General features: G+C 65.2%; 44 protein-coding genes (1 of these 44 running past the window's edge). 22 read left to right on the top strand and 22 right to left on the bottom strand.

Translation table 11 applies throughout. The features are described from left to right. Window positions 1-149: 149 nt before the first annotated feature. The gene (locus AC066Y_RS26405) at window positions 150-1,013 is read right to left on the bottom strand and encodes a LysR family transcriptional regulator (RefSeq protein WP_173640404.1); all 864 of its coding nucleotides are present in this window, start codon (window positions 1,011-1,013) and stop codon (window positions 150-152) included. 98 nt (window positions 1,014-1,111) lie between these two features. Here AC066Y_RS26405 and AC066Y_RS26400 point away from each other — a divergent pair, with 98 nt between their 5' ends. The 3 genes from AC066Y_RS26400 to AC066Y_RS26390 are packed head-to-tail and all read left to right on the top strand — an operon-like array spanning window position 1,112 to window position 4,204. Further along, window positions 1,112-2,053 carry a DMT family transporter gene (locus AC066Y_RS26400; protein WP_478276406.1) on the top strand — a complete coding sequence of 314 codons (942 nt, stop codon included), beginning with the start codon at window positions 1,112-1,114 and terminating at the stop codon, window positions 2,051-2,053. Beyond that, window positions 2,050-2,814, top strand: a complete 765-nt coding sequence (locus tag AC066Y_RS26395; protein WP_478276405.1) for an MBL fold metallo-hydrolase — start codon at window positions 2,050-2,052, stop codon at window positions 2,812-2,814. Before AC066Y_RS26400 ends, AC066Y_RS26395 begins: the two co-directional genes overlap by 4 nt. A 58-nt stretch (window positions 2,815-2,872) precedes the next feature. Next, complete coding sequence (locus AC066Y_RS26390) at window positions 2,873-4,204, top strand: NRAMP family divalent metal transporter (RefSeq protein WP_478276404.1); 1,332 nt, start codon at window positions 2,873-2,875, stop codon at window positions 4,202-4,204. A gap of 9 nt (window positions 4,205-4,213) precedes the next feature. Here AC066Y_RS26390 and AC066Y_RS26385 read toward each other — a convergent pair whose 3' ends face one another. Beyond that, window positions 4,214-4,696, bottom strand: a complete 483-nt coding sequence (locus AC066Y_RS26385) for an Lrp/AsnC family transcriptional regulator (RefSeq protein ID WP_478276403.1) — start codon at window positions 4,694-4,696, stop codon at window positions 4,214-4,216. A gap of 147 nt (window positions 4,697-4,843) precedes the next feature. Here AC066Y_RS26385 and AC066Y_RS26380 point away from each other — a divergent pair, with 147 nt between their 5' ends. Beyond that, the gene (locus AC066Y_RS26380) at window positions 4,844-6,154 is read left to right on the top strand and encodes an aspartate aminotransferase family protein (RefSeq protein ID WP_478276402.1); all 1,311 of its coding nucleotides are present in this window, start codon (window positions 4,844-4,846) and stop codon (window positions 6,152-6,154) included. Between the two features lies 1 nt (window position 6,155). On the opposite strand, the gene AC066Y_RS26375 is transcribed toward AC066Y_RS26380, so the two are convergent. The 5 genes from AC066Y_RS26375 to AC066Y_RS26355 form a co-directional block, all read right to left on the bottom strand. After that, window positions 6,156-6,935 carry a TIGR02186 family protein gene (locus AC066Y_RS26375; protein ID WP_478276401.1) on the bottom strand — a complete coding sequence of 260 codons (780 nt, stop codon included), beginning with the start codon at window positions 6,933-6,935 and terminating at the stop codon, window positions 6,156-6,158. Beyond that, window positions 6,932-7,861 carry a sulfite exporter TauE/SafE family protein gene (locus AC066Y_RS26370; RefSeq protein ID WP_478276400.1) on the bottom strand — a complete coding sequence of 310 codons (930 nt, stop codon included), beginning with the start codon at window positions 7,859-7,861 and terminating at the stop codon, window positions 6,932-6,934. Before AC066Y_RS26370 ends, AC066Y_RS26375 begins: the two co-directional genes overlap by 4 nt. Before the next feature lie 320 nt (window positions 7,862-8,181). Continuing rightward, entirely contained in the window at window positions 8,182-9,039 is an 858-nt protein-coding gene (locus AC066Y_RS26365; RefSeq protein ID WP_478276399.1) for a COG3904 family protein, read from the bottom strand. Between the two features lie 227 nt (window positions 9,040-9,266). Next, entirely contained in the window at window positions 9,267-12,860 is a 3,594-nt protein-coding gene (locus tag AC066Y_RS26360; RefSeq protein WP_478276398.1) for a tetratricopeptide repeat protein, read from the bottom strand. 278 nt (window positions 12,861-13,138) lie between these two features. Continuing rightward, on the bottom strand, window positions 13,139-13,726 hold the full coding sequence (locus tag AC066Y_RS26355) for a PadR family transcriptional regulator (RefSeq protein WP_478276397.1): 588 nt from the start codon (window positions 13,724-13,726) through the stop codon (window positions 13,139-13,141). 164 nt (window positions 13,727-13,890) lie between these two features. Here AC066Y_RS26355 and AC066Y_RS26350 point away from each other — a divergent pair, with 164 nt between their 5' ends. The 4 genes from AC066Y_RS26350 to AC066Y_RS26335 all read left to right on the top strand — a co-directional run bounded on the left by AC066Y_RS26350 (window position 13,891) and on the right by AC066Y_RS26335 (window position 19,918). Further along, entirely contained in the window at window positions 13,891-14,307 is a 417-nt protein-coding gene (locus AC066Y_RS26350; protein WP_478276396.1) for a nuclear transport factor 2 family protein, read from the top strand. 108 nt (window positions 14,308-14,415) lie between these two features. Then, entirely contained in the window at window positions 14,416-16,203 is a 1,788-nt protein-coding gene (locus AC066Y_RS26345) for an acyl-CoA dehydrogenase C-terminal domain-containing protein (protein ID WP_478276395.1), read from the top strand. A gap of 138 nt (window positions 16,204-16,341) precedes the next feature. Continuing rightward, entirely contained in the window at window positions 16,342-17,550 is a 1,209-nt protein-coding gene (locus AC066Y_RS26340; protein WP_478276394.1) for an acetyl-CoA C-acetyltransferase, read from the top strand. A gap of 154 nt (window positions 17,551-17,704) precedes the next feature. Further along, on the top strand, window positions 17,705-19,918 hold the full coding sequence (locus tag AC066Y_RS26335; protein ID WP_478276393.1) for a 3-hydroxyacyl-CoA dehydrogenase NAD-binding domain-containing protein: 2,214 nt from the start codon (window positions 17,705-17,707) through the stop codon (window positions 19,916-19,918). 526 nt (window positions 19,919-20,444) lie between these two features. On the opposite strand, the gene AC066Y_RS26330 is transcribed toward AC066Y_RS26335, so the two are convergent. The 3 genes from AC066Y_RS26330 to gstA all read right to left on the bottom strand — a co-directional run bounded on the left by AC066Y_RS26330 (window position 20,445) and on the right by gstA (window position 22,142). Further along, the gene (locus AC066Y_RS26330; RefSeq protein ID WP_478276392.1) at window positions 20,445-20,753 is read right to left on the bottom strand and encodes a hypothetical protein; all 309 of its coding nucleotides are present in this window, start codon (window positions 20,751-20,753) and stop codon (window positions 20,445-20,447) included. A gap of 169 nt (window positions 20,754-20,922) precedes the next feature. Next, window positions 20,923-21,204 (bottom strand): hypothetical protein, encoded by a 282-nt coding sequence (locus AC066Y_RS26325; protein ID WP_478276391.1) that lies wholly within the window; start codon window positions 21,202-21,204, stop codon window positions 20,923-20,925. A 320-nt stretch (window positions 21,205-21,524) separates the two neighbouring features. Then, a complete protein-coding gene (gene gstA, locus AC066Y_RS26320; protein ID WP_478276390.1) occupies window positions 21,525-22,142 on the bottom strand; it encodes a glutathione transferase GstA in 618 nt (205 codons plus the stop codon). Between the two features lie 130 nt (window positions 22,143-22,272). On the opposite strand from gstA, the gene AC066Y_RS26315 reads away from it, so the two are divergent. From AC066Y_RS26315 to AC066Y_RS26305, 3 genes are all read left to right on the top strand, one after another. Beyond that, the gene (locus tag AC066Y_RS26315) at window positions 22,273-22,797 is read left to right on the top strand and encodes a MarR family winged helix-turn-helix transcriptional regulator (protein ID WP_092119179.1); all 525 of its coding nucleotides are present in this window, start codon (window positions 22,273-22,275) and stop codon (window positions 22,795-22,797) included. A gap of 93 nt (window positions 22,798-22,890) precedes the next feature. Continuing rightward, entirely contained in the window at window positions 22,891-24,261 is a 1,371-nt protein-coding gene (locus AC066Y_RS26310; RefSeq protein ID WP_478276389.1) for a glutamate--cysteine ligase, read from the top strand. Between the two features lie 358 nt (window positions 24,262-24,619). Further along, complete coding sequence (locus tag AC066Y_RS26305; protein WP_478276388.1) at window positions 24,620-25,174, top strand: PAN domain-containing protein; 555 nt, start codon at window positions 24,620-24,622, stop codon at window positions 25,172-25,174. A 68-nt stretch (window positions 25,175-25,242) separates the two neighbouring features. Here the strand turns inward: AC066Y_RS26305 and AC066Y_RS26300 are convergent, their stop codons facing one another. Together AC066Y_RS26300 and AC066Y_RS26295 are read right to left on the bottom strand one after the other, a co-directional pair. Beyond that, the gene (locus AC066Y_RS26300) at window positions 25,243-26,610 is read right to left on the bottom strand and encodes a sensor histidine kinase (protein ID WP_478276387.1); all 1,368 of its coding nucleotides are present in this window, start codon (window positions 26,608-26,610) and stop codon (window positions 25,243-25,245) included. Beyond that, window positions 26,607-27,287 carry a response regulator transcription factor gene (locus AC066Y_RS26295; protein WP_478276386.1) on the bottom strand — a complete coding sequence of 227 codons (681 nt, stop codon included), beginning with the start codon at window positions 27,285-27,287 and terminating at the stop codon, window positions 26,607-26,609. Before AC066Y_RS26295 ends, AC066Y_RS26300 begins: the two co-directional genes overlap by 4 nt. A gap of 244 nt (window positions 27,288-27,531) precedes the next feature. Here AC066Y_RS26295 and AC066Y_RS26290 point away from each other — a divergent pair, with 244 nt between their 5' ends. Both AC066Y_RS26290 and AC066Y_RS26285 read left to right on the top strand, forming a co-directional pair. Further along, complete coding sequence (locus tag AC066Y_RS26290) at window positions 27,532-28,419, top strand: MipA/OmpV family protein (RefSeq protein WP_478276385.1); 888 nt, start codon at window positions 27,532-27,534, stop codon at window positions 28,417-28,419. 150 nt (window positions 28,420-28,569) lie between these two features. Then, a complete protein-coding gene (locus AC066Y_RS26285) occupies window positions 28,570-29,184 on the top strand; it encodes a hypothetical protein (RefSeq protein ID WP_478276384.1) in 615 nt (204 codons plus the stop codon). A 374-nt stretch (window positions 29,185-29,558) separates the two neighbouring features. Here AC066Y_RS26285 and AC066Y_RS26280 read toward each other — a convergent pair whose 3' ends face one another. The 5 genes from AC066Y_RS26280 to AC066Y_RS26260 form a co-directional block, all read right to left on the bottom strand. Next, window positions 29,559-30,125 (bottom strand): nucleotidyltransferase family protein, encoded by a 567-nt coding sequence (locus AC066Y_RS26280; protein WP_478276383.1) that lies wholly within the window; start codon window positions 30,123-30,125, stop codon window positions 29,559-29,561. A 110-nt stretch (window positions 30,126-30,235) separates the two neighbouring features. Beyond that, window positions 30,236-30,577, bottom strand: coding sequence for an MmcQ/YjbR family DNA-binding protein (locus AC066Y_RS26275; protein ID WP_478276382.1), 342 nt, complete (start codon window positions 30,575-30,577; stop codon window positions 30,236-30,238). Between the two features lie 108 nt (window positions 30,578-30,685). Then, the gene (gene lepB, locus AC066Y_RS26270) at window positions 30,686-31,456 is read right to left on the bottom strand and encodes a signal peptidase I (RefSeq protein WP_375777316.1); all 771 of its coding nucleotides are present in this window, start codon (window positions 31,454-31,456) and stop codon (window positions 30,686-30,688) included. After that, entirely contained in the window at window positions 31,456-32,880 is a 1,425-nt protein-coding gene (gene tldD, locus AC066Y_RS26265; protein WP_478276381.1) for a metalloprotease TldD, read from the bottom strand. Before tldD ends, lepB begins: the two co-directional genes overlap by 1 nt. Before the next feature lie 382 nt (window positions 32,881-33,262). Then, a complete protein-coding gene (locus AC066Y_RS26260; protein ID WP_478276410.1) occupies window positions 33,263-33,736 on the bottom strand; it encodes an invasion associated locus B family protein in 474 nt (157 codons plus the stop codon). A gap of 669 nt (window positions 33,737-34,405) precedes the next feature. On the opposite strand from AC066Y_RS26260, the gene coxB reads away from it, so the two are divergent. From coxB to AC066Y_RS26220, 8 genes are all read left to right on the top strand, one after another. Then, window positions 34,406-35,245 carry a cytochrome c oxidase subunit II gene (gene coxB / locus AC066Y_RS26255; RefSeq protein ID WP_298376010.1) on the top strand — a complete coding sequence of 280 codons (840 nt, stop codon included), beginning with the start codon at window positions 34,406-34,408 and terminating at the stop codon, window positions 35,243-35,245. Window positions 35,246-35,371: 126 nt separating this feature from the next. Further along, complete coding sequence (gene ctaD / locus AC066Y_RS26250; RefSeq protein WP_478276380.1) at window positions 35,372-36,988, top strand: cytochrome c oxidase subunit I; 1,617 nt, start codon at window positions 35,372-35,374, stop codon at window positions 36,986-36,988. Window positions 36,989-37,050: 62 nt separating this feature from the next. After that, complete coding sequence (locus tag AC066Y_RS26245; protein WP_478276379.1) at window positions 37,051-37,989, top strand: heme o synthase; 939 nt, start codon at window positions 37,051-37,053, stop codon at window positions 37,987-37,989. A gap of 38 nt (window positions 37,990-38,027) precedes the next feature. Next, window positions 38,028-38,192 carry a CoxF protein gene (locus AC066Y_RS26240; RefSeq protein ID WP_092119139.1) on the top strand — a complete coding sequence of 55 codons (165 nt, stop codon included), beginning with the start codon at window positions 38,028-38,030 and terminating at the stop codon, window positions 38,190-38,192. 5 nt (window positions 38,193-38,197) lie between these two features. Next, on the top strand, window positions 38,198-38,836 hold the full coding sequence (locus AC066Y_RS26235) for a cytochrome c oxidase assembly protein (protein ID WP_478276409.1): 639 nt from the start codon (window positions 38,198-38,200) through the stop codon (window positions 38,834-38,836). A 55-nt stretch (window positions 38,837-38,891) separates the two neighbouring features. Beyond that, complete coding sequence (locus tag AC066Y_RS26230; protein ID WP_092119134.1) at window positions 38,892-39,788, top strand: cytochrome c oxidase subunit 3; 897 nt, start codon at window positions 38,892-38,894, stop codon at window positions 39,786-39,788. A 62-nt stretch (window positions 39,789-39,850) separates the two neighbouring features. Continuing rightward, window positions 39,851-40,237, top strand: a complete 387-nt coding sequence (locus tag AC066Y_RS26225; protein WP_478276378.1) for a DUF983 domain-containing protein — start codon at window positions 39,851-39,853, stop codon at window positions 40,235-40,237. Continuing rightward, window positions 40,234-41,055 (top strand): SURF1 family protein, encoded by an 822-nt coding sequence (locus AC066Y_RS26220; protein WP_478276377.1) that lies wholly within the window; start codon window positions 40,234-40,236, stop codon window positions 41,053-41,055. The genes AC066Y_RS26225 and AC066Y_RS26220 overlap by 4 nt, the downstream gene beginning before the upstream one ends. Before the next feature lie 95 nt (window positions 41,056-41,150). Here the strand turns inward: AC066Y_RS26220 and AC066Y_RS26215 are convergent, their stop codons facing one another. The 4 genes from AC066Y_RS26215 to AC066Y_RS26200 are packed head-to-tail and all read right to left on the bottom strand — an operon-like array spanning window position 41,151 to window position 46,730. Beyond that, window positions 41,151-41,807, bottom strand: coding sequence for a hypothetical protein (locus AC066Y_RS26215; RefSeq protein ID WP_478276376.1), 657 nt, complete (start codon window positions 41,805-41,807; stop codon window positions 41,151-41,153). Between the two features lie 20 nt (window positions 41,808-41,827). Further along, complete coding sequence (locus tag AC066Y_RS26210) at window positions 41,828-44,947, bottom strand: efflux RND transporter permease subunit (protein WP_478276375.1); 3,120 nt, start codon at window positions 44,945-44,947, stop codon at window positions 41,828-41,830. Then, window positions 44,944-46,137, bottom strand: a complete 1,194-nt coding sequence (locus AC066Y_RS26205; RefSeq protein WP_478276374.1) for an efflux RND transporter periplasmic adaptor subunit — start codon at window positions 46,135-46,137, stop codon at window positions 44,944-44,946. The genes AC066Y_RS26210 and AC066Y_RS26205 overlap by 4 nt, the downstream gene beginning before the upstream one ends. Continuing rightward, window positions 46,134-46,730 (bottom strand): hypothetical protein, encoded by a 597-nt coding sequence (locus AC066Y_RS26200; RefSeq protein WP_478276373.1) that lies wholly within the window; start codon window positions 46,728-46,730, stop codon window positions 46,134-46,136. The genes AC066Y_RS26205 and AC066Y_RS26200 overlap by 4 nt, the downstream gene beginning before the upstream one ends. A gap of 80 nt (window positions 46,731-46,810) precedes the next feature. Here AC066Y_RS26200 and AC066Y_RS26195 point away from each other — a divergent pair, with 80 nt between their 5' ends. Further along, on the top strand, window positions 46,811-47,710 hold the full coding sequence (locus AC066Y_RS26195; protein WP_478276372.1) for a LysR family transcriptional regulator: 900 nt from the start codon (window positions 46,811-46,813) through the stop codon (window positions 47,708-47,710). Window positions 47,711-47,790: 80 nt separating this feature from the next. On the opposite strand, the gene AC066Y_RS26190 is transcribed toward AC066Y_RS26195, so the two are convergent. Further along, window positions 47,791-48,057, bottom strand: partial view of a DHA2 family efflux MFS transporter permease subunit gene (locus AC066Y_RS26190; RefSeq protein WP_478276371.1) — the end only. It continues 1,338 nt past the right edge of the window; 267 of the gene's 1,605 nt are visible here — the last part of the coding sequence; its start codon lies beyond the right edge, outside the window; it ends in the stop codon at window positions 47,791-47,793.

The following is a 48,057-nucleotide window of genomic DNA, read 5'->3' as shown; positions in this document are numbered from 1 at the left end:
TGGAACAACGGACGGGGCGCCGCGCTGAGGTTCGGGCTTCGATGCCCTGGGATGAAGCGGTCTCCCGTCCGTCACCGCGCCGGCCATTCTAGCCGATCCGGCGATTCGAGACTTACAAGGATGACGGGATGGAGAGTGTAGCATCGCCGCTACGCCGCCTTCGCCTGCACGCTTTCGCAATACTCAGCCAGCCGATCCGCAAGCCGCAGCGTCGCGGGGCTGGCTTCGGGGGCGGCGATGAGGGCGACTTCGGTCCGTTCGATCGGCGCAAAGCCGTCTTTTGCCGTCAGCACGCGATGTTCGGCCTGGATCGACATTTCGGATAAGATGCTGAGCCCGAGGCCTGCGGCGACCGCGGCCTGGATGCCGGCGAGGCTGGAGGAAGTGTAGGCCATGTGCCAGTTGCGGCCGGCGCTCTCCAGCGCATGGATGGCGCGGGCGCGATAGAGACAGCCGGAAGCGAAGCCGATCAGCGGCACCGAGCCGGTCGCCGTGTCGCGCGGATGGCTCTTGCTGGTGACCCAGTGCACCCGTTCCGGCCACACCGCGATGCCGCCCTTCTCATCGGCGGCGCGCTTGATCAGCGCGAGATCGAGATCGCCGCGCTCCAGATCGCGGTACAGGAACAGGCTCTGGCCGGAGCGCACGTCGAGCCGCAGATTCGGATGGCTGCGCGCGAAGGTCGCCAGCAGCTTGGTCAGCCGGTAGGCCGCAAAATCCTCGGTGATGCCGATCCGGATCGCGCCTTCGCTGCCGGGGCGCGAGAGCACGTCGCGGGCCTCTTCCGCGAGCGACAGCAGCCGCCGCGCATAGGTCAGCAGCCGCTCGCCGGCCTCCGTCGGGGTGACGTCCTTGCCGCTGCGGATCAAGAGCGCCTGGCCGACATCCTCCTCCAGGCGCTTGATCTGCTGGCTCACCGTCGATTGCGTGCGGTGGACGCGCTCGCCGGCGCGAGTGAAGCCGCCGGCGTCGACCACCGAGACGAAACTGCGCAGCAGCTCCAGGTCGAGCATCGCAGCCTCCATCCATAAATCCACTGGATGTCAGTCTATCATTTAATTTCCAAATGACAAGGCGTGGGCCTAGATCATCGGGCGAAGGAGAATTTGCCATGTCCTCTGCAAGCTCGCCCGCCGCAACCTCGATGTCCGTCCCTCGCGCCCGCTTCAACACCCTGCCACTGCTGATCGCCCTGTTCTGCCTGCTCTGGAGCTACGCCTTCGTCGCCGGCAAGATCGGCGTCACCGATTGCCCGCCGCTGATCCTGCTCGCCGCGCGATTTTCGCTTGCCGGAGTGCTGATCCTCGGCATCTCCTTGCTGCGCCGGGATCAATGGGATCTCACCTGGCGCGACGCGGCAGTTTTCGCCGTGCTCGGCGTCGCCAACAACGCGCTCTATCTTGGCCTTGGCTATACCGGCCTGAAGACGGTCTCCGCCGGCCTCGGCGCGCTGATCGTCTCGGCCAATCCGGTATTCACCGCCATGCTGGCCGCGCTGTTCCTCGGCGAGACCATGACCTTGCGCAAGGTAACTGGTCTCGTGCTCGGCATCGTCGGCGTCGCCTTCATCGTCTGGCATCGCATGAAGGTCGGCACCGACAGCCCGCACGGCATCCTGTTTACATTGGCTTCGCTCGCCTCGATCGTCGCCGGCACCGTCCTGTTCAAGCTGCTGGCGCCGAAGGGCAGCCTGTGGATCGGCAACGGCATCCAGAACATCGCCGGCGGCCTTGCGGTGATGCCGTTCGCCTTCACGCTCTCCAGCGTCGGCGACATCGTGCCCAGCATGCGGCTCGCCGGCGCCTTCGCCTTCCTCGTGCTCGGCGGTTCGATCCTCGCCTATCTGCTCTGGTTTCATCTCCTGAAAGTGTGTGGCGCGACCGCGGCAAGCGCCTATCACTTCCTGATGCCGCCGCTCGGCATGCTGTTCGCCTATCTCGTGCTCGGCGAGCATGTCGAATTTCGCGACCTGCTCGGGATCATTCCGGTCGCACTCGGCATTTACCTGGTGACCCGCCCCGCCGCGGCTTCGCCCAAGAGGAGTGTGACGTGAGCATCACCATCACCCTGATCGGAGGCCCGACCGCCCTGATCGAGATCGACGGGTTCCGCCTGCTCACCGATCCGACCTTCGATGCGCCCGGCGACTATCAACTGCCGCACGTGAAACTGGAGAAGCTGACGGGCCCCGCGCTCAGCGCGCGCGACGTCGGCGAGATCGATGCGGTGCTGCTGAGCCACGATCAGCATTCCGACAATCTCGACCATTCCGGACGGGATTTTCTCAAAGAGGCGAAGCGCGTGCTGACGACGGAGGCCGGCGCCAAACGGCTCGGCGGCAACGCCGAGGGTTTTGCGCCCTGGATCTCGACCACCCTGACGAAGGGCGGCCGGACGCTCACCGTCACCGCGACGCCGGCGCGGCACGGGCCCGCGGGCATCGAGCCGTTGTCCGGCGACGTCGTCGGCTTCGTCTTGGAGCCGGCGAAGCCCGGCCGTCCGGTCTATGTCAGCGGCGACACCACCTGGTTCGACGGTGTTGCCGAGGTCGCGCGGCGCTTTGCTTGCGGCGTGGTGCTGCCGTTCGCGGGCGCGGCGCAAACCCGCGGCCCGTTCCATCTCACCATGGATACCAACGACACCATCGAGACCGCGCGCGCCTTTGCGGACGCGGTCATCGTGCCCGTTCATACCGATGGCTGGGCGCATTTCCGGCAGGACGCGAGTGACCTGCGCGCGAGCTTCGATACGCTCGGCTTCGGCCGCCGTCTGCGCATCCTCGCGCCCGGCGTCGCCACGGTCATCGAGGCCTAGGTTTCATCCCAGGAACCTTGGCGGTATCCGGTCCGTTGTCAGACGGCTGGAACCGGACATGACGCGGCAAGAGACGATCTCGCAACACGACAAGGATCAAGATGCGCCGGCGGCGAAGCCGCGGCGCGAGCCGTTCAGCTTCAAGCGCGTCGTGAAGTCGCTCGGCCCGGGCCTGATCACCGGCGCCTCCGACGACGATCCGTCGGGCATCGGCACCTACAGCCAGGCCGGCGCACAACTCGGCTACGGCATCGGCTGGACCATGCTGCTGACGTTCCCGCTGATGACCGCAATCCAGGAGATCTCCGCGCGGGTCGGCCGTGTCACCGGGCATGGCATAGCGGGCAATGTCTGCCGGCATTATCCGCGCTGGCTGCTGGTCATCGTGGTGACGCTGCTGTTCATCGCCAACACCGTCAACATCGCCGCCGACCTGTCGGCCATGGCGGACGCGACCAGGCTCCTGATCGGCGGTCCGGCCGTCCTCTACGTCGTGCTGTTCGGCGTGACCTCGGTCGCCGCTCAGATCTTCATGAACTACCGCCGCTATGTTGCCGTCCTGAAATGGCTGACGCTCAGCCTGTTCGCCTATGTCGCGGCGCTGGCATTCGCCAAGGTGTCGTGGATGCAGGCGCTGGCTGGCGTGCTGGTTCCGCGCCTGACCTGGAGCTCCGATTATTTCACCACCATCGTGGCGATCTTCGGCACGACCATCTCGCCCTATCTGTTCTTCTGGCAAGCCTCGCAGGAGGCGGAGGAGCAGCGGGTCGACGTCACCAAGCATCCGTTGATCGACAAGCACTACGGCGCACGGAAGGAGTTCTCCCGCATCCGCGCCGATACGGTCACCGGCATGGCGTTTTCCAATCTGATCGCGCTGTCGATCATCGTTACCGCTGCGGCCACGCTGCACGCCGCCGGCAAGACCGACATCCAGACCTCGGCGCAGGCCGCCGAAGCGTTGCGCCCGATCGCCGGGCCGTTTGCCGAGGTGGTCTTCGCGCTCGGCATCGTCGGCACGGGCCTGCTGGCGATCCCGGTGCTCGCAGGCGCGACCGCCTACGCCGTCGGCGAGGGCAGGCGATGGCCAGTCGGACTGGCGCGCAAGCCGAAGGAGGCGATGGCGTTCTATTCGGTGCTGGCGCTGTCGGGCGGCATCGGCATCGCGCTCAACTTCACGCCGATCGATCCGATCTCGGCGCTGTACTGGAGCGCGGTCGTCAACGGCGTGCTCGCCGTGCCCGTGATGGTGCTGCTGATGGTCATGGCCCGCCACAAGGCGGTGATGGGACGTTTCGTTGTCGGCGGGTGGCTCTATCGGCTCGGCTGGCTTTCGACCGGCGCGATGGCGCTCAGCGTGATCGCGATGGGGGTCGGGGTGCTTGTTTGATCCTTGGGATCAGAACAGCGAGCTATCGATCTTTGTCGTCGATTTCACCTTCCGCAGGATGATGGTCGTGCGGTAGCTCGCGATATCGGTGTCCGGGTGCATCAGGCGGTCGAGGATGAACGATTGATAGCTTGCGAGATCTGAGGACACGACCCGCAGCGAGTAATCCCAGTCGCCGGCGATCATGCAGCATTCGACGACCTCCGGAAGGCCGATCACCTTCTTCTCGAAGCGCGCGAAGGATTCCCTGTTCTGTTGCTTGAGGCGGACTTCGACGATCACGTCGAACCCAAGTCCAATTCGCGCAGGGTCGACCAATGCCACATAGGAATTGATGATGCCGGTCTCTTCCAGGGTCCGGACGCGCCTCATGCAGGGGGCGGACGAGAGGCCGATCCGTTCGGCCAGCTCGAGATTGGTGATGCGGCCCTCGACCTGCAGCACGTCGAGGATCTTCCGGTCCATCTCGTCGATCACGATCGTGGTTCCCATTTCTTTCGCATTTGCCGTCTTTTGCGCAATTTATCGCAGAAGAGTGGACAAAATGCATCTCAAATCGCAATGTCATTGCTGTGTCGGGTGCATAAGATGCGCTGCAAAGGTCGTTCATCGCGGCGACCGAGCAGCAAGGAAACGGGCATGGCTGGAAATAACGACAAATCCTTCTGGGATCGCGCGCGGCGTCACCTCATTCGCTATGGCGGGACGTTCGCTCCTGTCATCATCGAGCGCGCTTCCGGCTCCTTCGTCTATGACGCCGACGGCCGCGCCATCCTGGATTTCACGTCCGGGCAGATGAGCGCGGTGCTTGGCCACGGTCACCCCGAGATCGTCCAGACCATCAGCGAGCATGCCGAGCGGCTCGATCATCTGTTCAGCGGCATGCTGACGCGCCCGGTCGTCGCGCTTGCCGAAAAGCTCGCGGAGCTTTTGCCGCCGGGGCTCGATCGCGTCATGCTGCTGAGCACGGGCGGCGAGTCGAACGAGGCGGCCATCAAGATGGCCAAGCTCGCCACCGGCGGCTTCGAGACCGTTGCGTTCGCGCAATCCTGGCATGGCATGACATCGGGCGCGGCCGGGGCGACCTATTCGGCCGGCCGCAAGGGCTATGGTCCCGCGCCGGTCGGCTCGCTCGCGATCCCGACGCCGAGCCTCTATCGCCCGCGCTTCGGCAATGCGGCCGATTGGCGGGCCGAGCTGGCCTACGCTTTCGATCTCATCGACCGCCAATCGACCGGCTCGCTTGCCTGCATGATCGCCGAGCCGGTCCTGAGCTCCGGCGGGCTGATCGATCTGCCGGAGGGCTATCTCGCCGCGCTGAAGGAATTGTGCCGCGCGCGCGGCATGCTGCTGATCGTCGACGAGGCACAGACCGGCCTCGGGCGAACCGGCGCCATGTTCGCCTTCGAGCGCGACGGCATCGTGCCTGATATCCTGACCCTGTCGAAGACGCTCGGCGCCGGGCTGCCCTTGGCCGCGGTGGTCACGTCAGCCGAAATCGAGGAGCGCTGTCACGAACGGGGCTTCCTGTTCTACACGACGCATGTGTCGGATCCGATGCCGGCGGCGGTCGGGCTGAAGGTCATCGAGATCATCCTCCGCGACCGACTGGTCGAGCGCGCGGGGATCGCGGGCGCGCGGCTGAGGGACGGGCTGCTCGCCCTTCAGAACCGGTTCGAATGTATCGGAGACGTGCGCGGCAGGGGGCTGATGCAAGGCATCGAGGTCGTGCGCGACCGCCTCAGCAAGGAGCCCGACGAAGCGCTCGGATCGCTTGTATCGCAGCGCTGTATGGAGCTTGGACTGAGCACCAACATCGTGCAGTTGCCCGGCATGGGCAGCGTCTTCCGCATCGCTCCGCCGCTGACGATCAGCGATGACGAGATTGATCTTGGCCTCTCGATCCTGAGCGATGCGTTCGAAAGCTCGTTGCAGCGGAAGGGTCGCTAAATCAATCCTTCCGGAACACGATCGAGGCCATCCAGCCGGTCATCAGCGCCATGAACGCGGTGACGAGCCCGTAGACCAGGCCGTTCTGCCGCGCGGTCGTGGCGACGAACTGCTCGAAGCCGACCTTGACGATCTCGAAGGCGGTCTCGGTCTTGGTCACCAGCGCACCGTCGGAAAACAGCTTGATCTCGACATTGTAGGTGCCGATCGGCACCTCCGCCGGCAGCGGAATGCCGGTACGAAACAAAGTCGGTGTCAGGAACGTCACCGCCGAGGTCGCCTCGCGGTACAGCCCGTGCTCGGAGCGCAGCCGGACGAAGGCGCTGCGGAAGGGATCGTTCGGCACCACGTCGGCAAAGTCGGGCCCGACCCGCTGCATCAAGAGCACGTTGTTGAGGCCGAGCTGTTGCCGCCGCTGCACCTCCGGCGAGGCGATCTGGTCGAACGGACGATTGGAGAAAAGGGCGAGATAGCCCGGCACCTGCAGGAACTGGCGCGAGTCGGTATTGATCCAGATCCCGAATTTGCGTTCCTTGCGCCGCGTCACCATGTCGGCGCGCGGACCGGCCACCGTGACGACGAGATCGTAATTGCCGCGATTGGACGGTGTCTTGTCGTCCTGCTCGACCGAGCCGAACAGCACGAGCTCGCCGCCGGAATAGTTCGGCGTCACAGTGACGCGGTGGTTGGAGACCGACACGATCAGCCGCTCGGCGCGCGCGGGTGCGGCCAACAGGCTGGCAGCGAGGCCGATGATCGCAAGCGCCGCGCGCAGCCTCATGGCGGGGCTCCGCCGGTTTCGCGGATGCTGAACAGGTCCTGCGGCCGGATCACCAGCTCGACCGCAAAGCGGATGCCGACCGCGAGCACGAGCAGGCCGAGCAAGAGGCGCAGATGCTCGCCGCGGATCTTCTGGCCGGCGCGGGCGCCGAACTGCGCGCCGGTGACGCCGCCGATCATCAGGATCAGCGCCAGCACGGCGTCGACCAGATGGTTGGTGACCGCGTGCAGCATGGTCGCGAACACCATGGTGACGAGGGTGAGCACCATCGAGGTGCCGATCACGGTCGAGGTCGGCACCCGCAGCACATAGATCATCAGCGGCACCAGGATGAAGCCGCCACCGATGCCCATCACCGCGCCGATGAAGCCGATCACGAGCCCGACCACGACGACCGGGATGACCGAGAGGTAGATCTTGGAGCGCTTGAAGCGCAGCTTCAGCGGCAGGCCGTGGATCCAGCCATGGCTGCCGGGCTTGCGCAGCGTGACCGGGCCGCCGCGCCGTGAACGCAGCATCGCGCGCAGGCCTTCCCAGAACATCAGCCCGCCGACCGTGCTCAGCAGGATGACGTAGGACAGCGCGATCATCAGGTCGAGCTGGCCGAGCGAGCGCAGGAAAGTGAAGGTCCACACCCCAAGCGCGGTGCCGATCGTGCCTCCGACCAGCAGCACCGCCGCCAGCAGCGGGTCGATCGCGCGCCGGCGCCAATAGGAGATCGCGCCGGAGAATGAGGAAGCCGCGATGTGGCTTGCCACCGAGGCAACCGCGACCGCGGGCGCGATGCCGACGAAGATCAGCAGCGGGGTCATCAGGAAGCCGCCGCCGATCCCGAACATGCCGGAGACGAATCCAACCGCCGCGCCCATCGCCAGGATGAGGAAGACATTGACCGGAATGTCGGCGATCGGGAGGTAGAGCTGCACGCGCGTCGCTTCTTGTCGGTTCGCCACGTGCTGGGGCGCAAGGCCGCATCACGGCGTGATGTCGTTCTGGTCGGGCATTCTCCGGCTGAACGAATCCGGTCGGCGCGCAAGAAGCAGGCGAACGCGGGTCGATTGCCGCGTTCTTGCATAACCGAAATCGGCGAGGGGAGGGACTAAAGATTCCGCCTCGGGTGGCATTTTTCGCCGCACGTGGCCCCTCGGTGCGGACGTGGTTGATAATTCAGATTAATGACGCGGGTGTCGGCTGGTTTGAGCATGATCTTTTCGGAAAACCGCTCCGCACTTTTCCGGATTATGCTTTAGGGCCGATCGACCGGCCTGGTAATCAGGTTCAGCGCGAGCGCCTCCTTCGGGCTCAGCCAGCGGATATCCGAGGTCTGCGACATCGCTTCCACGATCCCGGAGGAGACGCCCATCTTGGTCATGTAGCCCAGCACCATGCCCTGGATGCGTTGCGCCTCGGCGAGGGGATCGCTGACCGGTGCGCTGGTCGTGAAGCGATGCACGCCGAGCCGCGAGCCCGCGATGCCATAGCGGGTCTGGCCGCCGGCATAGACCAGCACACAGGCGCTGGCACAGGCCGCGGGGCGCAGCTTGCCCGATGCGTCTGATGTAGCGACGGCGGTGACGAGCCCATGTGTGCGGATGACCTCGCCCATGATCGCCGCCTGGTTCAACGCACCGCCCTGCGACGACAGCAGCACGGCATCGCCTGGTGCAAGACGGGCCTCGCTGAGCCGATCGCGGAACCAGCTCGCGCTGGCCGAGCCGATCTTGCCGCTGATCGCAAGCGCACGCCGGCCGCGGCCCGACCCATCGATGTCGACATCGGGAATCACCGCCGAATTCATGCTCGCCGCGATGTAGGTCTCGCGCCAGAAGTCCCAGGCGCCCGGCTTCGACAGGTCGCGATAGGCCTGAATGGCGACGCTCGACAACAGCAGCACGAAGATGATGACGGACAAGAGCGAGAACCGGAACGTGCGGGGCGGCGATGCCACGTGCTCTTCTCTTTGCGGGGGTGAAGGCGGAGGAGAAGGCGGAGGCTTGGGAGGCGCGGCAAATGGCGACGGCGTCTGACGCGGCGGCGCGACGCGGGGGCCGGTCGGCGACGAACGATGGCCCGTTCCATCATCCTGACGATCGTCGACAGACAAGCCTGCCCCTCCGGAACGCGTGCGCCATTGGCGCGGGGTTTTGCGCCTGTCTACACGGCGGAAGGGCGGAGGGATAGGACAGCGGCGCCGTCAGGGCGCCGCGGAAGCTTTCAAATGAGTGCGATTAGAGCGTTTTCGAGCGAAGTGGACACCGGTTCGCGTGAAGAAAACGCGTCAAAACAAGAATCTAGAGCTTCGGTTCTGAGTCAATCAGAACCGAAAATGCTCTAGTGTGCGGCCAACGCCGCGGTCCGCTTCGACGGGGGCTTGACGGGCTTCGCCGCCGCGGGCTGCACCGGCGCGCCGTCCCAGCCGCCGGCCGGGGCCGGCACGTTGACCGCATCGCTTGGCTGCGGCTCGGGGGTAAAGGTCTGGATCGCAAGCTTCGCTGCGGCCAGCGACTGCGGGTCGAGCCGCTTGGCGATATCGTCGCGCTTGTGGCCGGCGTCGGCGTCGCCCTGCGCGGCGGCGAGGCTGAACCATTTGAAGGACTCGGCGAGGTTCTGTTCGACCCCGATGCCGCGGGCATAGAGGATGCCGAGGTTGACCTGGCTGTCGGCGACGCCGCGATCGGCGGCCTTGCGGAACCACTGCGCCGCGCTCTTGTAGTCGGCGCCCTTGCCGCCGCCATCGGCGTCAAGCACGGCGAGGTTATGCATCGCCTTGGCGTTGCCGCGCTCGGCGGCCTGCACGTAGTAGCGCCGCGCGACATCGAAATCGCGCTTCACGCTGAGGCCCTTCTCGTAGAAGGTGCCGAGCCGGAACATCGCGGGCACCACGCCGGCCTGTGCCGCGCGGCCATACCATTTGGCCGCCTCGTCGACATTGGCGGGCACGCCCTTGCCCTCGGCAAAGCGGACGCCGACCTCATAGGCCGCGGCCGCATCGCCCTTGATCGCAGCCGTGCGCAGCGCCGGACCGCCGATCGCGTCGGGCAGCTTCTCGCCCGCAGGGATCTGGATCGTGCCGAGCTTGCCGCCGAGCGGCGGCGCAGTCGGAATCGTGCCGGTGATATCGCTGGCGGCGGCGACCGGTGCCGCAGCCGGCTCCGGCGCCGCGGCGGGCGCGGGCGCCGATGGGATCGTCACCTGCGCGCTGTCGAGCGTATTCGGCGCCGCCGTGTTGTTGGACTGGCGGCCGAGCGGCGTCGGCGAGGTCATCGACGGTCCGGGCACTGACGGCCCGGGCACGCCGGACGGCGCAGCCGGTGCCGGGACGACAGAGTTCTCGGTGGGTGGCTGCGCGGGCGGTGCGGCCGGCTCGCTGTGCTCGATCGCCGGCGTCTGCGGTGCGGAGCTGGTGTCGAGCAGGTTCATCGCCATTTTGGCGGTCGAGAGCAGGATCACGACCACGCTCGCGCCGACCAGCAGAGAGCGGATCTTGGAGGTGATGGTCGAAGGCTGGGCCTCCGGCGCGCCAGTCGCCGGCGCACCAGTCGCGGGCACGCCGGCCTTGCCGGCAGCGGCCTTCGCGGCCTTGTCGGCCTTCTCCTTGGCCTTGGCGGCGGCCTTGCTCGCGGCGCGCGCGGCCTTGTCGTTGACGGGCTGCACGGCGGCGGCCTGCGCCGCGCGGCGCGCGGCGGCGATGAAGCTCGAGGTCGAGACCGGCTCCTTCTTGCCGGCGGGAAGATCGGAGATCGCGCGCTCGGAATCCGCGATCCGCTCCGACGGCGACGACGCGCGGCCCGAGGGGCGTGTGCCCGGCTCGAGCGGATGATCCGGCGGCAGATCCGGCGCAATCGCGGCGCGCGCGGAGGCGGCATGCGGCTCGAGGATCTCGCTGATCGCGCGCGGCGGCAGTGGCGGCGGCGCGGTCTCGACCGGCTGCGCGGCATGGAATTCGCGCGGCGCGGACATGAAGTGCTCCTGCGCCAGCGCAGGATTGGGCAATTCGGGCCGGTACGATTCAGGCCTGTACGATTCAGGCTTATATGATTCAGCCTTGTATGATTCAGGCTGCGCGGTCGGCTGCGGCATCGCCGCGCGCGGCATCTCCATCCGCGGGGCTTCCATCCGCGGTTCGGCCGGCGCGAGGGCCGGCGGCGGCGCGGTGCGCACCGTGCGCAGATCGTTCTCGATCATCGCCAGCCGATCGACGACATGGCCGAGCGTGTTGTGAACGGTCTCCAGCGAATCCTGGGTGCGGCGATCGGTTTCCGACTGGCTGAAGCGGATGTCGGAGAGTTCGCGCTTCACCAGGTCGACGATGCCGCTGTCCATCATCGGCTGCGGCGCGGAGGTATTGACGTTGTTGCGGGTGGCGTCGGCGAGCGAAGCGATATGGGCGTGCTGCGCTTCGAGGTGCCGCATGATGTCATGCAGCCCTTCCTCGACCCGGCCGAGATTGCCGGAGCGCTGGTCGGCGGACTCCAGGCGCTCGAGCAGATAGGAGACGCGCTGCTCGAGATGGGTGAACGCCGACGAGCTGTCGTTGCCGACCTGGAGGCGGTCGATCCGCTCCGACAGCGAGCGCAGGGCGCCCTCGATGGCGTCGGTATTGTCGTAGCCAGCGACCGGCCGCTCGCGAGTCTCCAGCGTCGAGGCCAATGCGGCGATGCGCTGCTCGATCCCGGCGAAGGCATCGACGTGGGATTCGGCGCGCGACATCTGCGACAGCTGGTCGACCTTCGCGGCCAGCGCATGCACGTCCCCGGAGAGCTGCAGCAGCGCGTCGTTGGAGGCGACATTGGAGACGATGGCGCGCAGCGCGGCGATCGCGCTCTCGAGCTGGTGCACCGTCGACGGATCGTCGTTGGCGCGCAGGATCATGTCGAGCTTGGCGCCGAGGTTGCGGATCGCCTCGTCATAGCCGGTGAGCTGCTCGGCGGGCGTCAGGGTGCGCAGCGCCTCGCGGATTTCCGCCAGCGCGCGTTCGATGCCGGTAATCACCTGGCCCTGGCCGTTGCTGCTGTCCTGGCGGATCTCGTCGATCCGGTGATGCAGCGAGCGGATCTCGTTCTCGATCGATTCGATCGCGCGGCGCGGCATCGCCTCGGTGATCGCCTGGCGGATTTCGGCAAGCTCGCCGCGGAAGGCCGCGATCGATTGCTCGATATGATCATGATCGGGCCGCTGCAGCGCCTCGATCTGGCTCGTGATCTTGAGCAGGTGCCGCTCGAGCGAGGAGAAGTCGGGCCCGGCCGGTGCAGCCGGCTGCGGTGCATAGGCGGCCATCGGCGGCGCCGATTGCGGCATCGGCTGAGCGTTGCGCGGCGGCATCTGCCGTTGCGCTGATCCGTCGAGCTCGTTCTGGCGTGCGGCGATTTCCGCGATCGCGGAATCGAACGACGCCGGGCTGAGCGGCGGCGAGGGGCGGTAAACCTGGGCTGCGGCGCGCTCGACCGCTTCCGCCTGGCGCAGCCTTTCCTCCAGTTGCCGGTCCTGCATCTGCGGCTCCCGCTGCATCTGCGTTTCACGCATCGGCTGGGGTTGCGGCTCGCGCGCCGGCTGCGGTCGCGAAATCTGCGACAGCCGCGCATCGAGGCGCGAAATTGCGTCGTTCAGCTGCCGTGCGACGGCGGGCTGGCCGCGCGGCACTTCGGCGCGCACGGCTTCGGCGCGCGACATTGGCTTTGCAATCTGTTCGATCTGGCGGGTGATCGCGTCGAGGCGCTGATGGATGTCAGCAACCTCGCGGCTTTCCCGGCTCGGCATCGGCTGCCGTTGCTCGGGCGCCGTGCGCCAATCCGGCGGGCTGGGTTCGCCGACGGTGGAGTTGAGCCAGTCGTTCAGTGACATGCCGGCGCGGCGCGCAGCCGCCTCGGCCCTGTCGCGGACGGAGGGATCGATGCCGTCAACACTCCACGATACGCGCGAATTCATGATTCCGTCCGGTCCCGACTCCGGCGCTACACCCTGCGCCCGCAGCCTCCCCGCGCATTCCCGTTAAGAGACAATCGAATTCTGCGCTGGTCGTCTGCTTCAGCTGCTGACTTTTTCCCGTCACGGTAAATAACGGGTTAAGGAATGCAGCCGGCGGGCCTTAAAGTTAGGGAATCCCGGAACCTGTTGCGCCGGATCAGGACACGCCTATCGCTTTCCGGCAAAGCGGATTCCGCGTCGCGTGTCGGCACGCGCAAAACATGACCTGAGATTTGTTTCTAGCCGTTGCCTTCGCGTTTGCCGTCGTCGAGCGGCAGCACATTGCCGCGACTTGACATCGCCGACAGCGCGTCGAGCGCCTCCTCGCACCATTCCACCACGACGCGCTCATGGCGCATCCCGATGCGAAGCCCGAGCATCTTGCCGACATCGGCCGGCGGTGCGGTGCCGTCGGGAAAGCGCTTGTTGAGCAGGCGCTCGTAGCGCTCATAGCGGTCGCGGTGATGCTCCAGCCGCGCCATCAGGTCGGTGCGCAGCGGCTCGATGTCGACGCAGTCGAGCGCGTAGAGCCGGACCAGCAGGTCGTCCTTGATCGAGGGCGGAACGCTGGGCCGCGCCGCCCAGTGCTTCAGCGCCGCGCGGCCCTCGGCCGTCAGGGTGTAGACCAGCTTGTTCGGCTTGCCGGATTGCACCACCTCGCGGCCCTGGACATGGCCCTTGTCGCGGAGCCGGGAGAGCTCGCGGTAGATCTGCTGATGGTCGGCCTTCCAGAAGAAGCCGATCGAGGCGTCGAACGTCTTGGCGAGCTCATAGCCCGTCATCGGACGTTCCGTGAGGCATGCGAGGATTGCGTCACCGAGTGCCAACGCCCACCTCCATCTCAGTTCCCAAGAAGGCCATTCTGAAGTTCGCTTGACTTTATGCGTTACTGTGCATATGCGTCAATATGCATATGGTGATCGGCGTGCCGCCTTGTCGCGCGCGGCCGATGTTCAGGCTTCTTAAACCCCCCGCCGCAGGAGACGTCCGCATGAGCAAGCCGGGCCTCGACAAGTGGTACGCCTACATGAAGTCCCACGACACCGCCGCATTGTGGGATCTGCTGCATCCCGACGCGGTGTTCGAAAGTCCGGTCGTGCACACGCCGCAGCGTGGCCGCGACATCACCTTCAAATATCTGACCAGCGCCGCCAAGGTGCTCGGCGGCCCGACCTTCAAGTATCTCGGCGAGTGGCGCAACGACACCGGCGCGGTGCTCGAATTCGAGAACGAGATCGAAGGCATCAAGCTCAACGGCGTCGACATCATCACGTTCGACCGTGACGGCCGGATCACGCATTTCAAGGTGATGGTGCGCCCGCTCAAGGCGATCAACCTGCTGCATCGGATGATGGGCGAGGAGTTGATGAAGCAGAGCGGCGCAACGTCGCAATCACAGTCTCGATAGCACCTGCCGCGGGCCTCCCGAACCGGATAAGGTCCGCTGCAACAAACCCAAGGACACGCTGCGCAGCATCGGTCGCACACGCGGCCACAAGCCAGCCGGGAGATCAGCATGCCGACCTACAAAGCCCCCGTCGAAGACGTCAGCTTCCTGTTGAACGACGTCTTCCAGATCGACCGCTACGGCAATCTTCCCGGCTTCACCGACGCGTCGGCCGATGTACGCGAGGCGATCCTCGGTGAGGCCGCCAAGCTCAGCGAGGAAGTGCTGCAGCCGCTCAATCGCACCGGCGATCTCGAAGGCTGCAAGCGCAATGACGACGGCAGCGTCACCACGCCGAAGGGCTTCAAGGAAGCCTTCAGGCAGGTCGCTGAAGGCGGTTGGCTCGGCCTGTCGGCGCCGGTTGAATTTGGCGGCCAGGGCCTGCCGGTGACGCTCTCGCAGGCGGTCAACGAATTCCAGATCTCCGCCAACATGGCGTTCTCGATGTATGGCGGGCTGACCATGGGTGCGACCGCCGCACTCCTGGTGCACGGCACCCCCGAGCAGAAGAAGACCTATGTGCCGAAGATGGTCGCCGGCGAGTGGACCGGCACCATGAACCTGACCGAGCCGCAGTGCGGCACCGATCTCGGCCTGCTCCGCACCAAGGCGGTGCGCCAGGCGGACGGCAGCTTCAAGATCACGGGCACCAAGATCTTCATCTCCGCCGGCGAGCACGACCTCACTGAGAACATCATCCATCTGGTGCTGGCCCGCATCGAAGGCGCGCCGGCGGGCATCAAGGGTGTCTCGCTGTTCGTCGTTCCCAAGGTGCTGGTCAATGCCGACGGCTCGCTCGGCCAGCGCAACGGCGTCACCTGCGGCTCGATCGAGCACAAGATGGGCATCCACGGCAATTCCACCTGTGTGATGAACTACGACAACGCCACCGGCTGGCTGATCGGCGAAGAGAACAAGGGCATGCAGGGCATGTTCGTGATGATGAACGAGGCTCGCCTCGGCGTCGCCGTGCAGGGCCTCGCGCAGTCCGAGGTCGCGTATCAGAACGCGGTCGCCTATGCGCGGGAGCGCCTGCAGGGCCGCTCGCTGACCGGCGTCAAGGCCGCCGACAAGCCGGCCGATCCGATCATCGTGCATCCCGACGTCCGCCGCACGCTGCTGACCATCCGTGCCTTCAACGAGGCGGCACGCGCCATGGTGGTGTGGACCGCGCTGAAGAGCGACGTTGCGCACCGCTCCAACGACCCGAAGGATCGCCAGGCGGCCGACGATCACATGGGCCTGATGACGCCGGTGCTGAAGGGTGTTCTGACCGACACCGGCTTCGCCAACACGGTCTCGGCGCAGCAGATGTTCGGCGGCCACGGCTATATCGCCGAGCACGGCATGGAGCAGTTCGTGCGCGATGCCCGCATCGCGATGATCTATGAGGGCGCCAACGGCATCCAGGCGCTCGACCTGGTCGGCCGCAAGCTGCCGCGCGACGGCGGCCGTGCCGCGATGGCGTTCTTCGGCGAGGTCGCGGCCTTCGCCAAGGAGCATGGCGGCGACGAGGCGATGAAGCCGTTCATTACCCCGCTCTCCACAGCTCTCGGCCATCTGCAGCAGGCCACCGGCTGGCTGATGCAGAACGCGCTGACCAAGCCCGACAACGCCGGCGCCGCAGCGACCGATTTCATGAAATTGTTCGGCCTCGTCGCGCTCGGCTATATGTGGGCGAAGATGGCCAAGGTGGCGCAGGACAAGGCCGCCGCCGGCGCCACGCCTTACCTCAACACCAAGCTCGTGACCGGCCGCTTTTTCATGGAGAGGCTGCTGCCGGAGACCGCCGTGCATCTGGCCCGGATCCAGAGCGGCAGCGCCACCACGATGGAATTGGCCGCGGAAGCGTTCTGAAGCGTTTTCCAGCGAAGTGGATACCGGTTCGCGTGAAGAAAACGCGTCAAACAAGAAAGCCTTGAAAATTACCGCCGCACCCCGTGCGGCGGCGCTTCCTTCCGTATATATTATGATCCTCATATCAAGGAGGGCGTCATGCCTGAGGCATACATCTACGATCACGTTCGTACCCCGCGCGGCCGCGGCAAAGCCGATGGCGCACTCCACGAGGTCACCGCGCTGGCGCTCGCCACGGTGCCGCTGAAGTCGCTCAAGGAGCGCAACAATCTGCCCGAGGACTCCGTCGACGACGTCATCCTCGGCGTGGTCGATCCGGTCGGCGAGGCCGGAAGCGACATCGCCCGCTTCGCCGCGCTGAAGGCCGGCCTCGGCGAGAAGGTACCCGGCGTGCAGATCAGCCGCTTCTGCGCCTCCGGCCTCGATGCCGTGAACTTCGCCGCGGCGCAGATCATGAGCGGCCAGCATGAGCTCGTGATCGGCGGCGGCGCGGAATCGATGAGCCGCGTCGGCATCGGCGCCTCTGGCGGCGCGTGGCCGATGGATCCCTCGATGGCGGTGCCGGCCTATTTCATGCCGCAGGGCATCTCGGCCGATCTGATCGCGACCAAATACGGTTTTTCGCGCGACGACGTCGACGCCTATGCCGTGCAGAGCCAGCAGCGTGCGGCCAAGGCCTGGGACGAGGGCCGCTTCAACAAGTCGGTGGTGCCGGTCAAGGACATCAACGGCCTGACTATCCTCGCCAAGGACGAGCACATGCGCCCGACCACGACGATGCAGTCGCTGGCGCAGCTGCAGCCGTCCTTCGCGGCGATGGCGGCGATGGCCGGCTTCGACGCAGTGGCGATCCAGTCGCATCCCGAGGTCGAGAAGGTCAATTACGTGCATCACGCCGGCAATTCCTCCGGCATCGTCGATGGCGCCGGCGCCGTGCTGCTCGGCAGCAAGGAGGCAGGCGCGAAACACGGCCTGAAGCCGCGTGCAAAAATCCGCGCGTTCGCCAATATCGGCTCGGAGCCTGCGATGATGCTGACCGGCCCGGTCGACGTCACCGAAAAGCTGTTCGAGCGTTCCGGCATGAAGAAGTCGGACATCGACCTGTTCGAGCTCAACGAGGCCTTCGCCTCGGTGGTGCTGCGCTACATCCAGGCGTTCGACATCGACAACGCCAAGATCAATGTCAATGGCGGCGCGATCGCGCTCGGCCATCCGTTAGGGGCGACCGGCGCGATGATCCTCGGCACCGTGCTCGACGAACTCGAGCGCACCAACAAGGAGACGGCGCTGGTGACGCTGTGCATCGGCGGCGGCATGGGCACCGCCACCATCATCGAGCGCGTGTAGCCGAGCAGGCAGTGCGTAGGGTGGGTTAGCCGAAGGCGTAACCCACCATGTCACCGCGAGAGAGCTGGTGGGTTACGCTTCGCTAACCCACCCTACGAGATCGAGACGCAACCGCCGCGCCTGAGATCGGCCGCTGGCACCGAGGGAGCAAAAGATGGCTTACAAGAATTTCAAGTTCGACGTTGACGCCGACGGCATTGCGCTCGTCACCTGGGACATCCCGGGCCGCTCGATGAACGTGTTCGATGAGGTCTCGACCCAGGAGATCGGCGAGATCATCAAGCAGACGACCAGCGATGCCGCGATCAAGGGCGTCGTGATCACCTCGGCCAAGGAGGCGTTCTGCGCCGGTGCTGACCTCTCGATGCTCGAGGGCATGAACCGCAGCTACGCGCAGCTCTTCAAGGAGAAGGGCGAGGAAGCCGCGAACCAGATGCTGTTCGAGCAGAGCCGCCAGATGTCGCAGTCGTTCCGCGCGATCGAGACCTCGGGCAAGCCGTGGGTCGCCGCGATCAACGGCCTCGCGCTCGGCGGCGGTTTCGAGATCACGCTGGCCTGCCACTACCGCGTCGCGGCCGAGAACCCCAAGACTCGCCTCGGCCTGCCCGAGATCAAGGTCGGCCTGTTTCCCGGCGCCGGCGGTACCCAGCGCGTGCCGCGCCTGGTGTCGCCGCAGGACGCGATGCAATTGCTGCTCAAGGGCGAGGCGGTCAATCTGACCCGCGCCAAGGCGCTCAATCTGATCCATGCCGTCGTGCCCTCGGCCGATCTGATCAAGGCCGCGAAGGACTGGATCAAGGGCGGCGGCAAGGCGGTCGCGCCGTGGGACGAGAAGGGCTTCAAGCTGCCCGGCGGCCCCGTCTTCTTCAAGATGGGCATGCAGATGTTCCCGGCCGGCAACGCGATCTATCGCCGCGAGACCTACGACAATTATCCGGCCGCGCGCGCCATCATGAGCTGCGTCTATGAAGGGCTGCAGTTGCCGATCGACGCCGCGTTGCGGGTCGAGTCGCGCTACTTCACGCAAATCCTGCGCTCGAAGGAAGCGGCGGCGATGATCCGCTCGTTGTTCCTGTCGATGCAGGAACTAAACAAGGGTGCGCGCCGCCCGGCGGGCGTGCCGCCGACCAAAGTGAAGAAGCTCGCCGTGATCGGCGCCGGCTTCATGGGCGCCAGCGTCGGCTATGTCTCGGCGCAGGCCGGCATCGACGTCGTGCTGGTCGATCGCGACCAGGACAGCGCCGACAAGGGCAAGGGCCACGCCAAGACCGTGGTCGACGGCCTGGTCGCGAAGGGCCGGATGAAGCAGGAGGCCGGTGATGCCATCCTCGCGCGCATCTCGGCAACTGCGGACTACAACGTGATCTCGGACTGCGACCTCGTCATCGAGGCCGTGTTCGAGGACCGCAAGGTCAAGGCCGACACCTATGCCAAGGCGCAACCGCTGCTGAAATCGGGCGCGATCTTCGCCTCCAACACTTCGACCCTGCCGATCAATTCGCTGGCCGAGGAATTCAAGGACCAGGGCAAGTTCATTGGCATCCACTTCTTCTCGCCGGTCGAGAAGATGATGCTGGTCGAGATCATCCTGGGCAAGAACACCAGCGACATCGCGCTGGCGACCGCGCTCGACTATGTCCGCGCCATCGGCAAGACGCCCATCGTGGTGAACGATTCCCGTGGCTTCTTCGCCAACCGCTGCGTGATGCGCTACATCTCCGAGGGCAATGAGATGCTGCTCGAAGGCGTGCCACCGGCGATGATCGAGAACACCGCCAAGATGGCGGGCATGCCGGTCGGACCGCTGTCGCTGCAGGACGAGGTCGCGCTCGATCTTGGCCTGAAGATCACCAGGGCGACCGAGGCCGATCTCGGCCCCAACGCGATCGACCAGGCGCAGAAGATGCTGATGGTCGAGATGGTCGAGAAGCAGGGCCGCTTTGGCCGCAAGAACGGCAAGGGCTTCTACGATTATCCGGAGAAGGGCAAGGGTCAGAAGAGCCTGTGGCCGGGGCTGGCCAATCTGCAGCCGAAGCAGCTCGATCCCGACACGCTCAGCGTCGAGGAATTGAAGCAGCGCTTCCTGGTGGTGCAGGCGGTGGAAGCCGCGCGCACCGTCGAGGATCACGTCATCACCGACGTACGCGAGGCGGATGTCGGCTCGATCCTCGGCTTCGGCTTCGCGCCGTTCACCGGCGGTGCGCTGTCCTACGTCGACTTCATGGGAACCAAGAATTTCGTCGCGCTCTGCCACGCCTTTGAGAAGAAATACGGTTCGCGCTTCACACCGCCGAAGCTGCTCGAGGAGATGGCGGCCAAGGGCGAGACCTTCTACGGCCGCTTCCCGCCGAAGAAGCAGGCGGCGTAAGCGCCGTCGTCGTTCAAAAACGCGATGAGATCGCGAGGTCTCTCCCTTCCCTCTCCCCGTTCTTGCGGGGAGAGGGTTGGGGTGAGGGGCCATCTCCGCGAGCTTGATGCAGCGAGTGCGCGCAGATTCCCCCTCACCCGGATTGCATCTGTCGATGCAATCCGACCTCTCCCCGCACACGGGGCGAGGTGATGCGGAGTCCGCTGCTCGACCTCAGCAAAGTCATCGAGCTCCAGGATCGCAAGGAATCAAGCCGGTCATCGATCCGACTTGATCCAGTTGCGTGACGGTCGCGCAGGTCAAAGTCCCGCCACGCTTGCTCCCCACTGGCACCATGCTGCTGGCATCACTCTTGCTCGTCGATCGCCAAAGATGACGATCAGGGTTGGGGTGTCCTGCAATGCGCTCTGTGCTCAAGGAAGTTGCCGCTGAGATCACCGGCAAGCATTCCGTCTCGCTCTCCCCGCCGCGACGAGGGAATCCGCTGCGCTTGCGGGGCAAGGGTCCTTCCTGGTTCGGCCTGGTGCTATTCTTTCTGGCCGTGGACCTTGTGCTCGCGGCGGCCGCGTGGAATGCCGTCGACTTCTTCCGCCATTGAGCCGTCATGGTCCGGCGAGAGCACAGCGCCGGTGAGATAGGCGATTTGGTTGAATGCGAGGCAGGCGACGACGATCGGGGCGCCAGTGGCAAAGGCATAGCCGTCGGATTGGAGCACGATTGCCGCGAGCACCGCGATCAGCGGCGACACCAGCATCAAGGTCCAAACCCGAAAGTACAAACTGGTTGCCAGCCCGACGAGCGCACTGGTCAACAAAAGCGTAAAGGCGATCGTCACATTTTTAGACCAGTTGGAGCGGAGGGCGCGCCTTAGGTCATAGTCGGTCAGTCGGATCGCTCGAACAAGGACAAGAACGCCCTCAGCCGGAAGTACACGACTTAGTCTTAATCGGTACAATGCGGATCAAATTCGATTTGTTCCAGCGCGTGCCGAAAGTTTGCACCGCTCATTTCTCCCTGAATGCGCGGTGCATCTGGTCGGCCAGCGGCTTCATCAGATAGGACAGGACAGAACCGTCCGCTCGCTGGTCGGGATGAAGACCTCGACCGGCATGCCCGGCAGCAAATGCGCGGTCGCGAGCTTGTTCAGCTCCGACCGCGGAATCGCAATGCGTGCAAGGAAGTAGGTCGGGGCCGACTTGTCGTCGTGCGACGTCGGCGCCTATCCGGCTGACCTCGCCCTCGATTTCGGGCGTGGTGCGCTGGTTGAAGTTGGTGAAGCGCAGCACCGCTGATGCGCCCAGCTTGACCTGATCGATATCTTGCGGCGCAACATGCGCGATCGATGCGGTGAGCTGGCCGCGCTCGCCGGGCAGCCGCGCCGAATCCCGTTGCGGCGCACTGAGGCGTGACAGCGAGACCAGGCGTTGCTCCCAGGCTGCTGCACGCCGGTCAGTTCGTTGGCGATCTGAAAATTGCAGAGAAAGGGCGAGACCGGCCGGAAATCGGCGTGCTGCACAGTGATGCTTGACGCGACCTCTTCGGTCGAGCGCAGAAAAGAGGGCCGGATCTTTGATCCGGCCCCTTCACGTCTGATGAAACCCAAAGCTCAGGCTGCCTTCAGCAGGCCTTCCTTCTTCAGCGCTTCCTGCACCTTCGGGCGCGCCGCGACGCGGGCCTTGTAGGCCATCACATTCGGCAGACGGGAGAGATCGAAACCGAGCCGATCGGTGGCCCACATGATCATCGTGAAGAGATAGCCGTCGGCGACCGTGAACTGGTTGCCCATCAGGTATTCGCGTCCGGCGAGCTGGCTCTCGACATATTTGAACTTGCCCATGGCGCGGTCCTTGAAGAAGGCCTTGGCGTCATCGGCGAGCACCGGCGAGAACATCGGGCCGAGATTCTTGTGCAGCTCGGTCGTGATGTAGTTCAGCCATTCGAGCAGCTTGTAGCGCTCGTTGGAATCCCGGGCGGGCGCCAGCTTCCTGTCAGCGACCCTGTCGGCGATCATCTGGATGATGATCGGCCCTTCGGTGACCATCTCGCCGGTATCCAGCGCCAGCGCGGGCACCTGGCCCTTGGGGTTCACTTGCAGGAAATCGTCGCCGTTTTCGAGCTTCTTGGCGCGCAGATCGACCTTGACCAGGTCGTAGGGCAGGCCGGCCTCGAGCAGGGCGATGTGGGGGGAGAGGGAGCAGGCACCGGGGGAGTAATAAAGCTTCATGGGGGTATTCCTTCCCTTGTTCTTGGCGTCCGGAGAGGGATTGCCTACATGCACCTGCATGAAATAGTCAAGATTGATGCAGATGCATTCAGTGCGGTACAGTCGGTGCCGGGACCTTATGGGCTAGACGATGAAACGCAAGCTATCGAGCGAGGCGACGGCCGCCTGGATCCGCCTGATGCGGGTGCCGAGCCGGGTGCTGGACTGCGTCGAGCAGGATTTGAAGAAGGCCGGCTTTCCGCCGCTCGCCTGGTATGACGCCTTGCTCGAGCTGTCGCGCGCGCCGTCGGGCGAGTTGCGCCCGGTCGAGCTCGAGCGGCAGATGCTGATCCCGCAATATTCGACCTCGCGGCTGATCGACAAGCTGGTCGACGAGGGGCTTGCCGCCCGGCGCGAATGCAAGATCGACAAGCGCGGCCAGTTCGTCGAGATCACCGAGGCCGGTCGCGAGCTCCAGAAGAAGATGTGGAGCGCCTATTCGGCCGCGATCGACAAGCATGTCGGCTCGAAACTGTCCGATGCCGACGCGGCCAGGCTGTGCGGTCTGCTCGACCGTCTGGGCTGCTCCTGCGGTGACGCCAAAGGTGACACCAAGGTCGATGCGAAGAGCGATACCAAGGCCGCGCCGGCGCGAGACGGCGTACCTGCCCGATGATATTCCTGACCCCATCATCCGCGGCCGTTGTGGCTCGCGGATGTCCCTGCCACCGCGCGCCTTCGATCGAAGCGCCCTTGAGTTGGATTTTCTATGGCGCGTGACCAGATCGACATGACGCCGCTGCAATCGCGCGACGAACTCGTGGCGTGGATTGAAGCCGGCGTGAAGCCCGAATCCGAATTCCGGATCGGTACCGAGCACGAGAAGACCCCGTTCACGCTCGAGGGCCATCATCCCGTGCCCTATGAAGGCGCAAAGGGCATCGGCGCGCTGCTCGAGGGCATGAAGCTCCTGCTCGGCTGGGAGCCGATCATGGAGCGCGGCAACATCATCGGGCTCTATGACGTCACCGGCGGCGGCGCGATTTCGCTCGAGCCGGGCGGGCAGTTCGAATTGTCGGGCGCGCCGGTCGAGACCGTGCATCAGACCCAGTCGGAGCTGATGGCGCATCTGGCACAGGTGCGGGAGATCGCAACCCCGCTCGGCATCGGCTTCCTCGGCCTCGGCATGACGCCGTCCTGGTCGCGGGCGCAGATCCCGGCGATGCCGAAGGGCCGCTACAAGATCATGAGAAATTACATGCCGAAGGTCGGCAAATACGGCCTCGACATGATGTTCCGGACCTGCACGGTGCAGACCAATCTCGACTTCTCCTCCGAAGCCGACATGGTGAAGAAGCTGCGGGTGTCGCTCGCGCTGCAGCCGATCGCGACCGCGCTGTTCGCCAACTCGCCCTTCACCGAAGGCAAGCCCAATGGCTTCCTGTCGTTCCGCTCCGAGATCTGGCGCGACACCGACAATGCGCGCAGCGGCATGATTCCGTTCGCGTTCGAGGACGGCATGGGCTTCGAGCGCTATGTCGATTACGCGCTCGACGTACCGATGTATTTCGTCAAGCGCGGCGAGGAATATATCGACGTCTCCGGCTCGTCGTTCCGCGATTTCTTCGCCGGCAAGAATGCCGCCTTGCCCGGCGAGCGTCCGACCCTGTCGGACTGGGCCAACCACCTGTCGACGATCTTCCCCGAGGTGCGGCTGAAGCGCTACCTCGAAATGCGCGGCGCCGACGGCGTGCCATGGGGCCGGCTGCCGGCGCTGCCGGCGTTCTGGGTCGGGCTGCTCTACGACAATGACAGCCTCGATGCCGCCTGGGACATCGTCCGGCACTGGACCGCGCCGGAGCGGCAGGCGCTGCGCGACGACGTGCCGCGTTTCGGCTTCAAGGCGCGGATCAAGGACCGCTATCTGTTCGAGATCGCCAAGGAATGCCTGGTCCTGTCGCATGCCGGATTGCGGCGGCGCGGCCGGATCGATCATCTCGGACGCGACGAGAGCCGCTTCCTCGAACCGCTCGAGCGCATCATCGAAACCGGCCGCTCGCCGGCGGAGGAGATGCTGGAGAAGTTCAACGGCCCGTGGAAGGGCTCGGTGGAACCGGCCTATCAGGAGTACGCCTTCTAGAGCGAGATGGGTTTGGGGCGAATCGGCTCGCCGAGGTTCTGATTCACCTCTCCCCGTCGGGGAGAGGTCGGATTGCGAAGCAATCCGGGTGAGGGCTCTTGCTCTCTCGATGGACCGTAACCCCTCACCCGATTTGCTGCGCAAATCGACCTCTCCCAAGGGAGAGGTAAACCTCCGAGGCCGTTCCAACTCAATCTCATCTCATCACGCTTTAGCCCCTGACAAGCGCTGAATCGGGTCCGGAACGCGCGCTGACGGCGGTGGTGTCGCACCCGCCGTTCATCAGCCGTACAGGTTCATGGCGTTCAAATGACGCCCCGCGAAGTGTGCGGGGCTGTGCGAATTTGAAAGCAATCTCATGGGGATAGGTCGCCTCTTTAGGGCGTGGACGGTGATGTTCGCGGTTTTCGCGGCCGCTTACGTCGCACGCCCGGCATTGGCGCAGACCAATTTCGACCGGCCCGGCGGCGACTACCTGAATGCACCGGTGACATCAGGCGATCCCGCCGATTGCGCGCTCACCTGCGAGCGCGACCGCCGCTGCCGCGCCTGGAGCTTCAACTATCCGACCGACGCCAACAACGGCGCGGTGTGCTGGCTGAAGAACACCGTGCCGGCGCGGGTGCAGGACGTCTGTTGCGTCTCCGGGGTGCGCGGCGCGGGCGTGGTCGAACCGCGCAACGGCGCCATCGAAACCTCGATCGACCGCCTCGGCGGCGACTACAAGAATTTCGAGCTGAAGAGCAGCGACGGCGACGAGGCCTGCCAGGCCGCCTGCACCGCCGACAACAAGTGCCGCGCCTGGACCTACGCCCGGCCCGGCTATGCCGGCCGCGACGCGCATTGCTTCCTGAAGAAGGAGATCAAGCCGCCGCGCCGCAAGGCGGGGTTCACGTCGGGCGTGGTGCGCTAGCGCAAAGGGCGGTTGACCGGCCTCTGGATGCGATGATCGCCCATCCGATCCGCATCAGCCGGCCGCCCTCAGGCCGCCCCGGCCGCGCGCTGAATTGGCATGGCCAACGCGGCCTCCGGAAAGCGAAGGCAAGCGGTCGTTCCCTGTCCGCGGTTCGACGCGATGACGAGTTCACCCCCGTGCGAGGCCATGATCTCCTGTACGATCGACAGGCCGAGGCCGGCGCTGTTCCCGGCCGTGCCGCCGGTCTGGAATGGCTCGATCAGCTTGCGCTCCGAGCCCGGAGCGAGTCCGGCGCCGTCGTCGCTGATCGATACGCGGCCGCGGCTGAGGCTGGCCCTGATGCATCGGGCGCCCCGGGCGTGAATCAGCGCGTTGCCGACCAGGTTGGCCAGCGCGCTCCTGATAGCAGCTTCGACGCCCTGCACCATGGTGGCCGGTTCGTCGCTGTGTTCCAGCGAGAGTTCGATCCCGGCGTCCAAAGCCGACGGGCTGAAATCTGCCAGCACGTCGCGCGTCACGGTCGCAAGGTCGATCGGCCGCTTTTCGAGCGTCCCGTTTTGCAGCCGCGCCAGGTCCAGCATGGCCGAAACAAGCGATGTCAGCCGGCGGACATCGTGAATCAGCTCCACCCGCAAGGCGGGATCGGCCACGTCCTCGACCCTGGCGCGCAACAACGTCAGCGGGGTGCGGAGCTGATGGGCGGCATTGCCCAGGAACCGGCGCTGCGTCCGGATGTAGGCGTGGATTTCATCAAACGCGCGGTTCAGCGCCGTGGCCAGCGGCTTCAGTTCTGTAGGGACCCGATCGAGCGCAATCGATCCCTGCGGCGCGGCCGGATCGATCGCGAGGGCAAGCTTTGTCACCCGTTCGATGCTGCGCGCAACGAAGCGCGCGGCGAGAAATACGCCGATCGCCACGATCAATACGTACCCCGCCGCGTAGAGGGAAATCTCCAACAGATTTTTCAGGATGAACCACATCGCGATCTGGTCGGGACGGACGTGGGCGTTTCCGATCATCATCACAAGTTCGGGGACGCGGCCGGTGTGCATGACGACCATGCAGAACGAGCTCTTCTGATCGAGTGACTTGAGCATGGAAAGACCGCTCGGTCCGACAAAGGGCAGCGAAACCGGAAGCTGTGGCCTGCGTTCGCGCCCGAATTCGCTTGTCACATCGCCGTAAGCCACGACGTACCACAGGTCAGGGCTTTGGGATTTCAGCTCTTCCAATCGGGCGGTGGGGCGGACTGTGAGCCTGTCGCCGGGGTTAATGTCGGTGGCGCGACCAAGAACGTAGGCGGCCGCAAAGCAGCCGCTGCGTTCGGGCTCCTGCGCGATGAACAGCCAGAAGACGAGGCCGAGCGCGGCGAAGAAAATCACGGCAGCGGCCATCCCGAGCGAGAGCGTCAATGTCCGTGCGATCGACGTCATCGGATATTTGCCATCCTGAGAATGTAGCCGATGCCACGCATGCTGCGGATCTCGACATTGCTGCCAAGTTCGGACAGCCTCTTGCGAAGCCGAGAGACTTGCGACTCGAGGGTGTTGGATTCGATCTCGTCGTCGAATCCGTAGATGGCCTCGATCAGTGCCTCGCGGGCGATGACGCGGTCGCGTCGCATCAAGAGCGCCTCGAGGATCAAGGCCTCGCGGCGCCGGAGCAGGACCGTGTGGCCGGCGACGGTCGCCTCGTTGGTGCCGATCTTCAGTTCGACATTGCCGAACGAAAGCATTGACGACACGAATACGCGGGGCCGCCGCAGCACGGCCCGTGCTCTCGCGACGAACTCCTGCGGCTCGAAGGGCTTGCCCAGATAGTCGTCGGCGCCGCCGTTCAGCCCGTCGATCACGTCTTCCTTGGCGTCCTTGGCGGTCAGCATGATGATGGCCGGTCTGTCCGGCTGTCGGCTCAGCGTCGTGACGATATTGAGCGCATCGCCATCGGGCAGCATTCGGTCGACGATCGCCAGATCGTAGTTGAAACTGCTGAGCGCATGCCTCGCATCCGTCACGGACTCGACGATGTCGATAACGCCGCCGAGCTGTCCGAGCAGCCGGTCGAGATAGGCGGCGATTTTTGGTTCGTCTTCGATCACGAGAAAGCGCACAGACCTTCCCTCGCATGGTCGGCCGATGATCTTGCAGACGATTGTGTCGGCATCGCGCCAGCGATGGTTCAGCGCTCGCAGCGCTTGTCGACAGTCCGCTTTGACGAGACAAGCCGCGAATCTTTCGCGCCTTGCGGGCGCTCGCGGCGCGGCAATCTTCGGGCAATGTTCACAGGCCACCTACCCGCGACCATGCAGCAACCCTTCCCACAAGGCCAAGGTCAGAGGTTTTGAGCATTCCGCCATGCGAGAGTTCTCCCGTTCTTGCGCGGCGAAGACCGCGCGTCGTGCCGTCGTTGCTGCTCTTCCTGCCGCATTCGGCGTTGTCGCGGCCTTTCCCGGTCAGGCTGCCGCGCAAACCGCGTTCACGTTGCCGGCTCCGCCTTTTTCAGTCCCTTTCCTGCCCTCGGTCTCGGGCAACTGGACTGTGATGATCGGCGCGAGCGGGGCGTCCAGACCGGATTTCGAGGGTACAAACCACGGCAAGTTCGCCCCGGTGCCGATTTTCGCGATCCGTCGCCCCGGCACCGTCGACCAGTTTCGCAGCCCGCGCGACAACGCGAGCATCGCGATCGTCGACTTCGGTGATTTTCGGGCCGGCCCCGTCGGCAAGTTCGTGTCGTCGCGAAAAGCGAGCAGGTATTCCGAGCTCAGCGGTCTTGCTGACGTCAACGCGGCCTTCGAGCTCGGCGGATTCGTCGAATACTTTCCGGTCGACTGGTTTCGTGTGCGCAACGAGACGCGCCAGGGCCTCGGCGGGCACCGCGGCATCGTTTCCGACTTCTCGGCGGACTTCATCGTGCCGGTGTTCGGCGGCTTCACCGTTTCCGCCGGACCGCGCTTCACGCTGGAGACCGCGAAGGCGGTCTCGCCCTATTTCAGCATCGATACCGTGCATGCGATGGCGACCGGGCTGCCGGTCTTTGACGCCAAAGGCGGGGCGCATTCGGCCGGTGTCGGCGCGCAGCTGTCGTATCGGATCAATCCGAAGTGGGAAGTTCATTCCTATGTCGAATACGATCGACTGCTCGGCGACGCCGCGAAGAGCCCGATCGTGACGGTCCGCGGCTCGGCAAATCAGACCACGTTCGGCGTCGGCGCCTCCTATTCATTCGACGTCAAGGTTCAATGAGAGCCCATGCGACGCAGCGGTCGATGTGCGAGCTTGGCGGCGGTCGTTCTTGTCGCCGCAACTGTGGCCGGGTGCGCGACGTTTGCGACCAGCGACAGCAAGCTGCAGGCGGTCAAGACCGTCGGCATCATTTCGGCGGTCGGCGATCAAGTGACCGTCGCCAAGGGAGGGCTCACGGGCCTGGACAATGGTAGCAAAAGCTTTCCGATCGAGCCGTGGGGGCTTGATGATCTGATCGTCCAGCAGGCGACGGCGGCGCTGGGCGGCCGCTTTCAGGTGCAGCCGGTCACCTACAGCCGTTCCGCCTTTGCCACTATCAAGGATTCCGTGTTCACGCCCGCCAACCTTGTTAGCGGCGATCCGTTCAAGCAGCTGGTTCGGACCGAGGTGTCTCCGCAAGGGCTCGATGCGTATATCGTCATCACCAAGGCGCAGGCGGCCTACGGTGGCGGCCACCGAAAGGTCGAAGGCGTCGGCTTCATCACCTACCACACGGTGACGGAGTCCTACAGCCAGATCTATGCGCTCTACGAAATCAGAGTGATCGACGGCAAGACGTTTGACGTCATCGACAAGAAGGCGGCCCAGCCGCTGGGCAATGCGGGGAATGTCCCGCTCGCCGGTCCGAGTCGGCCGGTCGACGGAAATTTTCCGATCAGCTCGGGCGATGGCAACGATGAGGGCCTGCACCGGGCGATTGTCGACCTCATTACGCGCAGCCTGCCGACGACGTTGGGCGATATGCATCTCGCGGCTGTCCGCTGACACCAATCAACAAGCTGGGAGAACTCCTTTGGAGACGTCGATGTTTGACCGGTACTGGTTCCTGCTGGCCGTCTTGCTTGGCGTTGCCGTGATTTTCCTGGTGAGTTTGAGCTTGATCATCTACGCCTAGATCAGGCAAGCAGCATCGCAAGAACCGTGCGGGTGAGATCAAGCCGCCGCGCCGCAAGGCGGGATTCATGTCGGGTGTGGTGCGCTAGCGCCGCACATACATCTGTCGTCCCGGCCTCGTGCGCAATTGCGCACGGGAGCCGGCCATAACCACCGATGCAATTTGTTGTGCGATCCCGGAATGACGAGTCCCATTCGCCACGTCCGCCGCGGAGTATGGGTCCTGCTTTTGCAGGGACGACAGGCTACGCCGCCGCCAGCACCGTGATCTCCGGCCATAGCGCCTTCCACCGCGCCGCCTTCTTCGCATAGTTCGCCGCGGAAAAATTCGCGGTGAGGTTCGGCCGCGCGATCATGCCGGCGACATCGTCGAAGCCGTTCGGCGCATAGACGTCGTAACCATCGGTGCTGCGGCGGATGCCGATCTGCGTGGTCGCGGTGAGGAAGCGATCGATGCCGTCGGTTGAGCGCGACAGCGCGGGGTAGGGCAGGCCGTGCTTGTCGGGATACCAGAGATGGACGCGGGCCTGGTTGCGCGCCTCGATCACAACCCCGAGATGGCCGAGCCGTGCCTTCAGCTCGCGGATCACTGCGTCCTCGGCCTCCCACGACGTGTCCGGACCGAAATAGAAGATGTCGTAGTCGCTGATGCCGTGATCGATCGGCCGGCCGGTCAGCACGTTCCACACGGTCTGCACCAGGCAGCCGGACACCAGCCAGGCGTCAGGCAGGGCAACGCGGTGCAGCTCGTCTGTTATCGCTTGATTGACCGGGTTGCGCAGCGCGGCTGTGAGGAATTCGTCTTGAGTCATACCTCGACTTCTCAGCCGTCATTGCGGGGAGCGAAGCGACGAAGCAATCCACGGTCCCACGTGTGCCGCACGATGGATTGCTTCGCTCCGCTCGCAATGACGAGAAACGATTATCCGGTCGCGTCATAATCCCTGACCGCCTTCTTCGATGCCAGCGTGCGCCAGTGCCGGCGCAGCAACGGCTCGACGGTCGTGCGCTTGGCCTTCGACAGGCGGATCAGCACGATCGGATAATCGCGGTAGTGATCGGTGAAGTAGAACACCGTCGGCTGGCTCTCGACCAGCATGTCGCGCTCATCCGGCGGCACGCCGGGCATCACCAGGCTGTCGCCGTCTTCCTTGAGCCGCGCCAGCATCTTCTTGCGCACCTTCAGCGCCGGCGTGCCGTAGGACGAGCCATTCTCGACCTCCGGCCAGGCCAGCGCGATGTGCCTGATGTCGTCGAAGGTCACGGCAATCATCCCATAAAGAATGTAGCCCGGATGGAGCGAAGTGAAATCCGGGGCATCTTGCCGAGTGAGAGATCCCGGATTGCGCTGCGCTCCATCCGGGCTACGCGTTTACTGCACCGAGGTGAAGAAGCGTGCGAGGCGGAAGCCGGAGAGCCAGGTCCAGACCGGCTGGCTGCGGATGCCCATGTCCCAGGAACCGACCACTGCATCGGCGCGGCCGATCAGATTGTCGATCGGCAACAGCCCGACGCCGCCGTCGCGCACCGGCACGCGGCTGTCGGCGGAATTGTCCCTGTTATCGCCGAGCACGAACAGGTTGCCGGGCGGCACCGTCACTTCGGCGGTGTTGTCCAGCCTGCCATTGTCGCGGATCTTGAAGATCGCGTGGCTGACGCCGTTCGGCAGCGTCTCGATATAGCGGTAGGCGTCCTCGCCGCCGCCGCGATCATCCTCGGCAAAGCCGGTGCCATCGGGCTTCAGCGCCGCCGCATGATCGTTGATAAAGAGCTGACCCTGCCGCATCTGGATGCGATCGCCGGGCAGCCCGACCACGCGCTTGACCCAGGCCTGCGAGCGGTCGCCCGGCCAGCGGAACACGACGACGTCGCCGCGCTTCGGCGTCTCGCCGAACACCCGGCCGGTCTCCGGCAGCGTGATCTGGATCGGCAGCGACGCCGCGCCGTAGCCGTAGGGAAATTTCGAAGCGACCAGCGCGTCGCCGATCAGCAGCGTCGGTTCCATCGAGCCCGACGGCACGTAGAACGGCTCGGCGATCGCGCCCTTGGCAAGGAACACGACGGCCACGATCGCGGCGAGTTGCACGGCCTGCCCGCGCCAGCTGGTCGGCTTGGCCGCCACGACTTCGTTTCCGCTGCTCACTAGCCTGTTCCTCCGACCGTAATCCGTTCCATCCGCAGCGTCGGCTGGCCGACGCCGACCGGCACGCCCTGGCCGTTCTTGCCGCAGGTGCCGATTCCCGTATCCAGCGCAAGATCGTTGCCGATCATGGTGATCCTGTGGAGATCGGTCGGTCCATTGCCGATCAGCATGGCGCCCTTCAGCGGCGCGCCAAGCTTGCCGTTCTCGATCTTGTAGGCCTCGGTGCACTGGAACACGTACTTGCCCGAGGTGATGTCGACCTGGCCGCCGCCGAAATTGGCGGCATACATGCCGTTCTTCACCGAGGCGATGATCTCGGCCGGGTCGCGGTCGCCCGCCAGCATGTAGGTGTTGGTCATGCGCGGCATCGGCACATGGGCATAGCTCTGCCGTCGGCCGTTGCCGGTCGGCTTCATGCCCATCAGCCGGGCATTCTGGCGGTCCTGCATGTAGCCGACCAGGACGCCGTCCTCGATCAGCACGGTGCGGTTGGTCGGCGTGCCCTCGTCGTCGATCGACAGCGAGCCGCGGCGCGACGCCATGGTGCCGTCATCGACCACGGTGACGCCCTTGGCCGCAACCTGCTGGCCCATCAGGCCGGCGAAAGCGGAGGTTTGCTTGCGGTTGAAGTCGCCCTCGAGCCCGTGGCCGACGGCCTCATGCAACATCACGCCGGGCCAGCCGGCCCCGAGCACGACATCCATCTCACCGGCGGGCGCCGGCACTGATTCGAGATTGACCAGCGCCTCGCGCAGCGCGCCGTCGGCGGCATCGCGCCAGGCCTTGGTCTCGATGAAGCGGTCATAGCCCTCGCGGCCGCCATAGCCCTTGCTGCCGCTCTCCTGCCGGTCGCCATGGCCGGCGACCACGGAGATATTGACGCGCACCAGCGGGCGGATGTCGCGATAGCTCTCGCCATCGGGCCGCAGGATCTCCACCACCTGCCAGGTCGCAGTGAGGCTGGCCGAGACCTGCCGCACCCGCGGATCCTTGTCCCTGACATAGGCGTCGATCTCGCCGAGCAGTTTGACTTTTGCTTCGAACGCCGGGCCATCCAGCGGGTTCTCGTCGCCGTAGAGCCTGACATTGGTGTGGGCCGGCGCCGCGGCGAAAGTCCCGGCATAGCCGCCGCGCACCGCCGCCACCGCGTCCGCCGCGCGAATCAGCGCCGGGATCGAGACGTCGGAGGAATGCGCATAGCCCACCGCGTCGTCCTTGACGGCACGCAGGCCGAAGCCTTGCGAGGTGTCATAGGTCGCCTGTTTCAGCCGGCCATTGTCGAACACCAGCGCTTCGGTCTGCCCGAACTCCAGGAACAGCTCGCCGTCGTCGGCGCCTTCAAGTCCGCGGGACACCTCGCGGCGGACGGCATCGCGGTCCAGATTGGCGCGGTCGAGCAGGGAGGTGGTGGCAGGATTGGTCATGGTCACTCCGACGCAATGCGATTCCTTGCGATTCCTTGTCATCCTTGCCTGAAGCGCAGCTGATTGCCAGTGCGGAACCCGCAGCAGGACTTTCGGGCGATTGAAGCAGAGACGAGCGGAAAACTCACCTTACAACCCGGAAACCTGTGCCGGTCCCGGTTCAGGCCTGGACGGCGATCGGCAAAGATAGTGTTCGGGGTGGCAAACCGGGAGTGCCTGCGGCCATGCGGCCGATCACGGCAGCCCCACGCGATTGTCACCTTGTCGTCATCAGCCCGCGCGCCGATCCGCCTTCCGCGGCGGGGCTCTCCGGCTCGTCGGCATCCCCCGGCACGGCTCGTCAAACACCGGTTTGAGCGCCTTGGCGGACGCTGTAATTCGCCTAGGGCAATTTGTCATAGCCCTCCGCGAGCCCATTCAGGCTGAGCGGAAAGCCGATACCTTCTTCCGGGGTCTCGAAGATGATGAATGTCGCGGTCTTGGCGCTCTTGAGCTGGCCGAGCAGCTTGTCGTCCATCACGACCTCGGCGACGCAGCCATTGGGCAGGCATCGGACAAAACCGGCGCGGCCGACGTCCTGATTGTCGAGCTTCAGGCCGAGGCCGGAGGGCAGGAGCACACCGAGCGGGGCCACCACGCGCATCAGGCGGCTCTTCTGGTCGGCGGTCTTCAGCACGATCACGGTCAGGCCGGCATTGGAGCGGTCTTCGGCTACCACGCTCTGGATCAGCGCGCATTGCTCGGCCTGGGCGCCCGGCGGGGTGTCGCAGCGGATCTGCCAATCGCCATGGACCGAGCGCACTGCGCCCTGCGCGTTTGCCGGCCGGGTCAGGCCAAAACAGAGGGCCAGAATCATGAGACCGCCGAGCCAGAAGGCCGCCGTCAAACGCAAATCCCTTGCCTGCAAACCTCTGGCCTGAATGTTCGAAGCGCCCATCCGGGTCGATCCTTTGATGTTCGGTCGGTCCGGCCGTCCGCCCGGCCGCCGCTCACACGCACGATCAGGATGCGCCTGCAAAAACCGCATCATGATCTCATCTCTTTGTTTGAGCATGATCTTTTCGGGAAACCGGTGATCCCTGTTCCGGATCGTGCTCGTTAGCCGACTGATACCGCAATGACGGCGCCTTGAAGGCGATCTTGAAGCCATTCCCGCGCTGGATTGGGGCAGCCCGCAGCGAATCAGGTTCCTGCGAGCCATCCCGTCTGTGCGTACATCCGGCAATCCGCCTGTCAACAGTGCGCGGCGTCGTTTCGGCGACTTTCGCTTGATTTTGCGGGAAAATTCGCAAGCGGCAGCTTCATCGCAGGCGCATGGCTTTCGGCCGTACTACTGCATTGCGAGCGCCTGCGAATTATGGTTTGAGAGGCTGGATTTCGACGCGTTCTAGCGATCTGGCTCCCGTACCCACCTTGACTCAGAGACGGGTATGTCCGGAAGGCCATTTGTCAGGGCGGATCGTGCTGTATCTCCGGTCACGTGCCGGGGGTGCGTTGGGGAATAATGCAAGGGAGCGCGAACGGCATGAAGATGTCGATTGGCCGGTTGGGCAGGCAATTGCTGGGGTTGGCGGTGGCGGGTGTGGCGTCAGTTGCCGCGGGATCGGCCTTCGCCGAAATGGGGCAGCCGGCGCCGTGGGAGCACACGCTGCAGGAAGCCGCGACCCCGGTGATGGAAAACATCATCTGGTTTCACAATTTCCTGCTGGTGCTGATCACCGTCATCACCCTGTTCGTGCTGGCGCTGCTCGTCATCGTGGTGGTGAAGTTCAACGCCAAGGCCAACCCGGTCCCCTCCAGGACCACCCACAACACCTTGATCGAAGTGGCCTGGACGCTGATCCCGGTGCTGATCCTGGTCGGCATCGCGGTGCCGTCCTTCCGTCTCCTGTTCCTGGAGCTCGACGTGCCGAAGCCGGACCTCACCGTGAAGGTCACTGGCAAGCAGTGGTATTGGTCATACGCCTACCCCGATAACGGCAAGTTCGAGTTCGACTCGCTGCTCGACAAGGACAAGCAGCCCCGCCTGCTCGGCGTCGACAACGAGATGGTGGTCCCGGTCAACAAGGTGGTGCGGATCCAGACCACTGGCGCCGATGTGATCCACTCCTTTGCGGTGCCGGCCTTCGGCGTGAAGATCGACTCGGTCCCCGGCCGCCTCAACGAGAGCTGGTTCAAGGCCACCAAGACCGGCGTGTTCTACGGCCAGTGCTCGGAACTGTGCGGCAAGGACCATGCCTTCATGCCGATCGCGGTCCGGGTCGTCAGCGACCAGGAATTCGCGACCTGGGTTGAAGGGGCCAAGAAGAAGTTTGCGACCAACCCGGCGAATTCCTACGCCTCGGCTGGTCAGGCGGCACAGTAAGCCCCAAGGGTTAAGGCACCAAGGGTTAAGGCCCCAAGGCTTAAGGCCCCAAGGCTTGCGGCGCGGATGGAATAAGGGCGATGGGACCGCAAGGTCCAAGAGGGACTGCAAGGCAGGATTTTGAACATGGCGACAGGCGCAGCGACACACGACGATCACGCCCATGATGATCACGCCCACCATCCGACCGGATGGCGGCGCTATCTCTACTCCACGAACCACAAGGATATCGGTACGATGTACCTTATCTTTGCGGTGATCGCGGGCATCATCGGCGCTGCGATGTCGATCGCGATCCGTGCTGAGTTGATGTACCCGGGCGTCCAGATATTCCACGAAACGCACACTTATAACGTGTTCGTGACCTCGCACGGTCTGATCATGATCTTCTTCATGGTCATGCCGGCGATGATCGGCGGGTTCGGCAACTGGATGGTGCCGCTGATGATCGGCGCGCCGGACATGGCGTTCCCGCGCATGAACAACATCTCGTTCTGGCTGCTGCCGGCCTCGTTCGCGCTGCTGCTGCTCTCCACCTTCGTCGAGGGTGAGCCGGGCGCCAACGGCGTCGGTGCGGGCTGGACCATGTACGCGCCGCTGTCGACCTCGGGCCATCCCGGTCCGGCAGTCGATTTCGCGATCCTGTCGCTGCATCTCGCCGGTGCGTCGTCGATCCTCGGCGCCATCAACTTCATCACCACGATCTTCAACATGCGCGCGCCGGGCATGACCCTGCACAAGATGCCGCTGTTCGTGTGGTCGATCCTGGTGACCGTGTTCCTGCTGCTGTTGTCGCTGCCGGTGCTCGCCGGTGCGATCACCATGCTGCTGACCGACCGCAATTTCGGCACCACCTTCTTTGCGGCTGACGGCGGCGGCGATCCCGTGCTGTTCCAGCACCTGTTCTGGTTCTTCGGCCACCCCGAAGTGTACATCCTGATCCTGCCGGCCTTCGGCATGGTCAGCCAGATCGTCTCTACCTTCTCGCGCAAGCCCGTGTTCGGCTATCTCGGCATGGCCTACGCCATGGTCGCGATCGGCGGCATCGGCTTCGTGGTGTGGGCGCACCACATGTACACCGTCGGCATGTCGTCGGCGACGCAGGCCTATTTCGTCGCTGCCACGATGGTGATCGCGGTGCCGACCGGCGTGAAGATCTTCTCGTGGATCGCCACGATGTGGGGCGGCTCGATCGAGTTCAAGGCGCCGATGATCTGGGCGATCGGCTTCATCTTCCTGTTCACCGTCGGCGGCGTCACCGGCGTGGTGCTGGCCAATGCCGGCGTCGACCGCGTGCTGCAGGACACCTATTACGTGGTGGCGCACTTCCACTACGTGCTGTCGCTCGGCGCCGTGTTCGGCATCTTCGCCGGCTGGTACTACTGGTTCCCGAAGATGTTCGGCTACATGTACTCGGAGCGGATCGCCAAGGCGCACTTCTGGTTCACCTTCATCGGCGTCAACCTGGTGTTTTTCCCGCAGCACTTCCTCGGCCTGTCGGGTATGCCGCGCCGCTACGTCGACTATCCGGATGCGTTCGCCGGCTGGAACCTGATCTCCTCCTGGGGCTCCTACATCTCCGGCATCGGCGTGCTGATCTTCATCTACGGCGTGATCGATGCCTTCGTCCGCAAGGAGCAGGCCGCGAACAACCCGTGGGGTGCCGGTGCGACCACGCTGGAGTGGACGCTGACCTCGCCGCCGCCGTTCCACCAGTTCGAAGTGCTGCCCCGCGTGCAGTAAGTCCAGAACAACGCGGCGCACCCTGGGTGCGCCGCGCCTTTTGAGAGAAGTGAGACCTGATCTTGTCGGTTGTCGATCACAACGCCATCGAGCTGCCCCGGATTTCCGAGGCCGAAGTGGGCGACTACATCGCGCTGCTGAAGCCGCGCGTGATGTCGCTTGTGATCTTCACCGCGCTGGTCGGGCTGATGATCGCGCCGGTGCATGTGCATCCGGTGCTGGCGTTCACCTCGATCCTTTGCATCGCCGTCGGCGCCGGCGCCTCGGGCGCGCTCAACATGGCCTATGAGAGCGACGTCGACGCCTTGATGTCGCGCACCGCCAACCGGCCGATCCCGCGCGGCCGCATCACCTCGGCCGAGGCGGCCGCCTTCGGCCTGACGCTCGCCTTCTTCTCGGTGATGACGCTCGGCATCCTGGTCAACTGGGTCGCGGGCGCGCTGCTTGCCTTCACCATCTTCTTCTATGCCGTGATCTACACGATGCTGCTGAAGCGCTGGACCGCGCAGAACATCGTGATCGGCGGTGCTGCCGGCGCGCTGCCGCCGGTGGTGGCTTGGGCGGCCGCGACCGGCTCGCTCTCGGTCGAGCCGATCCTGCTGTTCCTGATCATCTTCTTCTGGACCCCGCCGCACTTCTGGGCGCTGGCGCTGTTCCGCAGCGACGACTACGCGCGCGCCGGCATCCCGATGCTGCCGGTGGTCGCCGGTCCCGACGCGACCCGGCTGCAGATTCTGCTCTACACCGTCGTGCTGGTCGCGATCGCGCTGGCGCCGTGGCCGCTCGGCTATTTCGACGCGATCTACGGCGTCACCTCGCTGGTAGCAGGCGCCGGCATGCTGTGGCTCGCCATCGAGGTCTATCGCCGCCGTGAGGGTGTTGCGGCCAACCGCGCCACGCGCCGGCTGTTCGCGTTCTCGATCCTCTATCTGTTCGCGCTGTTTGCCGTCCTCCTCGCCGAGGTGGTCGTCCGCGCGATGCTGCCGGTCTTCATCGGGTAGGGACGCCGGAGGGCAAGATGGGGGCGCATGGGATACCAATGGACGAGAAACGCGAACCAGAAGGAATCGTCCTCACCGAGGCGCAGCTCAGGAGCCGTCGCCAGCGCTCGATCGCCATTGCGCTCGCGCTCGGCGTCATGGTCGTGCTGTTCTTCGCCGTCACCCTAGTCAAGGGGCCGGCCGTGCTGGTGCGGCCGCTGTGAGTGAGATGGCGAACCAGGGCGCACCGCAGGCTCCGCAAGGCGAGGGCGCCAAGGTCACGCGCCGCATGCTGACGCGCGACGCCATGGTCGCGTCGATCTGCGGCTTCGTCGTGGTGCTGATGGTCGGTGCGTCCTACGCGGCCGTGCCGTTCTACAATTGGTTCTGCCGCACCACCGGCTTCAACGGCACCACCCAGGTCGCGACCTCGGTGCCGACGGATGCGCCGCTGGCGCGCACCATTTCGGTCAGCTTCGATTCCAACGTCGCGCCGGGCCTGCCCTGGAAGTTCGAGGCCGAGCAGACCACGATCGACGTCAAGATCGGCCAGGTCGTCACGGTCTATTACACCGTGACCAACCAGTCGGCGCGCACCACGACGGGACAAGCCGCCTACAACGTCGCGCCGCTGACGGTCGGCGCCTATTTCCAGAAGATCAACTGCTTCTGCTTCACCGAACAGACCATGGCGCCGGGCGAAAAGCGCGAGATGGCCGTGGTGTTCTATGTCGATCCCGCGCTGGCCAAGGACAGCGAGAACGACACGCTGAAGAACATCACCTTGTCCTACACCTTCTTCCCCGTGCGCGACGCCGCGCCGAAGCCCGTGGCTGCGGGCGAGGCGGAGCAGCGCAAGGGCGGCTAGTTCTGGAATTCTAAGATTAAGACGTGCCTTGCGGCACGCGAATGGAGAGACGGCAATGGCTGAGGCGCAAGTCAAGCATCACGACTATCATCTCGTCGACCCGAGCCCGTGGCCGGTGGTCGGCTCGGTCTCGGCCTTCATCATGGCGCTCGGTGCGATCGGCTGGATGCACCACATGTTCTCCGCCGCGCCGATCGTGTTCGGCGTCGGCACCATCGGCGTGCTCTACACCATGGCGAGCTGGTGGGGCGACGTGATCAAGGAAGCCCAGTACAAGGGCGACCACACCCGCGTGGTCCAGATCAGCCATCGCTACGGCATGATCCTGTTCATCGCCTCCGAAGTAATGTTCTTCGTCGCCTGGTTCTGGGCGTTCTTCAATTCGGCGCTGTTCCCGGCCGATGCGGTGCATGCCACCCGCGATGCGGTGTTCGGTTGCGGTGCCGGCACGGCGATGGGCGCCTGCTCGGTTCCCGGCACCTGGCCGCCGCATGGCATCGAGACCTTCGATCCCTGGCATCTGCCGCTGCTCAACACGCTGCTGCTTCTGACCTCGGGCACGACCGTCACCTGGGCGCACCATGCGCTGCTGGAGAACGACCGCCAGGGCCTCAAGCAGGGCCTGATCCTCACCGTGATCCTCGGCGCCTGCTTCACCTGCGTGCAGGCCTATGAGTACGCCCATGCGACGTTCTCGTTCGGCGGCAACGTCTACGGCTCGACCTTCTTCATGGCGACCGGGTTCCACGGCTTCCACGTGCTGGTCGGCACCATCTTCCTCTTGGTCTGCCTGATCCGCGCCTATGCCGGCCACTTCACGCCGAAGCAGCACCTCGGCTTCGAGTTCGCCGCCTGGTACTGGCACTTCGTCGACGTGGTCTGGCTGTTCCTGTTCATCTGCATCTACGTCTGGGGCCACGGCGCCGAGTCGATGGCGCACGGCGCACACTAACCTCACTGACGTGCTAAGAAGGGGCGGCCTGATGGCTGCCCCTTTGCTTTTGAAGAGAACCGATGACGGATACCCCACCCACTGTGACCGAAAGCGCGCTGCGCGGCATTGCCTGCCGCTGCCCGCGCTGCGGCAAGGGTAAGCTCTATTCCGGCTTCCTGACCCTGGCGCCGCGCTGCCAGGCCTGCGGCCTCGACTTCGCCTTCATCGATGCCGGCGACGGGCCGGCGATCTTCGTCATCATGCTGGCCGGCGCCATCGTGGTCGCGGCGGCGCTGATCGTCGAGGTGAAGTACCAGCCGCCGTTCTGGGTTCACGCCGCGCTGTGGCTGCCGTTGATCGTGGTCACCACGATCCTGCCGCTGCGTTCGATGAAGGCGCTGCTGGTCGCGCTGCAATTCCACCACAAGGCCGCCGAAGGCCAATTGGTCGAGCGCGACCCGCAATGAATGATGCGACGAACAAGGCGTTTTCCAGCGAAGTGGTCACTGGTTCGCGCGGAGGAAACGCGTCAAAAGGCTCTCAGCGGCCGAGCGCGGCCGGCTTCGGTATTTTCACGCTGATCCTGATCGCGGTGTTCATCGCCCTCGGCGTTTGGCAGTTGCAGCGCAGAGTCGAGAAGCATGCGCTGATCGCCGCGCTCGACGAGCGGCTGGCCGCCCCGACCGAGGCGCTGCCGTCGCCGTCGGCGTGGCCTGCGGTGACCTCGGCCAAGGATGAATTCCGCCGCGTCACGCTGACCGCGACCTACGTCAAACAGCCGGACGCGATGGTCTTCAGCTCCGGCTCCGCGGTGCGCGACGATGTCGCGGGACCCGGCACCTGGGCGTTCCTGCCGGCCAAGCTCGCCAGCGGCGAGACCGTCGTGGTCAACACCGGCTTCGTCCAGAACACGATGCAGGACCGTGCCTTCGAGGATCGCGTCACCGGCCGCCTCGTCACCGGCGCACCGGTCGAGCTGACCGGCTACATCCGCTTTCCCGAGCCGCCGGGCCGGCTGACGCCGAAGGAAGATCCGGCGAAGCGGCTGTGGTTCGTGCGCGATCATCGCGCGATGGCGCAGGCGCTCGGCTGGGGCGAGGTCGCGCCGTTCTATATCGACCTCGAGGCGCCGGTGCCTGACAGCGGCACGCCGAAGCCTGGACCGCTCAAGGTGCGGCTGAAGGACGACCACATGCAATACGCCATCACCTGGTTCTCGCTGGCCGCCGCGGTCACGATCGCCTTCGGCCTATGGTGGCGCGGCCAGCGCCGCAGGGCAGCCTGAGAGACGCGCGGTGATTGCGGCGGCGCGCTGCGCGGGGCTGCCCAGCCATGGCGCAGCAGAAGCGAGATGACGATTCGACCCAGTCTCATCGTGCGTCAGGTGGAGAGCGCCTGGCCGACTCCGATCAGGCGGATCAGCATGTCGCCCCATAGCGCGCCGAGAATCCCGGTCAACACGAACGCGGTCCAGAACAGCGCGGGACGCGCGATCCGCGCCCATCGGGCCGCGGCCACCGCCGGCAGGCCGATCGCGACGGCCAGAAGCACGATGGACGAGCCGCTCTGACCGGGGCCCACCACCCAGTCGGCCAACGAACTGGCGAATGCCTGCGCCAGCATCGCGACGATCCAGAACGGAGCCTGGTCGCGGACCGAGCCGACGCAGAGGAACCCTGTCGTTCCCGCCACCCGGGCCCAGACGATCAGGGCGAGCGCGAACAGCGCCGCCAGCTGAACCGAGGCGACAAGATCGCCGATCCCGAGCGACCGGTCCGCCATCTGGGCCAATGCCGCGCTGACGACCAGGACGCCGACAAGCACCGGCCAGAAGGCGATCCGACCGGCACGATCGCGCGCATACAGGCCCCCGATCGCCACCACGCCGGCCGCGGCCAGGACGTGGCTCCCCTTGCCCGCGACGGCATGGCCTCCGAGTTCGCCCAGCACTGCAGCCGCGGTCCTGATCGTCCAGAACCGCAATGCGGCCTCGCGCACTCCCATCGTCCACCGCATCTCGATATGACGCATGTCCATGCGCGTCTCCCCGGCAGCGTTCAGGTCGACAATGTCGGATGTGCCGCAGGCTCACCCGCACGGCCGCGGCGCATTCGGTTGATCCATTGGGTCAAGCCATCGAGATAGATGTACACGACAGGCGTCGTGAATAGCGTCATCAGCTGCGAGACGATCAGGCCGCCGACGATGGCAAAGCCGAGCGGCTGGCGCAGCTCCGATCCGGTGCCGGTGCCGATCATCAGCGGGACGCCGCCGAGCATCGCGCACATCGTCGTCATCAGGATCGGGCGGAAGCGCGCCTTGCAGGCCATGTAGACCGACTGCTCGGCAGGGAGATGCTGGTGGCGTTCGGCCTCCAGCGCGAAATCGATCAGCATGATGCCGTTCTTCTGCACGATGCCGATCAGCAGGATGATGCCGACCAGCCCGATCACGTCGAGCCCGAAGCCGAAGGCCCACAGCGCGAGCAGGGCGCCGAGCCCGGCGGACGGCAGGGTCGAGAGGATCGTGATCGGATGGATCGTGCTCTCATAGAGCATGCCGAGGATCAGATAGACGGCGACCACCGCGGCCAGGATCAGGATCGGCGTCGACGCGAGCGCGGCCTGGAACGCCTGCGCATTGCCCTGGAAGCTGGTGATCACGGTCGACGGCACGTGCAGGTCGGCGGTCGCTTTCTGGACCGCCGCGACCGCGGTCCCCACCGCCGTGCCCGGCGCCAGGTTGAAGCTCAGCGTGACCGACGGAAACTGGCTCTGGTGGTTCACTGAGAGCGGCGCGGTGCCGTAATCGATGCTCGCGATCTGGCTCAAGGGCACCATCGTCCCCGCGGACGAGCGGACGTAGATTCGGTTGAGCGCATAGGGACCGAGCTGGAACGACGGATCGACCTCGAGGATCACGTAATAGGTGTTGAGTGTCGTGAACAGCTGGGCGACGTGACGCTGGCCGAATGAATCATACAGTGTGTTGTCCACCGCGGCCGGATCGATGCCGAGGCGGGAGGCCGCGTCGCGGTCGATCTGCAGCTTGAGCTGACGCGCGGCGTTGGCCTGGTCGGTGGCGACGTCGGCCAGTTCCGGCAACGTCTTCAGCTTCTGATACAGCTTGCCGGCCCACAGATTGAGCTCGTCCTGGTTCACGTCGGTGAGGGTGAACTGATACTGTGTCTTGGACAGCCGGCTGGCGAGATTGATGTCCTGCGTCGCCTGCATGAACACCGACATCCCCTTGATCTTCTGCAGCGCGGTGTCGAGCTGCCGGATCACCTGGTCGGCGGAAGCATTGCGCTCGTTGCGCGGCTTCAACAGCACGAACAGGCGGCCGTTGTTCTCGGTCACGGTCGGGCCGCCCGGTCCGATATAGCCGGTCGCATTGGCGACCGCGGGGTTCTTGGCGATGACGTCGATGACACTGCGTTGCAGCGTCGCCATCTGCGCCGGCGAGATGTCCGCCGAGGCCTCGGTGATGCCGGTGATCATGCCGGTGTCCTGCTGCGGGAAGAAGCCCTTGGGGATGGCCACGAACAGCAAGCCGGTCACCACGACGCTTGCCAGCATGATCGACATGGTGGTGGCCTTGTAGCGCAACGCCCTGGCAAGCACGGCCTCGTAGGCGGCCTGGATCGCAACGAAACCGCGTTCCAGCGCGCGCGACACCGCCCCGGCCTCGGCGCCCTGGTGCGGCGACAGCAGATAGGCGCACATCATCGGCGTCAGCGTCACCGAGACGATCACCGACACCACGATGGCAACGCACACCGTGACGGCGAACTCCTGGAACATGCGGCCGATCACCCCGCCCATCAGCAGCAGCGGAATGAACACCGCGATCAGCGAGACCGAGATCGAGATGATGGTGAAGCCGATCTCGCCGGCCCCCTTCAGGGCGGCCTGCATTGGAGAGAGACCCTCCTCGATATGCCGCGAGATATTCTCGATCATCACGATGGCATCGTCGACGACGAAGCCGACCGCGATCGACAGGCCCATCAGCGACAGATTGTCGAGGCTGTAGTTGAGCAGATACATCACGCCGAAGGTGCCGATCAGCGAGATCGGGACCGAGACCGCGGGGATGATGGTCGCCCACAGATTGCGCAGGAACAGGAAGATCACGCCGACCACCAGCGCGATGGTCAGCACCAAAGTGAGCTGAACGTCGGCGACGCTGGCGCGGATGGTCTGGGTGCGGTCGGAGGCGATCTGGACCTTGATGTCGGACGGCAGGCTCGCGACCAGCTGCGGCAGCAGCTTCTTGATGCCGTCGACAGTGCTGATCACGTTGGCGCCGGGCTGGCGCTGGATCGCGAGGATGACGGCGGGCTTGTCGTTGTACCAGCCATGCAGCGTGATGTCCTCGGCCGCCACCACGGCATGCCCGATATCGCGCAAGCGGACCGGCGCGCCGTTGCGATAGGCGATGATCAGATCGTCATACTTGCTCGCGACCAGCACCTGGTCGTTGGTGGCGAGCGTATAGGCCTGCTGGCTGCCGTAGAGCACGCCCTTGGGCTGATTCACGGTGATGTTGCCGAGCGTGGTGCGCAATTGCTCGAGATCGAGCCCGGCGGCGGCGAGCTTGGCCGGATTGACCTGCACCCGGATCGACGGCTTCTGCATGCCGCCGATGGTGACGAGCGAGACGCCCGGCACCTGCGACAATTTTTGCGCCAGGATGCTGTCGGCATAGTCGTCGACCTTGGTCAGCGGCTCGGTGTCCGACATCAGCGCGATCAGCAGCACCGGCACGTCGGCTGGGTTGACCTTGTGGAAGGTCGGCGGCGACGGCATGGTCTTGGGCAATTGCCCCGATGCCGCATCGATCGCGGTCTGCACGTCCTGCGCGGCCGCATCGACGCTGCGGTTCAGCGCGAATTGCAGCGTGATCTGGGTGTTGCCGAGCCCGCTGCTCGAGCTCATGCCGGTGAGGCCTGCGATCTGGCCGAACTGCCGCTCCAGCGGCGTCGCGACCGAGGAGGCCATGGTCTGCGGATCGGCGCCGGGCAATTGCGCGGTGACCTGGATGGTCGGGGTATCCACCGTCGGCAGCGCCGAGACCGGCAGCCGCACGAAGGCGATCATGCCGACCAGCACGATGGCGATGGCCAGAAAGGCGGTGGCGACGGGCTTGCGGATAAAACCTGCGGAGACGTTCATGGCAGCATCCCTGCGCTGGCGGTAGTTGCGTCCTGCACCTGGTCTTTCTTGTCATCGGGCACGATCTCGACCGTCGTCCCCGGATTGAGCCGGTACTGACCCGCGGTGACGACGGTCTCGTTCGCAGCGAGGCCCTGCTCGATCAGGACCTGCCCGTCGCGCGATTGGCCGGTCGTGACATTGCGGACGCTGACGATGTTGTTTGCGCCAACCACATAGGCGAAGCTGCCGTCCGGTCCCTGGCGCACCGCCGTCAGCGGCACGGTGAGCGCGTCGTGGCGAACCGCGATCGTCAAATGGACGTTGACGAAGGTGCCGGGCCACAGCGTGTTGCCGGCATTGGGAAAGGACGCCTTGAGCTGCACCGTGCCGCTCGTGCTGTCGACCTGGTTGTTGATCAGCATCAGGCTGCCGTGGTCGAGCTTGCGCTTGTTCTGTGCATCATAGACGTCGACCGAGGCGTCTCCGGACGCCAGCGCCTGCCGTACGCCCGGGATCTCGCCGGACGGCAGCGTGAAGATCACCGCGATCGGCTGCAGCTGGGTGAGGACCACGAGCCCGTTGGTGTCGGTCGGGTGCACGATGTTGCCGGGATCGATGCGGCGGATGCCGGTGACGCCGTCAAATGGCGCGGTGATCGTGGCGAAGCTCAGCTGGGTCTGCGCGGCTTCCAGCGCCGCCTTGTCGAGCGCGACCGTGCCTTCGCCCTGCGTGACCTGCGAATCCTGGGTGTCGAGCAGTTGCTGGGTCGCAAAGCCGCGATTGGCGAGCGGCTGGGTTCGCGCCAGATTGGTCCTGGCGTTCTTCAGGCTCGCCTCGTCGCGCGCCAGCGCGGCCTCGGCCTGGTCGACCTGGGCCTCGTAGACCCGCGGGTCGATCTTGGCGAGCACGTCACCGCGCTTCACCTGCTTGCCCTCGACGAAATCGACGCTGTCGAGCGTGCCCTGCACCTGGGTGCGTATCGTGGCCGTGTTGATCGGCGTCACGGTGCCCAGCCCTTCGAGCACGATCGGCACGTCGTGCTGCAGCACCTTCGCCGCCGTCACCGGAACGACGGGTGTGGCCGCGGCGGACTGCGTCGCTGCCAGTGCATGATCCATTGCGCCGCGATGCGCGACATAGGCGCCTGCGCCGATTGCGGCGGCGGCCACCAGGCTCGCGCACGCGATCTTGAAGGTCTTCGATGTCATGGATTGCCAACTCCATCGGTTGTCCGGCGGCCGATGGTTGCGACCAGCTCCAGGACGAAGGTTTCAGTTGCACTCGCTGCGGCCGCTTCCGTTCCGCGGCCGGCGGTCAAATCGAGGTGGATGATGCGTGCGTCGAGATCGGCGGCGCGCAATGCGCCGATCAGGCTGCCTTGCGGCGCATCGTCGGTGCGATGAACGACGAGCCGGATCGCGGTCACCGTCGGCACGATGTGAAACGGCAGTGCGTCGGAGGCGACGTCGATCGCGACAATGCCGCCACAGGGCAGCTCGCCCCGCAGCGCCAGTTCGAGCATGTGCCGTGCGACCGATCCCTCGCCGAGCAGGATCAGCTGCCGCGGGATCATGCCGACGCGATCGAGTGCGGCGGCGACGCCGCTCAGAATGCCGGCATAGCTCGCTTCGCGGAGCTCGATCGGTAGCCATGTCGCAAGCGGCGTAAGGCGGCGCCAGCGCGCGAAGGTTTCCGGCACGGCGATGGACGCGGCATCGGGGGCGACCAGGACGCCGACCAGCACGCCCGTGGTGACGCGACGGGGCCGGGCTGCGATTGCGCTGTGCGGGCTTTCGGACATGCCCGGAAGCTGGGCTTTGGCCCGATATTATTCAAATGAATTGTCTTTATCCATTAATTCATATCATGCATGATGACGGCATGCGGATGCGCAATCTGGACCTCAATCTGCTGCTGGTGTTCGACGCCGTCATGCGCGAGCGCAGCGTGGTGCGCGCGGCCGGCGCGCTTGCCATCAGCCAGCCCGCCGTGAGCCACGCGCTGAACCGGCTGCGTCATGCGCTGAAGGATCAGTTGTTCGTCCGCACGCCGTCCGGCATGCTGCCGACGCCGCGGGCGGAAGCGCTCGCGCTGCCGGTCCGCAAGGCGCTCAGCGAGCTGCAACTCGCGGTCGAGGGAGATCGTTTCGATCCGGCGCAGGCGGAACGGCGCTTCACCATTGCCGTCAACAATTATGCCGCGGTGGTCGCGGCCGGCTCGATCATCGCGGCGGTGCGCGCGCAGGCGCCCAGGGTGCGACTGACGCTGGTGCCGAGCGGGACGCTCAATCTCGCCGACAGGCTCGATCGCGGCGAGCTCGACCTCGCGATCTCTGCGCGCGCGCTGGAGGGCGAGCGCTTCGCCTCCTGCCGGTTGATCGAGGACCGCTTCGTCGCGGTGCTGAGGGCCGGTCATCCGGCGTTGCGCAAGAAACTGACCGGCGAGACGCTGGTCGAGCTGCCGCACCTTGCGATCACTTCCAGCGGCGAAGATCTCGATTTCATCGACGCGTGGCTGCGGGCGCGCAAGGCGAGCCGCACCATTGCGACCGATGTGCCGTATCTATCCGCCGGCGCGGTCCTGGTGCAATCGAACATGGTTGCGATCCTCGGGCGCAAGCTCGCGCTCGAATTCCGCCGCGCCTATCCGATCGAGATGCGGGAGCTGCCGTTCGATGCATCGAAGTTGCAGAGTGTCATGAGCTGGCACCGCCGCTTCGACGATCTGCCGGCGCATCGCTGGCTGAGAGACACGATCGTCGCCGCCACCGGCGGCATTTGATCTGCGTCGCGACGATCCCGAATCGATACGCCCGCGCCGATCCGTGGCGCGGGTGTATCGCACTTGACCTCAGCATCTCGTCAATGGCCGACGGGGGCGGGGCCGCCGAGCTTGACCTTGCGCAAGGTCAGCGCCAGCGGGATCGCCGAGAGCGCGATCAGCATCAAGACCCAGAACGCGTCCATGTAGGACAGGAACGAGGCCTGGGTCTGCACCTGCTGCCCGATCCACTGGATCGCCTGCTGGTGCGCCTGCGCCAGCGAATTGCCCTGGGCGACGAAGAAATCGGTGACCTGGTGCAGCGTGTCCTGATATTGCGGGCTCGACGGCGTCACCTGCTCCACCAG

It is taken from the genome of Bradyrhizobium sp. USDA3010 (assembly GCF_056429065.1).
This window is presented reverse-complemented; position numbering and strand designations above follow the sequence as displayed.

Excerpts from the sequence above, each read along its gene's own strand:
- AC066Y_RS26290 (WP_478276385.1), top strand. The coding sequence starts at position 27,532 with ATGCGAGAGTTCTCCCGTTCTTGCGCGGCGAAGACCGCGCGTCGTGCC.
- AC066Y_RS26390 (WP_478276404.1), top strand. The coding sequence starts at position 2,873 with ATGACGCGGCAAGAGACGATCTCGCAACACGACAAGGATCAAGATGCG.
- AC066Y_RS26215 (WP_478276376.1), bottom strand. The coding sequence starts at position 41,807 with ATGGACATGCGTCATATCGAGATGCGGTGGACGATGGGAGTGCGCGAG.
- AC066Y_RS26205 (WP_478276374.1), bottom strand. The coding sequence starts at position 46,137 with ATGACATCGAAGACCTTCAAGATCGCGTGCGCGAGCCTGGTGGCCGCC.
- AC066Y_RS26230 (WP_092119134.1), top strand. The coding sequence starts at position 38,892 with ATGGCTGAGGCGCAAGTCAAGCATCACGACTATCATCTCGTCGACCCG.
- AC066Y_RS26300 (WP_478276387.1), bottom strand. The coding sequence starts at position 26,610 with ATGACGTCGATCGCACGGACATTGACGCTCTCGCTCGGGATGGCCGCT.
- coxB (WP_298376010.1), top strand. The coding sequence starts at position 34,406 with ATGAAGATGTCGATTGGCCGGTTGGGCAGGCAATTGCTGGGGTTGGCG.
- AC066Y_RS26235 (WP_478276409.1), top strand. The coding sequence starts at position 38,198 with ATGGCGAACCAGGGCGCACCGCAGGCTCCGCAAGGCGAGGGCGCCAAG.
- tldD (WP_478276381.1), bottom strand. The coding sequence starts at position 32,880 with ATGACCAATCCTGCCACCACCTCCCTGCTCGACCGCGCCAATCTGGAC.
- AC066Y_RS26210 (WP_478276375.1), bottom strand. The coding sequence starts at position 44,947 with ATGAACGTCTCCGCAGGTTTTATCCGCAAGCCCGTCGCCACCGCCTTT.
- AC066Y_RS26340 (WP_478276394.1), top strand. The coding sequence starts at position 16,342 with ATGCCTGAGGCATACATCTACGATCACGTTCGTACCCCGCGCGGCCGC.
- AC066Y_RS26405 (WP_173640404.1), bottom strand. The coding sequence starts at position 1,013 with ATGCTCGACCTGGAGCTGCTGCGCAGTTTCGTCTCGGTGGTCGACGCC.
- AC066Y_RS26315 (WP_092119179.1), top strand. The coding sequence starts at position 22,273 with ATGAAACGCAAGCTATCGAGCGAGGCGACGGCCGCCTGGATCCGCCTG.
- AC066Y_RS26400 (WP_478276406.1), top strand. The coding sequence starts at position 1,112 with ATGTCCTCTGCAAGCTCGCCCGCCGCAACCTCGATGTCCGTCCCTCGC.
- AC066Y_RS26310 (WP_478276389.1), top strand. The coding sequence starts at position 22,891 with ATGGCGCGTGACCAGATCGACATGACGCCGCTGCAATCGCGCGACGAA.
- AC066Y_RS26380 (WP_478276402.1), top strand. The coding sequence starts at position 4,844 with ATGGCTGGAAATAACGACAAATCCTTCTGGGATCGCGCGCGGCGTCAC.
- AC066Y_RS26200 (WP_478276373.1), bottom strand. The coding sequence starts at position 46,730 with ATGTCCGAAAGCCCGCACAGCGCAATCGCAGCCCGGCCCCGTCGCGTC.
- AC066Y_RS26305 (WP_478276388.1), top strand. The coding sequence starts at position 24,620 with ATGGGGATAGGTCGCCTCTTTAGGGCGTGGACGGTGATGTTCGCGGTT.
- AC066Y_RS26280 (WP_478276383.1), bottom strand. The coding sequence starts at position 30,125 with ATGACTCAAGACGAATTCCTCACAGCCGCGCTGCGCAACCCGGTCAAT.
- AC066Y_RS26240 (WP_092119139.1), top strand. The coding sequence starts at position 38,028 with ATGGACGAGAAACGCGAACCAGAAGGAATCGTCCTCACCGAGGCGCAG.
- AC066Y_RS26225 (WP_478276378.1), top strand. The coding sequence starts at position 39,851 with ATGACGGATACCCCACCCACTGTGACCGAAAGCGCGCTGCGCGGCATT.
- AC066Y_RS26195 (WP_478276372.1), top strand. The coding sequence starts at position 46,811 with ATGCGGATGCGCAATCTGGACCTCAATCTGCTGCTGGTGTTCGACGCC.
- AC066Y_RS26360 (WP_478276398.1), bottom strand. The coding sequence starts at position 12,860 with ATGAATTCGCGCGTATCGTGGAGTGTTGACGGCATCGATCCCTCCGTC.
- AC066Y_RS26350 (WP_478276396.1), top strand. The coding sequence starts at position 13,891 with ATGAGCAAGCCGGGCCTCGACAAGTGGTACGCCTACATGAAGTCCCAC.
- AC066Y_RS26335 (WP_478276393.1), top strand. The coding sequence starts at position 17,705 with ATGGCTTACAAGAATTTCAAGTTCGACGTTGACGCCGACGGCATTGCG.
- AC066Y_RS26375 (WP_478276401.1), bottom strand. The coding sequence starts at position 6,935 with ATGAGGCTGCGCGCGGCGCTTGCGATCATCGGCCTCGCTGCCAGCCTG.
- AC066Y_RS26385 (WP_478276403.1), bottom strand. The coding sequence starts at position 4,696 with ATGGGAACCACGATCGTGATCGACGAGATGGACCGGAAGATCCTCGAC.
- ctaD (WP_478276380.1), top strand. The coding sequence starts at position 35,372 with ATGGCGACAGGCGCAGCGACACACGACGATCACGCCCATGATGATCAC.
- AC066Y_RS26260 (WP_478276410.1), bottom strand. The coding sequence starts at position 33,736 with ATGATTCTGGCCCTCTGTTTTGGCCTGACCCGGCCGGCAAACGCGCAG.
- gstA (WP_478276390.1), bottom strand. The coding sequence starts at position 22,142 with ATGAAGCTTTATTACTCCCCCGGTGCCTGCTCCCTCTCCCCCCACATC.
- AC066Y_RS26220 (WP_478276377.1), top strand. The coding sequence starts at position 40,234 with ATGAATGATGCGACGAACAAGGCGTTTTCCAGCGAAGTGGTCACTGGT.
- AC066Y_RS26345 (WP_478276395.1), top strand. The coding sequence starts at position 14,416 with ATGCCGACCTACAAAGCCCCCGTCGAAGACGTCAGCTTCCTGTTGAAC.